Genomic DNA, 46403 nt, shown 5'->3' with positions numbered 1-46403 from the left:
ATCGGTTCACGCGCCCGCAAGGTCGCCTCGTCCGACGAGGTCGCCCAGGTCGGCACGATCTCCGCCAACGGCGACAAGGAGATCGGCGAGATGATCGCCCACGCCATGCAGAAGGTGGGCAACGAGGGCGTGATCACGGTCGAGGAGGCCAAGACGGCCGAGACCGAGCTCGACGTCGTCGAGGGCATGCAGTTCGACCGCGGCTACCTCTCCCCGTACTTCATCACGAACGCGGAGAAGATGGTCGCCGAGCTCGAGGATCCCTACATCCTCATCCACGAGAAGAAGCTCTCGTCGCTCCAGGCCATGCTGCCGGTGCTCGAGGCCGTCGTTCAGACCGGCAAGCCGCTCCTGATCATCGCCGAGGACATCGAGGGCGAGGCTCTGGCCACCCTCGTCGTCAACAAGCTCCGCGGCGGCCTCAAGGTCGCGGCCGTCAAGGCGCCGGGCTTCGGCGACCGCCGCAAGGCGATGCTCGAGGACATCGCGATCCTGACCAAGGGTCAGATGATCGCCGAGGATCTCGGCATCAAGCTCGAGAACGTGACGCTCCCCATGCTCGGCCGCGCCAAGCGCGTGCGGATCGAGAAGGAGAACACCACGATCATCGACGGCGTCGGCGAGAAGTCCGACATCGAGGGCCGGATCAGCCAGATCAAGGCGCAGATCGAGGAGACCACCTCGGACTACGACCGCGAGAAGCTCCAGGAGCGCCTGGCCAAGCTCGCGGGCGGCGTCGCGGTGATCCGCGTCGGCGGCGCGACCGAGGTCGAGGTGAAGGAGAAGAAGGACCGCGTCGACGACGCGCTGAACGCCACCCGCGCGGCGGTCGAGGAAGGCATCGTCCCCGGCGGCGGCACCGCGCTGCTGCGCGCCACGGCGGCTGTTCAGGCGCTCTCGAGCGACAACCCCGACGTCCAGGCCGGCATCAAGATCGTGCTGAAGGCGCTCGAGGCGCCGCTGCGCCAGATCGCCCAGAACTCGGGCGTCGAGGGCTCGATCGTGGTCGGCAAGATCCTGGCCGATGCGTCTTCGACCTTCGGCTTCGACGCCCAGACCGAAGCGTATGTCGACATGCTTCAGGCCGGCATCGTCGATCCGGCCAAGGTGGTCCGTGCGGCGATCCAGGGGGCGGCTTCGGTGGCCGGCCTTCTGGTGACCACCGAGGCGATGATCGCCGAGGCCCCGCGGAAGGAGGCTCCCCCGATGCCGAGCGGTGGTGGAATGGGCGGCATGGGCGGCATGGACTTCTGAGCTACCAAACCAGTTCCGGTGATGCCCGACGAGCCGGACGCCGGCTCGTCGGGGGCACGTCACGCGGGCCGGGATGCACGGACTGGCCCCGTTCCGGTCCTGCGGAAGCGCCCGACCGGAGAGCTCCCAAACATCGGCGCCGTGTCATCGCGATCGAGACCCGCGTCTCGCGCCGTGAGGCGGCCCGGGACGCGGGAGGCCGCGGCGGCGGCCGATCCCGAAGTCGCTCCTGAGGGCAACGCACATGCGCATTCTCGTCGGCGGCAAGATGACCTACGAGTTCCTGCAGCCCACCCCCATCATCGCGACGCTTAACGTCCACGCATCGCGCTTCTCGGATCTCGAACGACCCGACTACTTGATCACGAGCCCCGCTGTACCGGTCCAGGGCTATCGCGATAGTTTCGGGAACTGGTGCAGCCGCATGGTTGCCCCGGCTGGCCGCTTCACGCTGCGGACCGACACGATCGTGCGGGACCCCGGCGGCGGCGACCCGGCGGCCTTCGACGCTCGGGAGACCGCAATCGAGGAGTTGCCGTCGGATACGGTGCTGTTCCTCCTCGGCAGTCGGTACTGTGAGACCGATCGTCTGTCATCGATCGCCTGGGATCTGTTCGGCCACCTGCCACCGGGCTGGGAGCGTGTGCAGGCGATCTGCGACTACGTCCATGATCGAATTACCTTCGGATACGAGCATGCGCGAGCCACGCGGACGGCCTTCGATGCATTCGAGGAGCAGCGGGGCGTCTGCCGTGATTATGCGCATCTGGCGATTGCGTTCTGCCGGTGTCTCAACATCCCGGCACGCTACTGCAACGGCTATGTCAGCGACATCGGTCTGCCGCTGCCCCATGCGCCCGGCGATTTTGCTGCCTGGATGGAGGTTTTTCTCGGCGGGCGCTGGCACACGTTTGATCCGCGCAACAACAGCTCACGCATCGGTCGGATTCTGATCGCCTATGGTCGAGACGCCGCGGACGTCCCGTTGACGCTGACCTTTGGACCCAACGAACTCGTCGCGTTCCATGTGACGACGGAAGAAGCGCCTCCAATATAGTCGCAGATTTCTGAACGCGGCATTGGCTGCTGGAAGTCGTCGGCCGTTTGACTACGAAAGCTATCAAATCCTATCTGAGATACCGCAAATACGTGTCGTATCCTTGACGCAGATCGATAAATGCAGCGTTAGTGACTGGCAATTGCCCAGGCCCTTGCGTGGGACGGATTTTGCTGACTTCTTCGTGAGATGGGCCGCAGCGAACTGGAATGGCTGAGCCGCGAGGAACTGATCGATCCTTCGACAGACTCAGGATAAGGTGGTGCTGTGGCTGCAGCAACCGGACAAGACCTCGCGCACCTCATCCAAGCCGCCCGTGACGGATCGCAAGGAGCAGCGCGCGCACTCCAAGCCCAGCGGGGCAAGCCCCCTCACGAGGGTCACAGCCGGGTGCTGAGCGATGATCCCGATACAATCGTCCCGCGTCGTTCCCAGGCGTGTGCGTGCTGCGGCGCCAGCCTGCATGCCGCTCTTCCGGCAGAGGTCATCAGCGTCGCCGAGCAGATCGAGCTGCCCGCGGTGGCACCGATCGTGACGCAGCGCCAGCACTTTGCCGTTTGTTGTCCGAGCTGCGGGACGCGCGTGATCGCGCCATCGGCCGAAGCAGCTCGCGGCACCCCGTTCGGTCCGCGGCTGCATGCGGTGGCGACGTACCTGAGGACCTTACAGGCGCTCTCGTACGAACGGCTGTAGGCGGCGCTTTCCGACCTGTTCGGCCTCACCCTCAGCCAGGGCGGGTTGATGAACTTGCTCCGCCGCGCGCAGGGCTGCTTCCTGTCCGGTTGTGACGCGGCCATCGCGCCCCCGGCGCCGGGCCGAGGTCATCGCCTGCGACGAGACCGGCGTGCGGATCGAAGGCGCGAACGCTTACCACTGGCTGTTCCACTCAGCTGCGGCCGTGGTGCACACGACTTCGCCGACTTGCGGCGCCGTCGTAGTGCGGGAGATGATGGAGGGGCACCGGCCCACAGTGTGGACTCGGACCGCTATACCGCCCAACAAGGCCACGCGGATGAACACCAGACCCACCTGGCGCATCTGGCCCTCGACATCGCCTACGTTGTCGAGGTCAGCGATGACCCCGTACCCTGGCGCCTGCAACTCTGGCTGGGAGACGTGTTCGCCCTGGCCGAACACGTCGTGGATCTCGCCGCCTCGACGCTTTCAGCCCAGCGCCGGAGCCTGGATCGGCAATTCGGTGCCATCTTGGCCACGCCGAGCCGCTATGACCTGACCCGCGAGCTGCAGGCCACGATCAGCCGCGCCCGCGATCAGCTCCTGGTGTTTCTCGCCTATCCCGGAAAGGTCGGGCCGACCGACAACAGTTCGGAGCGGCTGCTTCGTCCAGCCGTCGTGCAACGGAAGGTGACCAACGGTGACCGGGCCATGTGAGCGGCCGAGGGCGAGACCGCCATCCGCACCGTCGTCGACACAGCGCGCCTGACCGGCGCCCGTCGCTTCGCAACCATCCTCAAAACCGTCGGTGCCTGAACCCAGCCATCACAGACCTTGGTAATTGAAATGTCTGCTTACCGGCCGTTCTTCAAACAGAATGAATGACCGACTTGGGCGCCAAGTCGAATGTCCGGTTCTGCGCGCGACGTCGATCCAGCGTGACGAAATATGGCCGAGAGCGGAGTGGCCGCTGTGGAGCGCGACCGCTGCAAAGGCGGACGGCCTCCCACCGACCCGACCCTGCCGTCAGAGCGTATCGGCACGTCTCCCGGAAGCGGATCTCCAGCGTGCAGCAACCGGACGATGCGCGCCCTGCTCAGTGCGCCAGCGATCGGTCCGATGCGTCCGACGAACGCTTCTTCCTCTTGCGCTTGCTCGCTTTCAAGACCACGTCCGCGTTGTCCTCGGCGATGCGCTCAGCCAGCGCGAAGTCGTGAAGCTCCGCGGTCGCACCCTCAGCGGCGGTCGCCCCTTCTGTCACGGCGTAGAACGCGGCGCGGACGATCTCCTTCTTGCTCGCCTCCGGATGCCGCTCACGGATGGCGGAACGGATCGCCTTCGGCTTCATGCCCGGCGCGGCGATCTTCCTCAGCGTGTCCGCGATCTCCCGGATCGATGCCATACCGCTACCTTCACCTGACCCCTTCTGCCGGCTCACAAACCCGTCAGCCGACGGGGCGTTCCGATACCGCGGCCACACAGGCGGCTTCCCGCGCGCGACGCGCCGCACCCGCGGACGTGAGGTCGCGCCGACGCGCCGCGCTCCTCCCGAGACCGGAACGCGCTCGGCGCGCGCGGGGGCACGCAAGCGGGCCGCGTTCACCTCAGTAGCGGGTGATGGCACGCAGGCCGAACACCGCGGCGCCGCGCACCCGCTTGCCGTCAGGATCGCGCGGATTGGCGATCCCGCCACCCGGATGGGCGACGTACTGCACGGTCGGCTGCAGGGCGATGCCGGGCGCGAGCACGGCCTGATAGGTCGCTTCGAGCAAGATCTCGGCGCTCCGGCGCGGTGCGGGTGTCGTGCTCTGGAGCGCGGCGATCACATCGAGCCGGCGTGCCGCCGGGGAGATGCGGGTGATGCCGACGGCGAGGCCCAGCGTGTCGTCCGACCGTCCGGGGATCAGGCCGCGATAGGCGATGCCGCCGTCGATGTAGAGGTCCACGAGATTGCGGTCCCCCGGCGAGACGGACGCACGCAGGAAGACGCTGGCGCCGTCGTTGGGATCGTCCGGCTCCTGGTAGATCGTCTGGTCGATGAGCCCGTAGAGGCCCGAATTGCCCGAAACCCTCCGATCGAGGCCACTCACCGGATCCGGCGTGAGGGCATCGACGCGGCCGAAGCGGTGCCAGCCGCCCAGCGTGACGGTGCCCGGCCGGCCTTCGGAACTCGGACGGGTGTTGTAGGCGTAGGCGACCTCGGCGATGACGAGCGGGGGGTCGGAGACGGGGAAGCGGATACCGTTCGGATTGCGGCGCTGCGGGTCTACGCCCGAGCGGGGACGGCCGCCGCCGGGTGTGCCGTCGATCACGCTCGCCTGGAACGAGAGATCGGGCGTCGGGACGTACTTCAGGCGGACGGTCGGCGCCGAGAGCGGATAGGCCGGCCCTCCGTCCACCATGTTCGCGGCGAAGATCTCCGGCCAGCCGAAGGTACCGTTGGTGAACAGGATGCTGGTCTGGCTCACCATGTACTCGGTGTCGGCGGAGAGCTGGCCGACACGGACGGACAGCCTGTCGTCGAACAGGCTCTGCTCCAGCCACAGCTCCGAGAGCCGCGAAGCCGGCAGGGCCTCGATCTCGCTGATCGTCATGAGGTTGCCGACGCGGCTGCGGGAGGCTCCGCTGCCCTGGATCTGGTAGACGGTGGCGTGGGCCGTCGCCCCCTTCCACCCGGCGAGCGTGTCGAGATCGACATCGACGTCGAGATCGAGCAGCGTCAGGCCCGTGGAGCCCCGCCGCAGGCCGCCGCGCAGGTTGCGGTAGGTCTCGGCCACACTGATCAGGCCGAAGGTGATCCCGCGGCTCTCCAGGAAGGCGCGGTACCCGCCGGGATCGCCGGCGGCCCCGAGGAGGGGCTGGAACGAGGTCGTGACCTCCGCCGCGCGACCGGCCGAGAACACGGGCTGAGCGACCGAGGTCTGCGGATCGCCGCCTGCGCCGGAGGGTGAACCGATGGCGAGGCCCTCCGCGGCGACCCGCGCGGCCGTCGCCAGCGGATCCGCGGCCGGTTCGGCCAAGGCACGGCCGACCGGCGCGATGAGAACGAGCGTGATGCCAGCGAGGGCGCAGATGACAGAGCGCACCAGGACCTCTGGAGACATCGGGCTCGGCGAACGAAGGCATAGCCTCGTGACCATTCGACGACGGCGGTGGCGAGACATCGCCGCGAATTGATGGGACAGACGCGGCACTGACGCTGGCTCGTACAACCGCAGGTCGCTAGGGTTCTCCGCATCACCGGAGGTCCTCCACCGTGCGTACGCTCGCTCTCGCCTCGGCCCTCGTCTTCGCCTGCACGGTGTCCGTCCGAGCGCAGGCCCCCGCACCCTCGGCGGCTCAGACCGCGCAGCGGGATCGGATGAAATCCTGCAACGTGGATGCTGGGACGCAACGGCTGTCGGGCGCCGCCCGCAAGAGCTTCATGGCAGATTGCCTCGCGGGAAAGAGCGCCGCGCCGGCCAAGGAGCTGACGCCGCAGCAGATGAAGATGAAGAGCTGCAATGCGGATGCCTCGGCCAAGAGCCTCAAGGGCGCCGAGCGCAAGGCGTTCATGAGCACGTGCCTCAGAGGTTAGTCGCCTGCGCCCATACCGCGTCCCTGTTCGGCTTCTGACCAATGTCAGGGCTGCGTGAAACGGATGCCGTTCGAGATACCGACCGATCTCGGGCGTCCTGAACGTCACTCGGGCTTCCACGAAGCGGTCGACGTCCCCCTCACTCTCCCCCCGCTCCGTCGCGGAACGGTTTTGCCAGCCTCGCCGTAACTGACCCATCGAGCCGCGACGGCGCGGGTCAGATGGCCGAGGCGGTCCCAGCATGAAGCGCGCTCCCTTCCGCATCCTGATCCGCATCGAGGGCGATCGGCGCGTCCTGCGCGCGACCTCGGAGCGCGAGGCGGCGCTCAAGGCCGAATCCGTTCTCCGGCGCTACGACGTCCTGCCCGGCGGCGCCGGCCTCATCATCGAAGCGTCGGACACCCGGGCGAGCGCGCGCATCGCGGCCTATCTGGCCGACGTTGCGCTCGAGATGGAAATCGCGTGATCGGCCTCCGAGGATGACGGTCTCGGACAGCGCGGTCCCCTACGTGCTGGGCGCTGCGGCGGTGCGCTCGGTCGAGGTCATCGACGGCGGCGGCACACTGGCGATCCGATTGCGGTCGCCCGACGACAGTGAGTTCTGCGTCCTGCTGCCGATCGGTGTCGTGGGCGACCTCCTCTTTCAACTCGCGGATGTGATGAGCGTCAGCCTTGACCCACGCCCATGACCGAGAGGATGCCCACCTGGGCGAAGGGGATGACCCGGTGCTCGACGCGGTCGCCGTGCTTCGGTGCCGCGGGTACACGGTCGAGCCGGATGACGACTGCGCGCGCTGGCGGATCGACGGTGCTGACTGGATCACGCTCAGCGACCTGTTCGCGCGGGCTCTGCGGCTCGGCTTGAGAGACGGGCCGGGACGCGCGCAGTAATCCCCGGCCAGACCCGGAGTTGGACCGCTGAGGGATCGACCGGCGGGATCAAACACCTAGTTGATCAGGCAGAAGCCGGCTTCCGCCCTGTCGACGCCGCCGACGCGCCTCCCGGTCTCGCAACTCGGGGCGACGGCGCGCACCGCTTGGACACGCGGCGTTTCGGGCGGCGGGCGGAGGAGGGTGGGCTGTGGCCGAAGCTCCGGCTCGCGCGCTTCGGCCGGCATGTTCGCCACCGCTGCCGCGGCCGCCGCAGGAACGGCCGCAACGATGGGGGCCGGCGCGATCGCGATGATGGGACGGTAGCCGGCACGGCCGCTCGGGGCCGTGTCGGTCGCGGCGACAGACGGAGGCGACGCGGGTCGCTGCGCCGTCGACGACCGCCCGAAGAACAGACGCCCGCGCCCGCGCGCCTCGACGGTGTCGATGCTACCCACAAGTGTAGAGAACGCCACACCTGCCACCAGCCACGCGCGCATGATGTCCCCCACCGCACGCGAGGAGTATGGCATCGAACCAATTCAATAGTGCTGCCATGACCTTTCAAATTCGATTGATTTGATGAATGCAGAGCGCGGGATTTCCGCGCGCCTGACCTGTCAGCACCGAGCCGCGATCGACCGGACAACGCTGTCCTTCAGCAAGAGCGGCTCCCGGCGCGTCGATGACCGATTGCGCCGTGCACCGTCTGCCGTGTCGCGTGCTGAGCCGACCGATACGGTGTGGCCGCGCAGCCGGGAGGACACGCCCCCGCGGCAAGTCTCGCGGGCAGGACTTCCGGGCACGACCCACCGGCAAGCCTTCTTACGCCCCCCGGACCCGCGGCGCCGGAGACCGGGGCCGAGACAGCCGGACGTCAGGTACCGGGGCGGCCCAACCAACGACACCCTGGAGCCGCACCGCCCGGCGGGCCGCGCCGTGCCGGAGGGCCGGATGAGAACGGTGACTCCACCCGTTCTCGATCGAGGGCCCGTCGCCCGCCGGATCTCCTGCCCGTGTTTCGACGCCGCAAGACTTCTCCGACCGACGCGTCGCCCGGCGCCGGTTCAAGTCCCGCCGCGGGGCAACTCGCGGTGTCGGGCGTGAGCCGACGCTACGGCCGGACGCTGGCGCTGGACAACGTGTCGCTGACGCTCGGTCCGGGCGAGATCCTGGCGGTGCTCGGCGCCTCCGGCTGCGGGAAGAGCACGCTGCTGCGGCTCATCGCCGGCCTGGACGCGCCGGACGCGGGCGAGATCGCCTTCGGCGATCGCCGCGTCGCCGGGCGCGGCCGCAACGCGCCGCCCGCGAGCCGCGGCGTGGGCCTGATGTTCCAGGACTACGCGCTGTTTCCCCACCTCACCGTGCTGGCCAATGTCCGCTTCGGCCTCGCCCATCTCCGCGGCGCGGACGCGCGGGACATCGCCCGCGAGCGCCTCGATCAGGTCGGGCTGGCACACCGCGCCGACAGCTATCCGGGCACGCTGTCGGGCGGAGAGGCGCAGCGGGTGGCGCTCGCCAGGGCCCTGGCCCCGCGTCCGCGGGTGCTGCTCCTCGACGAGCCGTTCTCGAACCTCGATGCCGGCACCCGCGAGCGTGTCCGCGCCGACACCCTGGCGGTCCTGCGGCGGGACGGCATCGGCGCGATCCTCGTCACGCACGACGCGGCCGAGGCGGTCGCCTGCGCGGACCGCATCGTCCTGATGCACCGGGGTCGGATCGTCCAGAGCGGCAGCGCCGAGGCGCTGTACGCCGCGCCGGCGACGCCGTTCGCCGCCCGGGCGCTCGGCGAGATCATCGAGATTCCGGGCCGCGCCGTCGACGGCCACGTCGCGACACCCCTCGGCACGCTGCCCCGGCCCGACGCCGTGCCGGAGGGCGCGGTCCAAGTCTGCCTGCGCCCGGAGGCGATCCGCCTCGGGCCGGCGGGCGCCGGGGTGCCGGCCAGGATCCTGGGCCGGGCCTTCGCGGGGCCGCGTCTGCGCCTGGACATCGCGGTCGCGGGCCTCGGCGCGCCGCTGCGCCTCGACCTCCCGCCGGAGGAAGTCCCGGGCGAGCAGGTCGGCATCGAGCTGCTGCCCGGGCGCGCCCACGTCTTCCCGCTGCCGGACGGAGTCCAAGTGTTGTCAGATTGTAATTAGAATATATCTAAATAAATCCGCCTTGCAGGGCGCATTCTTACTGTATAGCACCGGCTCGTCGCTCGACGAACGGGGTTTATCATGTTGGACGTCTGCAGAACCGGAGCCTGGGCGAGCCTGTGCCTGTCTCTCTGCTTCGGCGGACCGGCCTACGCGGCCGAGGTCAACCTCTACACCACCCGCGAGCCGGGCCTGATCCGGCCGCTGCTCGACGCCTACACGGCGCAGAGCGGCGTCACCGTGAACACGGTCTTCGTGGAGAAGGGGCTGGCCGAGCGGGTCGCCGCGGAGGGCGCGCGCTCGTCCGCCGACGTCCTCATGACGGTCGATATCGGCAACCTGATCGAACTCGTCGACCGCGACCTGACCCAGCCGGTGCGCTCGCCCGTGCTCGAAGCGGCCGTGCCGGCGCCCCTGCGCGGCGCCGACGGGCGCTGGTTCGCCCTCTCGATGCGCGCGCGCGTGCTCTACGCCGACACGGGCCTGAACGATCTTGCGGCCGCGACCTACGAATCGCTCGCCGACCCGCGCTGGAAGGGCAAGGTGTGCCTGCGCTCGGGCCAGCATCCCTACAACACCGCCCTGATCGCCGCCTTCCTCGTCCGCCACGGCGCGGAGAAGACGGAGGCGTGGCTGCGGGGCGTGAAGGACAACCTCGCCCGCAAGGCGACGGGCGGCGACCGGGACGTGGCCCGCGACATCGCGGCCGACCTCTGCGAGGTGGGCCTCGGCAATTCCTACTATGTCGGACTGATGCGCTCGGGTCGCGGCGGGGCGGACCAGCAGAAATGGGGCGCGGCCATCAAGGTCGTGCTGCCGACCTTCGAGGGCGGGGGCACGCACGTGAACGTGTCGGGGGCGGTCGTCGCCAAGAACGCGCCGAACCGCGACCAGGCGGTCAAGCTCCTCGAGTACCTCGTCTCCGACGCCGCGCAGGCGCTCTACGCCAAGGTCGACTACGAGTATCCGGTGAAGGCCGGCGCCCCGATCGAGCCGCTGCTCGCGGAACTCGGTCCGCTGAGCGTCGATCCGACGCCGCTCGTCGAGATCGCCCGCAACCGCAAGGCGGCGAGCCTGCTCGTCGACAAGGTCGGCTTCGACAACTGAGTTCGAGCCGGGCCGGATGTCGGTGACCCGCTCTCTGGGCTGGGCGGGGGCGGTCGCCCTGGCGGCGCTGCTGCTCGCGCCCGTGATCTCCCTGGGCTTCACGGCGTCCGAGGGCGGCGGCGAGCTGTGGCCGCACCTCGCCGCCTACGTGCTGCCGCAGGCGATCCGCGACACCGCCCTGCTGCTCGCGGGCGTCGGCCTCCTGGTGATCGGGCTCGGGACCGCGACGGCGTGGCTGGTCGCGGCGTTCGACTTCCCCGGTCGGCGCCTCCTCGAGGCCGCCCTGCTGCTGCCGCTGGCGATGCCGACCTACGTGGTCGCCTACGCCTATCTCGACCTGCTGCACCCGCTCGGGCCGTTCCAGGTCGGGCTGCGGGGCCTGCTCGGCCTGTCGAGCCCGCGCGATCTCGCCCTGCCGGACCTGCGCTCGCTGCCGGGCTGCAGCCTGCTGCTCGGCTTCGTGCTCTACCCTTACGTCTATCTGCCGACCCGCGCGCTGTTCCTGATGCAGGCCGGCTCGCTGCTGGAAGCCGCGCGCACGCTCGGGGCCGGACCGTGGCGCAGCTTCCTGCGGATCGCCCTCCCGCTCGCGCGGCCGGCGATCGCCCTCGGCACCGGCCTCGCCCTGATGGAGGCGCTGAACGATGTCGGCGCGGCCGAGTTCCTGGGGGTGCGCACGCTGACGGTGCAGGTCTACGCCACCTGGGTGAACCGCTCGGACCTGCCCGGCGCCGCGCAGATCGCGCTGGTGATGCTGGCCGCGGTGGTCGCGGTCGTCGGCCTCGAACGGCTCGCGCGGGCCGGCCGCGGCTATGCCGGGGGCGCCCGCCGCCACACGGCCGGCGCGCGCCGCCGGCTGGACGGCTGGCGGGCCGGGGCGGCCCTGGCCCTGGGCACGGCCCCCGTCGCGATCGGATTCCTGGTGCCGGCGGGCTCTCTCGGCCTCGAGGCGTGGCGCCGGATCGACGCGAGCGGCTTGCCCGACACGCTCGCCGCCCAGGCCCTCAACACGGTCTACTACGCGGGCCTCGCCACGGCGGTGACGGTGCTGGCGGGCCTGGCGGTGGCGGCCGTTCCCTCCCTGCTGAGCGCCCGGGCCGGGCGCCTGCTCATCGGCGCGGCCGGGATCGGCTACGCCATGCCCGGGACCGTGCTGGCGGTCGGGCTCCTGGGTCCTCTGGCGCTGGTCGAGGCCGGGTTGTTCGAGGCCGGCCTGACGACCGCACGGGTGGGACTCGGGACCGGCGCCGCCCTCGTCATCGCCTACGCCCTGCGCTTCCTGACCGTCACGGTGGGCGCCAGCGAGGCCGGCTTCGCGCGGATCCCGCGCACCATCCCCGACGCCGCGCGGGTGCTCGGGCGGGGTCGGCTCGCCACGCTGGTCACCGTGCAGCTGCCGCTGGCCTGGCCCGCGGTGCTGAGCGGCGGCCTCCTCGCCTTCGTCGACATCGCCAAGGAACTGCCGGTGACGCTGCTCCTGCGTCCCCTCAACGTCGAGACGTTGAGCACGCATCTCTACGGCGAGGCGGCGCGCGGCACGTACGAGGACGGCGCCGTCGCCGCCGTGCTCATCGTGATGATCGGTCTCCTCCCGGTGACGCTCCTGCTCAGGCTCGACCGGAACGTGATCGGGCCGGGACGGTTGGCCGGGGAAGAGCCGCGGACCGGCCGGGGATAGGCCGGGGAGAGGTCGGGGAGAGGTCGGGGATCGCCCGCCCTTCGCGCCGCCCGCTCCCCGCGCCGGTATCCGGCCCGCGCCGCGCGCCCGTCTCCGCGTCGCGGGCCTCGGCGGTCAGGCGACGGTCGGCACGATCCCGCCCTCGACCCGGAGCGCAGCGCCGTTGGTCGCGGCGGCGAGGGGACTCGCCAGGTAGGCGATCATGGCGGCGACCTCGTCCGGCTCGATCAGGCGCTGGATCAGCGACAGCGGCCGATGGAGCCGGAAGAACTCCGCCTCCATCGCCTCGGGCGACAGGTCGGGATCGGAGGCGACACTCTTCAGGAAATCGCCGATCCCGTCGGAGCGCGTGGGCCCGGGCAGCACCGTGTTCACGGTGACGCCGCTGCCCTTGGTGAGCTGGGCGAGTCCGCGGGCGATCGTCAGCTGGGCCGATTTGGTCACGGCGTAGTGGATCATGTCGGGCGGCGGCACGATCCCGGACTCGCTCGAGACGAACAGGACGCGCCCCCAGCCGCGCGCCTGCATCCCCGGGAGATAGGCCTGCGCGAGCCGGGCCCCCGACACGACGTTGACCGCGAACAGGCGGTGCCAGTCGTCGTCGGCGATGTCCGGGAAGGCCTTGGCCTCGTAGATCCCGAGATTGTTGACGAGGATGTCGACCGCGGGGGCCGCGCGCACGAGCGCGGCAGCGCCCTCGGCCGTGGCGGGATCGGCCAGGATCGCGCGCGCGCGGCCCGCCGCGGCGACCGCGGCCGCGGCCGCGTCGAGCTTGGCCTGCTGGCGCCCCGCGATGATGACCTCCGCGCCCTCCGCGGCCAGCCGTTTGGCCACGGCGAGACCGATCCCGGCGGTCGAGCCGGTGACCAGGGCGCTTCGTCCCGTGAGCTGAAGATCCATGACGGTTCGTCCTCGTTGCCGTGTCGGTCCCGAGGAGATGGACGGCCGCCGGATTGCTGAGTAGCAGGCATCGCGGCACGATGATCGTGACTTCGATGCACGAGTGGCGGCGCGATGGACAACCGGCTCGGGGACATGGAGGCGTTCCTCCAGGCGACGCGGTGCGGCAGCTTCGCGGCAGCCGCCAAGGCCCTGCGGCAAACCCCCTCCGCCGTGAGCCGGGCCGTCGCCCGCCTCGAGGCGCGCCTCGGGGTCGCGCTGCTCCGGCGCACGACCCGATCCCTGACCCTGACCCCGGAAGGCGAGGCCTATCGCGAGCGGGCCGCCGAGCTGATGGCGGAACTCGACGCGATGGAGCGGGGCCTCACCCAGACCGCCGCCGAGCCGAGCGGGCGGCTTCGGGTGAACGCCTCGGTCCCGTACGGGACCCACGTCGTCCTGCCGGTCCTGCCGCGCTTTCTCGCGCAGCACCCGCGGATGAGCCTGGATCTCGCCCTGACCGACGAGGTGATCGACCTGCCCGCCACGCAGGCGGACGTCGCGATCCGGATCGGCCCACTCCGCGACACCCGCCTGCGGGCCCGACGCCTCGGGCGCAGCCGGATGATCGTGGTCGCCGCCCCCGCCTATCTCGCGCGGGAAGGTGTCCCGGAGCATCCCGACGGCCTCGCGGCGCACAATTGCCTCAACTTCAGCTTCCGCCGCTCCCTCGATACCTGGCCGTTCCGCGTCGGAGCCGGTCTCAACCAGCGGCCGATCCAGGGGAATTTCTACGGCAATTCCGGCGAGGTGGTGCGCCTGATGGCGCTCGGCGGCGCCGGGATCGCCCGCCTTGCCCGGTTCCATGTGGCGGCCGATCTCGCGGCCGGTCGGCTCGTGCCGGTGCTGGAGGCGTTCAACCCCGGCGATGCCGAGGACGTCCACGTCCTCTATGTCGGCCACGCGCGCTTGGCGCTGCGCATCCGAAGCTTCGTCGATTTCCTCGCCGCCCACGCGACGGTGGAGGAATGACATCGGCGCGGCAGACGCTTCACGAGCGATGCCTCGACTGCAGTAATATTTATTTTCATTGCTCGAAGACGCGCAATATTTGAGACGCTTGGGTCCTGAACAGGATCAGATCCGGCGACGGAGAGGCCGGCTCGCGGTCCGGGCGCTGGAACCGAGCGTCGCCGAGCCCGTCATACGCGGCCCGACCTCGGTGCAGCGCGCGCGTGCGCGCGACCCCGAACCGCTCTGGCAGCCATCGTCCGCTCTGAGTGCTAACCGACTGAGATCGCGGGCGATTCGGCGTTTGTTAACAGCTCAGCCGGCAACTTTCTTGCTTCGTCGTGGGTCACTCTCACGATGCGCGCAGGAGGGGCCGCCATGAGCGTTTCGACCGCCTTCCGTCGTCAGCTGGAAGGCTACAGCCTGACGACAGCCGAGATCCTGTATCACCTGCCCGACCATCCCCACCTGCTCCAGACCTTCATCTGGCAGCAGCACGATCTCTTCCCCGTCTTCCCGGAGCTGAAGCGCTTCCTGGCCTTCTGGCAGGGCGCCCTCGATGGGCCGCTGCATTCGGTGAAGGTGGCCCACAGCCGCCTGATCAGGCCCGCGGAATTGCGGGCCGTCGGCAGCGAGTTTCACCTCCACTGACGCCGGGGGCGGGAGCCGAGCTTTCCGCGGACCCGCGCGGTAAGCGCGATCGCGATGGTCGCGGAGATCGCGGAGATCGCCTGCGCCGGCCGGATGCGGGCGCAGGATCCGCGCTCAGATCTCGCCGCGACTCATCCGCTTGGCGATGTGGTCCGCCTGCCGCAGGGCCAGCGCGACGATGGTGAGGGTCGGATTCTCCGCGGCGCCGGTCGTGAACTGGGAGCCGTCCGAGACGAACAGGTTCTCGACATCGTGGGCTTGGCCGAAGCGGTTGACGACGCCGTCCCGGGGCTTCTCGCTCATGCGGTTCGTGCCGAGGTTGTGCGTCGACGGATAGGGCGGGGTGCGGATGGTGCGGACCGCGCCGACGGCCTCGTAGAGGGCGCTGCCCTGCCTGTAGGCGTGCTCGCGCATCGCCTCGTCGTTGGGATGGTCGGCGAAATGGACCGACGCGACCGGCATCCCGTAGGCATCCGTGTCGTCCGACAGGGTGATGCGGTTGTCGGAACAGGGCATGTCCTCGCCCACGATCCAGAGGCCCGCCATGTTCCGGTACTTGTCGAGGGCGCCGGTGAAGTCGCGGCCCCACGTCTGCGGGTCGAGGAACGCCGCCATGAAGGGCAGGCCCAGGGAGAGCGTCTCGAGCTCGTAGCCGCCGACGAAGCCGCGGCTCGGATCGTGCCGGGCCTCGTCGCGCACGATGCCGGCCATCGTGGTGCCGCGGTACATGTGGACCGGCTTCTCGAAGATGGCGTAGACCGAACCGGTCGTGTGGCGCATGTAGTTGCGCCCGACCTGCCCCGACGCGTTGGCCAGACCGTCGGGGAACTTCGCCGAGTGCGAATTGAGGAGCAGCCTCGGGCTCTCGATGGAGTTGCCGGCCACGGCGACGGCCCGCGCTCTCTGCCGGTGCTCGACGCCGTCCTTGTCGGCGTAGACCACGCCGGTGACCTTGCCGCCGGGATCGTGCTCGATCCGCAGCACCTGGCAGCCCGAACGGACCTCGAGCCGGCCCGTGGCCTCGCCCTTCGGGATCTCCGCGATGAGCGTCGACCACTTCGCGCCCGACTTGCACCCCTGGAAGCAGAAGCCGAGCTGCATGCACGCGGCGCGGTCGTCGCGCGGCTCGGAGTTGATGGCCATCCGGCCGGTATGCACCTCCGTGTAGCCGATCTTGCGGGCGCCGGCCTCGAGCACCTTGAAGTTGTTGTTGCCCGGCAGGCCCGGGATGCCGTTGGTGCGCGTGACGCCCATCCGGTTCTCGGCCATGGCGTACCAGGGGTCCATCTCCGGGAGGTCGACGGGCCAGTCGAGGAGGTTGGCCCCCTTCACGGCGCCGTAATGCGTGCGCGTCCTGAACTCGTGCTCCTGGAAGCGCAGCGACGCGCCCGCCCAGTGCACGGTCGAGCCGCCGACGGCCTTCACGATCCAGGCCGGCAGGTTGGGGAACGTCTTGGCGATCGGCCACGGCCCGGTGGCGTGCCGCTTGTCCTTCCAGGCGAGCTGGGCGAACGAATCCCACTCGTCGTTGACGAAGTCGAAGGTCTCGTGCCGGTCGCCCGCCTCGAGGATGACGGTGTCGATGCCCTTGAGCGCGAGCTGGGTCCCGAGGGTCCCGCCGCCGGCGCCCGAGCCGACGATGACGAAGACGGAGCCGTCGCTGAGGTCGTAGGGAGCTGACATGGTTTCCTCCTGCCGCGGATCGGCCCCGTCCCGTCTTCGCGCGGGATGGTCGGACCGAGCGGTGAATGCGTGTCGCGCGCGGCCGTCGGCGCGGGCGCCGGGCCGCCGTCAGAGCCAGTCGATGTCGTCGAAGCCGCGCTCCAGGTAGCCGCCCTTGTCGAAGGAGGCGCCCTCGTAGCCGAAGATCGGCCACAGCTCCTTCTGGTTGTAGAGACCGACGATGAGGTTGGCCCGCACCTTCTGGAAGAACGGGGTCGGCTCGATGGTCTCGAGGAGGGCTGCCCGGTCCGTATCCTGCGGAACCTTGGCGTAGGGCAGGCGGTGCCTCTCGACGGCCGCCCGGTTGAGCGCGGCCATCCCGTCCTCGAGGAGCGTCAGTTCTCCTGGAGCGGTCCGCGCCGCGTCGTCGAGGATCTGCACCGCGGCGGCGTAGTACCTGTCGGCGACGCGGTCGTGCGGGTAGCAGTCGCGCGACATCTGCACGAGCGAGGCGAAGGTCTCGGGCTTCGTCGCCTTCGGCATCTGCGCCCAGGCCCGCCCGGTCACGCTGCCGTCCGGCATGACCGCGACCGCGAGCAGCGTCGAGCCCGCGGCGCCCAGGAAGCCGCGGCGGGACAGTTGTGCGCCCGTCTCCTGCATCCTCATCCCGTCCTCCCCTGTCCGTGTCGGTCGTGCCGGTGCCGCGGCGGCCGATGGCGGGCCGTCGCGGGTCATCAGGCGAAGCGCCAACCGCGGGCGAGCACCTCGATCTTGTGCTCGTCCGGGTCGTCGATGAAGCAGGAGCGCGCCGTGCCCCGGGCGGCCCCCACGCCCAGGCCGCAGGCGCCGTCGTGGCCCGTGTTGACCGTCAGCTCCGACGCGAGACCGGACGCGGCATGCGCGAGATCGATCGGGGTGAAGGTTTCGAAGCCGGGCCGGTCGGCGGTGTCGAGGCGGAAGGTGGCCCGGTAGAAACGCGCGGAGCGCGCCGCGTCCCGGACCCGGATCATCGCGGGGATCCGCTCGGGCATGTCGGACATGTCGCGCATGATCCCCCCTGTCGAGGCCCGAGGCCGACGGCCCCGAGGGGTCCCGCCGAGCGGAAACTTAGAGCCGCTCCAGCGTGCGGTGGTAGTATCATGCTACTGCGGAGCGGGCCCGCGACGATCCGCGGAGCGCGTTATGCCAGAGCCCGGAAGGCAGTGGAAACGGGCGCGCGCTGCATTATTCTTCCTCATCCCGGGGAAGCGCGGGCGGTCGCCGCGGGTGAGCGGCGCGGATCGCAGGGGTGGACATGTGCAATCTGTACTCGGGGATGCCGTCCGCCGACTACGAGGGCGAGACCCGCTCCATCCGGCTCGGCGGACACTCGACCTCGATCAGGATCGAGGTGATGTTCTGGAACGTGCTCGAGGACATCGCCGCCGCTCAGGGCATGACCCTTCCGCGCCTCGTGACGCTTCTCTACGACGAAGTGCTCGCTCTCCACGGTGAGGCACGCAATTTCGCCTCGCTCCTGCGGTGCGCGTGCCTGAGGCACCTCGAGATGAAGGCGGACCGCCTCGCCTCGGCGCAGCGGCGCGCCGTGGAACAGCGCGGCAGGGTCGCGGGGGACGTCGATGGCGCCCTGGACCGGATCGACGACCGTGACGTCGGCGTCGGACACGTCGCGCGGACCGCGCGCGCCCTGCGCGGCGACGCGGTCCGGCCGCGCGATGCCCGCGGCGAGGGCTGAGGCGCGTCCCCCCCGGCATGGCCGATGCAGAGGGCTGGCGCGGTCGGCCGCTCCGGCCCCGATGAACGGATACCCGACATGCCGCTGCAGGAAGCCCCGAGGTCGCCCATCCGCGGCGGTCGCATCGCGATCGCCGGCCTCGGCACCGTCGGGCTGGCCGTGGCGCGCGCTCGATGCGGGCGCCATATCGGGGCTGAGGCTGACCGCCGTCGCGGTTCACGATGCCGCCAGAGCCCGGGCCGCCCTCGCGGCGCTCGCGGAGCCGCCGGAGGTCGTCACCGCGTTCGACGCCCTGGAGCCGCGGGCCGACATCGTGCTGGAATGCGCGCCGTCCCAGCATCTCCCGGCGATCGTGCGGCCCTTCGTGGCGGCGGGGAAGACCGCGATCGTGCTGAGCTGCGGCGCGCTCCTCGATCACGAGGACCTCGTGGCGACGGCCCGCGCCCACGGCGGTCAGATCGTCGTCCCGACCGGCGCGCTGCTCGGCCTCGACGCCGTGACGGCCGCCGCGGAGGGTACTATCCGCACGGTGCGGATGATCACCCGCAAGCCCGTGCGCGGCCTCGTCGGCGCGCCCTACCTCGCGGAGAACGGCATCGAGATCGGCGGCATCACCGAGCCGATGCGCATCTTTGCCGGCAGCCCCCGCGAGGCGGCCCGCGGCTTCCCGGCGAATTTCAACGTCGCGGTCGCGCTCTCGCTGGCCGGCATCGGTCCCGACCGGACCGAGCTCGAGATCTGGGCCGACCCCGGCCTGGAGCGCAACACGCACCGCATCGAGGTGGAGGCCGACGCCGCGCGCTTCGCGATGACATCGAGAACGTCCTGACCGACGAGAACCCCCGCACGGGCCGCATCACGGCCCTGTCGGTCATCGCCTACCTGCGCAAGCTCACAGCCCCGCTCCGGGTCGGAACCTGACAGACCGGACCCGGCCGGCACGGCCCCTGCCGCCGCGCCCCCGCGCCCGGAGCGGTGCCCGGGCGCGGTCGCCTCTCAGAGCCCGGAGCGGTCCGTGACAGCGGCGAGCGGCGCGATCCCGTCCGCCATCGAGCGGGCCACGGCGGCCCCGTCAAGCGCGGGCGGCGCCGGTCGCGGGCCGCGCGGCGAGGTCGAGGCGCGGCCCCGCGGGCTCCGCGCTCACCTCCCGGACGCCACCCGCGATCTCACCCCGCCACTTGGCGACCGCCGCGGTGGCGAGCCCGTTACCGAGGACGTTCGTGACGGTGCGCCCCATGTCGAGGATCTGGTCGATGCCCATGATCAGCAGGATGCCGGCGGCCGGGAGACCGAACATCGGCACGGTGGCGGCGACCACGACCAACGAGGCCCGCGGCACGCCGGCGATGCCCTTGCTCGTCACCATCATGACGAGCAGCATCGTCAGCTGCTCGCCGAAGCCCATGTGAATCCCGAACGCCTGGGCGATGAACAGGGCGGCCATGGCCTGTTACATCATCGAGCCGTCGAGGTTGAACGAGTACCCGAGCGGCAGCACGAACCCGGTCACGCGCGGGCGCACCCCGAAGCGCTCCAGCACCTCGACGGTGCGCGGGAAGGCGGCCTCGCTGCTCGCCGTCGAGAAGGCGAGGATCATCGGGGCGCGCAGCAGGCGCAGCAGCTCCACCACGCGGCGGCCCAGCACGGCCCAGCCGGCACCGATCAGCAGCAGCCAGAGCAGGGACAGGCCCGCGTAGAAGCTGGCGATGAACTTGCCGTAATCGAGAAGGACGCCGAGCCCTTGGACGGTGACGACCGCCGCGATGGCCGCGAAGACGGCGATCGGCGCGAGCCGCATCACCGTGTCGGTGACCCTGAACATCACGCGGGCGAGGCCGTCGAGAAGCTGCACCATCGGCTCGCTGTAGCGCCGGTCGATCGTGCTGAGACCGAAGCCGAAGAAGATCGAGAAGACCAGGATCTGCAGCACCTCGTTGCCGGCCATGGCCGAGACGATGCTGGTCGGGAAGACGTGGACGAGGAAGTCGCGCAGGTTCAGCGAGGCGGCCTTCAGGCCGGTCTGCGCCCCCGCGTCGGGCAGCGGCAGGCCCAGGCCCGCGCCCGGCTGGAACAGGTTCGCGGTCAGGAGCCCGAGGGTGAGCGAGACGACCGAGGCGGTGACGAACCAGCCCATGGCCAGCGCGGCGACCCGGCCGACCGAGCGGGCGTCGCCGAAGCTCGCGATGCCGGCCACGATGGTGGCGAACACGAGCGGCGCGATGATCATCTTGATCAGACGCAGGAAGATGTCGGTCGCGAGGGTGAAGTGCGCCGCGAACGCCTTGGCCTCGTCGGGTCCGGCCGCCAGTCCGTGGAGGACGGCGCCGACGAGGATGCCGAGTGCCAGCCCGAGCCCGATATAGAGCGTGAGCCGGCCCGAGCGCGATGTCGTGGAATCCGGGTCCGTATCGGCGTGCGTCATCCGTTGTCCTCCCATGGGATCGTGTTGTTCGGCGTGCGGGACCCGACCGCTGGCGTCGCGGGCGCGGATCCCGGATTCTGGATCAGGCCCCGGCGACGGCCCGGGCGATGACCGGATCGGGGGCTTGCGGGCGGGTCAGCCGCTCGGGCCGGAGGACCGCGTCGAGCTGCGCGCGGGCCATCAGCCCCTTCTCGAGCACGAGGTCGTAGACGCCGCGGCCGGTCGCGTGCGCCTCCATGGCGACGGCCGTCGCGTTGCGGTAGCCGATATAGGGGTTGAGCGCGGTCACGATCCCGATCGAGTGCTCGACGCTGGCGCGCAGCCGTTCGCGGTTGGCGGTGATGCCCCGCACGCAGTGGAGATCGAGCGTGCGGCAGGCGGCTTCGAGATGCGCGAAGCTGCGGAACAGGCTGTAGGCGATCACGGGCTCGAAGGCGTTGAGCTGCAGCTGGCCGGCCTCGGCCGCGAAGCTGATCGTCACGTCGTTGCCGATCACCTCGAACGCCACTTGGTTCACCACCTCGGGGATCACCGGATTGACCTTGCCGGGCATGATCGAGGAGCCGGCCTGCCGGGCCGGCAGGTTGATCTCGCCGAAGCCCGCGCGCGGACCGCTGGAGAGCAGGCGCAGGTCGTTGCAGGTCTTGGACAGCTTCACGGCCACCCGCTTGAGGACGCCGGACACCTGCACGAAGGCGCCGCAATCCTGGGTTGCCTCGACCAGATCCTCGGCCGTGACGAGCGGGATGCCGGTGATCTCGGACAGCCGCGCGCGGACCGCGGCCGCGTAGAGGGGATGCGCGGTGATGCCGGTCCCGATCGCGGTGGCGCCCATGTTGATCTCGCGGATCAGCAGCTCGGCCTCGCCCAGCCGGGCCTCGTCCTCGCCGAGCATGCGCGCGTAGGTGCCGAATTCCTGGCCGAGCGTCATGGGCACCGCGTCCTGCAGCTGGGTGCGGCCCATCTTGAGCACGTCCGAGAACTCGGCGGCCTTGGCCTCGAAGCTGCCGCGCAGCGACGCCATCGCGGCGACGAGCCGACGGATCGCGCCGATGCCGGCGATCTTGAGGGCCGTCGGGTACACGTCGTTGGTGCTCTGGCCCATGTTGACGTGCTCGTTCGGGTGCAGCTGCCCGTAGGCGCCGCGGGCGTGGCCGAGCAGTTCGAGCGCGCGGTTGGCCACGACCTCGTTGGCGTTCATGTTGGTCGAGGTCCCGGCCCCGCCCTGAATGAGATCGACCACGAACTGATCGTGCAGGCCGCCGGCCCGGATCTCCTCGCAGGCCGCGACGATCGCGTCGCAGCGCGCCGCATCGAGCAGGCCGAGTTCCCGGTTGGCGAGCGCCGCCGCCTGCTTGATCGCCGCGAGCGCCCGGATCAGGTCCGGGCAGGTGGCCAGCGTGGTGCCGGTGATCGGGAAGTTCTCGACCGCGCGCAGGGTATGGATGCCCCAGTAGGCCGCCTGCGGAACCTCGCGGTCGCCCAGGAGGTCGTGCTCGGTGCGGGTCGGGGCGGCGGAAGCGATCTCGGACACGGCTCTCTCCTCGCGCGCGGAAGCGATCCGGCGCGCCGTAGGGCAGGACGGTTGGGCGGACGATTGCGCGTGAGCGACCGGCCCGCGTGAGGGGGCGTCGACGCTCTCGACGGTGCGCGATGAAGGGTCGCCGCCAGTCGCCCCGCCCTCACGGGCGGCCGCGCCTGACCGGCCGGCGTCTGATAGTCCCGGTGCCGGCGGGCCGCCAATGCTAGTTGCGACCAGAACTATTCCGAACCGGAATAGTTCTTCGAATCCGCGGCGGCGGCCGACCAGACGGCCTCTAGGAACGGCCGGGCCCGCTCCGCGCTGCGGTACAGCCGGATCTCCATCGACATCTCGGGGCTGACGATGGCGAGCGCGCCCGCCGCGATCTCGCCGGCCACGAGGCTCCTCGGCAGCCACGCGACCCCGTGTCCCGCGAGCGCCATCGACCGCAGGGCCTCGGCCATCGAGTTCTCGTTCGTGTGGACCGGATAGGTCGCGGGCGCGCCCTCCCGGGCCTGGGCGATGGCGGCGAGCCGGCCCAGGAAGGAGCCGCGGGAATATTGCAGGAGCGGCAGGCGGCCTTCCCGGTCGCGGGGGAGATCCGCCGGCGCCGCCACGGCCACGAGGCTGTCCTGGCCCACGACGAGGCAGGGAAAGCGATCGGGCCCGAGCGGGATCGGGATGCCCGGATGGTGATAGGTCAGCATGAGGTCGTAGCCGCCCTCGACCAGGGCCTGGAGGCAGATGTTGAAGTTCTCCGGCAGCACGCGGCTGCTCATCGCGCCGAGCTCGCCCCGGAGCGTGCCGAGCCAGCGCGGCAGGAAGGAGAGGCAGAGCGAATGCAGGGCAGTGATGGCGACGACGGGCAGGCTCGACCGCTCGCTGCGGTTGCGGAAGTCGGCGCGGCTGAGGGTGAGGAGGCGCACCACCTCCTCGGCGGTCTCGAGGAAGTGGCGCCCGTCCGCCGTGAGGGTGATCGGGTAGGTGCTTCGGTCGAGCAAGGCCGTGCCGAGCCAGACCTCCAGGGAGCGGATGCGGCGGCTGAACGCCGATTGCGTGACGTGACGCGCCTCGGCCGAGCGTGAGAAGCTACGGGTCTCGGCGAGGCTGAGGAAGTCCTCGATCCACTTCAGTTCCATCGCCGGCCGGGCCACGTCCAGGGGTCACGGCCTTGAAACGCAGAAAGGGCGGGCCCGGCAAGCGGGGCGGGCGCGTCCGCGCCGACGCGGTCCGGCGCCCGATCCTGGGCGATCGTGGCCGATCCTGCCGAGAACCGCGCGCGCCGACGGCGCGGCCCGGAGCGGCTCAGAGCGGTCCGCCAGGCGCCCCTCGGACGAAGCGAGGCGGCCCGATCGTGGGCTGCGCGATAAGTCTCAACGCGACGGTGGCCGTCACGACGGCGTCGGAGGAGCGGCGCGGGGCGCTCCCCCGGCAGGCGGGCTCAGGCGAAGTGCGTCGGCAGACTCAGGGCCTGCGCGTAAGTCACCAGCGCGATCGCGCCGCCGATGAGGGTCGCGGCTATGGTAATGCGGTTCGTCCAGGTCATCGTCGTCTCCATCGGGCTCGCGACTGTCGTCGCGGTGTGATCCCGATGTAGGCTCAAGCTTTCAGGCCCGGCGTGTTCCGGAGCACCCGCGCTGACGGCGTTGCCGGAGCGACGGGATCGCCGTGGCCGCCGGCTCGGACCGCGGCCGGCTCGGGGAGCGCCCGACCGAACGGCCCCTCCGGCGGCTCCGCGGCAATCGTGCAGGCGTGCGGCACATCGAACGACACGGCGCAGCGATGTGACCGCGGGGCCTCAGCCGCGGGCGCGGCGGCCCGCGACAGGGTGCTACGTCCTTCGGTCGAGCACCGAGCACCACAAATGATGGCGACGGAAACGCCCGCGCGGGCTCTGCGCCTGGACAGGACTGGTCCGAGTCTGGGTCAGCCTCGGCGGCCGGCCGCAAGATCAGCATGAGCCGGCTGGCCGGGATCCGAGAGCGTCGCAGGACACACATGCAGGAAACACCCCGCAGAGTCGTGATCCGAACGGATCCCGATTTCGAACACGCCGTGATCGGCGGATTCAAGCTGGTCGAAGACGCCTACGCGCGCGGGATCATCTCTTGGATGCGCCGGTGCGCGTTGCGGGACCTGTTGGCGAGCGGCGAGTCCGAGCTGTACGAGAGGCGCACCTATGTGACGCCGCATTCGGACCCGGATGCGATCCAGATCGGCGTCTACTTGGAACCGACTTCGGCCTTCCTGATCGAACTCGGTCTGCTGACGCCGGAGATGACCGCGCCCGAACAGGCCGATTCCGGGGCCGACCGCGAGCGCTAGGGCCCGAGGCGCCGGGACGGAGGCTCCGGCCCGGCGGACGCGGGGTCGTGCAGGGGGCTCGCGGCGCGAGTTGCCCCGCCTCTGTGCTCCGGGCACTGCCCGCTGACGCGGCCGCGCGCGGCGGGGCGCGGCCCCGCGTTTGCCTCGCAGCCTCTCCGAGGGCACCATGCGACGCGACGAGGGTGATGGGCGCACGGTCTCCGATGGCATCCAGCACGAGCGCTCGCCGATGAGGCGCCGCGAGGTCCTCGCCGCCCTGGCCGCCGCCGCGGTCGCGCGGCCCGCCGTCGCGCAGCCCGCCAAGGTTCTGCGCTTCATCCCGGAAAGCGACGTCGCGGTGATCGACCCGATCTGGACGACGGCGACCGTGACGCGCAACCACGGCTACCTCGTTTTCGACACCCTCTACGGCCAGACCGCGGGCTACGAGTTCCAGCCGCAGATGGTCGAGGGCCACGCCGTCGAGGCGGATGGCCGCCTCTGGCGCCTGACCCTGCGCGAGGGCCTGCGCTTCCACGACGGCGCGCCGGTGCTGGCGCGCGACGCGGTGGCGAGCGTGCGCCGCTTCGCCGCCCGCGACGCCTTCGGCCGGGCGCTGATCGACGCCACCGACGAACTCGCGGCGACCTCCGACCGCGTCGTGCAGTTCCGCCTCAAGCGGCCGTTCCCGCTGCTGCCCGCGGCTCTGGGCAAGACCGGCACCTCGATGCCCTGCATCATGCCGGAGCGCCTGGCGAAGACCGACCCGAACACGCAGGTCACCGAGATGGTCGGCTCGGGCCCGTTCCGCTTCAAGGCGGACGAGCGCGTCCCGGGGGCGCTCACCGTCTACGAGCGCTTCGACGGCTACGTGCCCCGCCCGGACGGCGCGGCGAGCTTCACCGCCGGACCGAAGCGGGCCCATTTCGAGCGGATCGAGTGGCGGATCGTGCCCGACGCCTCCACCGCCGCGAGCGCGCTGGCGGCCGGCGAGGTCGACTGGTGGCAGAACCCGACGCCGGATCTGCAGGCGCTGCTCAGGAGCAGATCGGGGATCCGGCTGGAGGTGCTCGATCCGGCCGGCGGCATCGGCTGCCTGCGCTTCAACCACCTGCATCCGCCCTTCGACAATCCCGCGATCCTGCGGGCGCTGCTCGGCGCCATCGACCAGACCGAGTTCATGAGTGCGGTCGCGGGCGACGAGCGCGCCCTGTGGAAGGACCATGTCGGCGTCTTCAGCCCCGAGGCGCCGATGGCGACGCGCGCGGGCACCGACGGGCTGGTCGGCCCCCGCGACTACGCCGCGGTCAGGCGCGCCCTGGCGGAGGCCGGCTACCGGGGCGAGCGCGTCGTCATGCTCGACCCGACCGATTACCCGGCCACCCATCCCCTGGCCCTCGTCGCGGCCGAAGCCTTCCAGAAATGCGGGCTCGCCGTGGACCTCGTCGCGATGGACTGGGGGACCCTGGTGCAGCGCCGGGCGAGCCGCCAGCCCCCGGACAAGGGCGGCTGGAGCACCTTCGTCACCTACCTGAACGGCACCAACAACTTCGATCCCGCCGGCCAGCTCGGCATCCGCGGCAACGGCGACCAGGCCTGGTTCGGATGGCCCCGCGCGCCCCGTCTCGAGGAGCTGCGCGCCGCGTGGTTCACCGCGCCCGATTCTGCGGCGCAGAAGGCGATCTGCGCCGAGATCCAGCGACAGTTCTTCATCGACGTGCCGTACCTGCCGCTCGGCGCCTATTACGAGGCGACAGCCTATCGGGGCCTGACGGGCGTGCGCAACGGCTTCCCGCAATTCTACGATGTCAGGCCGGCCTAGAGCGCTCTGCACCGAAGTGGATACCGGTCCGGCGCAAGAGAGCGCGTCGAAACAGAGGCTTAGAGCCGCGCCCGGTCCTTACGTGGCGCGCCATCCTTCGCCGGGCCGGACCGTCGCCCCGGCGCGCGGCGCCCCGAGGACACCGGAGCCGATGCGCGTCGCCGTCCGGCCTTTCGCGGCCGCGGCGATGCGGGCGCGGTGGCGCGCGCTACATCGGTGCCATGCGGACTGCGCCAGCCTTCTCCTCCCGCCACCTCGACCGCCTCGGCGACCGCCTGACGGCCGATGTCGACAGCGGCGCGATCGCCGGGGCCGACATGCTCGTCGGCGGCGCGGACGGGGCGATCTGGCGACGCACCGTCGGCTACCGCGACCGCGTCGCGCACGCGCCCCTCGGGCCCGACGCGCTCTGGCGCATCTACTCCATGACCAAGGTTGTCGTCTCCGCCGCTACCATGGTGCTCGCCGAGCGCGGCGCACTGCGCCTCGATCAGCCCGTGGCGGCATTCATTCCCGCCTTCGAGCACCTGTCGGTGCTTGATCCGGACGGCGGCCTCAGGCCCGCCAGGGCCAGGCCGACCGTTCAGGATCTCCTGCGCCACACCGCCGGGATCGCCTACGGCTATCTCGGCGACGGGCCGGCGCGGCGCGCCTACGCGGCCGACGGCCTGCTCGCCGAGGATCTCGACAACGCGGCGTTCGCCGACCGGATCGCCCGCCTGCCGCTGGAGCACGAGCCCGGCACGGTGTGGCACTACTCGCACGCCACCGACGTGCTCGGCCGCGTCCTGGAGATCTCGGGCGGCGCGGATCTGCAGCGGGTCCTCGACGCGACCGTGCTCGAGCCGCTCGGCATGGCCGACACGCTGTTCCAGATCTCGGCCGCGATGGGATCACGCGTCGCGCAGCCGCTGCCGCAAGCACCGGGGCAGCGCCCTGTCTTTCACGATCCCGCGCAGCCGCGGCGCGGCCAGAGGGGCAATGGCGGCCTCGTATCGAGCACGGCGGACTGCGCCCGCTTCCTGCGCATGCTTCTCGCCGGCGGCAGTCTCGACGGCGCGCGCGTCCTGGCGCCGGCCAGCGTGCGGCTCATGACCTCGGATCATCTCGGGGCGGCGATCGCGAAGGCCGCCTACTATCCGCCGGGACCGGGCTACGGCTTCGGGCTGGGCGTGGCGGTCCGCCTCGCGGCGGGCGAGGCGCCGTTCCCCGGCAATATCGGCGACTGGTTCTGGAGCGGCGTCGGAGGCACATACTTCTGGGTTGACCCTGTAGAGGGGTTCTTCGCGCTCCTGATGATGCAGACCTCCTCGGCCGACCAGCGCCAGCACTACCGCATGCTGACCCGCACCATGGTCTACGCCGCCCTGGAAGACCGTCGACTGTCCGAGACGTCTCCCTGAGGGACAAGGTCCGCCCGACGCATGTCTACGCCGGCGGCACGACCGAACCCGGAGCGGTCATGGCGCGGACTCCTGCCGCGCCGCCTGGACAAGGCGGTCGCCGTCCTCGCGCAGGAGCAGGCGATCCCGAACCAGCGCGTCCACGGACTTGGTCACGGCAGCCAGGTAGGCATCCGGATCCGGGTAGCGCTCCTCCAGCGAGGGCCGCGGATCCCCGTTGGCCTCCCGCTCCGCCCGGGTCCGGGCGAACGGAAGCTGGCTCCCCTCCCGGTCGCAGAGGGCCCCCGCCGGGAAGGGATCGGCGTAGAGATTCCAGCCCGTGAAGGTCGCGCGCGGTGCGGCGACGGCCGGCAGGCGAATGCCTGCCACGTCGTTGCCATCCGCGTCGACGCGGGGCACGAGCGGCCGGTACTGCGGCCCGCTCTCGGGCTTGGGATCGACGTAGGTGCTGAAGCGGGCGATCGTGTTCGGGGCGGTCGGGACCGGCACACCGACGATGAAGGGATAGCCGGCCTCGGCCGGCTCCACCAGCGTGCCGTCCGACAGGCGCGGGATCTGGCTGTCGGGCGGGGGCGTGCCGAGCGTCACCCAGTCCTCGAGTGCGACGAGAAGCGCCCGGAGGGCAGGCGCCGGATTGAGGGTGCTGCGCATGTTGGCGCAGGGGCCTCTGCTCGAGGTCAGTCCGGCGCGCCCGTAGTGGAAGCCGCTCGAGACCAAGTAGACGCGTGTCGTGTCGGGCAAGGCCAGGTCGGTGCGGCCCAGGGGATCCGTCGCCAGCAGCGAGGCACCCTTCTGCCAGTACTCGGTGCCGGTGTTCACCTCGATCAGCAGCGGGTCGAAGCCGTCGTCGCGCAGCAGTGCGCCGTTCCGTCCCGTCACCGGGTCGTGCTGAACCGCCGCGGAGAACGGGAAGGCATTCTCCGGATAGAGATGGTCCTCGTGCTGCGTGTTGGTGCGGGACGGTTGGCCGAAGCGCGCGTTCAGGAAGACGCCGCCGATCCCCGCGATGTGCGACAGCACGCCGTCGAAGACCCGGCGCCCGGCCTCGTCGCGATTGAAGCCCTGGGCGATGAAGTCGCGCAGGTACCGCCCGCTCTGGGAGATGCCGAGCGCGACAGCGTGCCGGATCGCTCCGCCCGCCGGGTTGGCGCCACCGGCGGCATCGCCGCGCAGGTAGGCGACCACGTCGCGCGTCGCGGCGAAGCCGATGCCGAGCACCTTCGGCTCGGTGGCGCGGTAGGTGAACTGGTAGATCGAGCCCGGCAGCGGCTTCGTTCCCTTGGGCAGGAGCTCGAGTTGCCGCGGCGTCGCGTAGTGCCACGCCTCCTCCGGAACCGGCCGCGGCGGGTCGGCCTCCCGGCGGCGCACGGTCAGCTGCGTGCCGGCCTTGTCCTGGCTGGCCGCCTTGAAGGTGAGATAGAAGGGCGCCTCTGGCGGCCCGCGCGTCGCGCTCACGAGTTCGTCGCGCACGATCTCCACGATCGGCTTGCCGTTCCTGGAGGCGACCGGCACGTCGATGGCCATGCCGCCCTGCTGGCGCAGCGCGTCCGCCTCCCAGCCCGACCAGACGATCGTGTCGCCGCGACGCAGGACGAGGCCGGTTCCGGCGTCGACGGCGTTGCGCGGATCGTTGACAGCCTGGGCCCCTTGGGCCGGCGCGTCCAGCACCCAGTTGAAGAGGAACTTGCGGCCGCGGTTCAGCACCTCGAACAGCAGCGTACCGCTGCCGCGGGCAGGGTCCTTCGGGCGCAGGATGAACAGGTCGGTCCTGTATTCGACCATGCCGCGCGCATTGCGCGGCGCCAGCGCGATGTCGACGATGCCGGCATTGGCCGGATCTGCCGGATCGAGCTCGCCGCGGGCGGCACCGATGACCCGCTCGTACGCGCCGGCAGGTCCGAATTCAGCGCCGTCGGCGAACGGCTCGACGGTGACGACCTTGATCTGGGTGATCCGCGCCTGGGTCGGCGTGACGCCGAGCGCGCAGCCGAGCGCGCCGGCAAGAATCCAACCGGTCCGCATGGTCCCCCCTCTCGCGCGGCTCGTTCTCCTGGCCGGCCGTGTCAGCAAACACAGATGGAACGGGCCGTCGAGCGCGCTGCCCGCGAAGGCATTGCGTTCCCGGACCGCCTGTCAGCCGGTCTCGGGAGGCCCCCGGGCGGGCAAGGCAAGCATCCGCGAGGGGCAGCCTAGCGAGGCGCGAAGATCGTCACGTTGCTGTTGATCTGGTAGGCGGCCGTTGGCTTCGTGTTGACCAACCGCAGATAGATCGGGCTCTCGCCGAGGATCGCGCCGAACGCCCGTGTCACCTTGAGCGGGAAGCAGCGTGCCAGCACAGCGGATGCCGCCTCCTCGTAGCGACGGTGCGCGTCCTGGTCGCCGACCAGTCGCCGCGCGGTGATGAGCGGCTTGCCCCGGATGGCACCCGTCTTGTCGAGGCCGAACCGGTAGGCAATCAGGGATCCCTCCGTGCCGGGCGGCACCGTCCAGCACGCCGCCATCGCCTCGCGGAACTCAGCCCAGTTGTTGACGGGCGCGACCTGAGATCGCGCCGGCAGATCTGACAGAACAGAGACGGCTGCTGCGAGCAGCAGCGTGGCAAACGGTTTTGCCAAGGGCACCTCCGCGATGACCGCCGTATCTCCGAAGTATTCTGCTCGAACAGGGCCGCGCTCTCGTTGCCGCGGCTTCACGTCATCGCCGACAGGGGAGGATGTGCCGTCGACCCCGATGCCAGTGACCCGGGCCGATCCCGGGGCGTGCTCGACGTCGCGGACCCACCATCGACGCGCCCGGATTCGCTCACTGACGCGGTGCCGGCGCGGGGTTCTGCGGCGACGCCCCCGGCTGTGCGGGTGCCTGCGGGATCGAGTTCTGAGGCGGAGGCGGCGGCTGCTGACCGGTGCTGGCCGGAGCCTGATCGTTCTGCAGGGTCTGGTTCGCCTGAGTCTGGATCTTGTCGGCCGTCTGCTGGCTGATGACTCCGTAGGAGACTGCAGCGGCGAGCGCGACGGCGATAACGGCTCCGATGATGGTCTTGGTCAGCTTGGGCGGCATCGTTGCGTCCTCCACGATCAAAGTCAGTCCGACGGCGGCTCCCGGTCAGATGACATAGGCGGCAACCGTGCCTGAGGTAGTTCCCCGGCCCGGATCAGCAGCCGCCCGGCCTCTGCGATCGGGGGGTCTGCCGGGACCGGAGCCGTCGGGCCCGAAATGCGGCCAGTGCCCGGGCTGGTGAGGGAAGGCGCGTCGCCGCGGCGATCGAGGTGGACCACCCGACGAGGATGGATCTCCGGCGCGCGCCGGCGCCGTCGGGACCCGACCACGCCACCGGGTTGCAATCGGTTAAAGAACGGTTAAGCTTCTACGTAGGTAATACGGGGGAGCGGTCATGAAACCAATCTATCCGCAGCGTGAGGACGGTCTGCGTGTCCCGCAATCGACCGCGATCACAGTTTTCCCTCAGCACGAAGACGAGATCCTCCAGGAACAGATGCGGCGGCAGCACAATGCGCGTGCCCGCCACCGTTCGGCGCGCCGCCATCTTGCCGCGCGGGCCCATAGCTGAGGGCACGGCCATGCTCGAACCATTGCTCTTCATCGGCCTCATCATCGCCGCTGTGGCTGCCGCGACCCGGCTCGGGATCGCCGCCGCGGCACCGATGGCGCCGTCGCGCCTCGACGCGTGGGACGGACGCGCCGACGCGGACGCCTGAATCGGCAGCGTCCTCCCGACAGCACCGTCGTCGCGCCCGCGAACGGGTGGGCTGGACTCCAGGCGTCGCCGAGCGCCGCACCCGTCTTCCCGGGTTGTCGGCTCCCCGCCGCGGAGGCTCACGGGGGCGGCGCGTCGGAGACCGTGGCGGTGTCGCCTGAGACACCGATCGTCGCCTATGAGCCAGCCGATCCGTCGGCGATCCGTCCCGACGCGAAGGCCTTCGTCACCGCTGAGCGGGACGGCGGCAAACTGACGGCGCTCCGGGCCAGCGTGGGCGAGGACGGCCTCACCCCGGCATGTAGCCGACGATGTGGCCGGCGGCGGTCGGTCGCCGCGCGGCCATGGCGTCGCGGCGCATCCCGGAGGCGTGCCGGCGATCGCGCGTGGCGCTGTGGATCGCTCTCCGAGAACGGCGTCTCAACTGATTTGGTGCAATCCAACGCAATAATCGAAGCAATAACGGCGCAATTCAGCTTGGCCATATGACCGTCCTGGGACAGCCGATCCACGGCTGCACGGATGAGGCAACCACCGATGGCCACCAAGATGATGACCAAGGGCATGACCGTCACCGACCACATCGTGGCCTGGTCGATGCTGACTGGCTTGGCGCTCGCCGTCCTCCAGCTCGCCCTGACCGCGGCGCTGCCGACGCACTTCGTCTGATCCGCCGAGCGTGATGCCTGCTGGGAGGTGTGTGGGGATGGCTCGGGTTCGGGATAGGCGGAGTGTCGGCAGCGTGGCGCTGCGAGGCCTGTTGACCGCGGTGTTCCTGGTGGCCGCCGGCATGAAGTTCGCCGCTGTGCCGTTCGAGGTCGAGGGCTTCGTCCGCTTCGGCTACCCGCTGTGGTTCATGGACGTGGTCGGCGCCCTGCAACTCCTCGGCGCGGTGCTCCTCTGGACGCCCGGTTGCGTCGCCCTCGGCGCCTGTCTGCTCGCCGTGCTCATGGCCGGCGCGGTCGGCAGCCATCTCCTCGCGGGCGACCCCGTTCTGATGCCGCTTCCCGCCCTCGTGCTTCTCATCCTGCTGGGCGGCGTCGCTCACGCGCGCCGGTCCGAGCTTCTGCCGTCCGGCAGCGACACGGAGATGCGGCAGGCCTGACCGTTCCGACAGGGCGGATTCGGCCATTCACGTCCGCGCGGGGGCGCAGTGGGGGCGCAGTGGGGGCTCGTCGGTTCGAGCCTTGACCGGCGCGGCCGCGAGCGGAGTGACGGGCACGCGGCAATCCGGACACCACGCCCGGCCGCCGCGGCTGGGTGCCGGCGACGTGGAAATCGTCCCCGGGCGCCGATCGATCTGCGGCGACGGTCACGCATGTCTGCCGTGCCGACACGGGTGTGGCGACCATCGCGAACCGCCGTTAAGCCCTCCGGCCCTACCGGCGACGCGGTACATGCGCCGGGCCTGGCCCATCGGGACCCCCATGAGAAAGTTGCTCGCGTTCGCCGTGGCCGTCGTCGTGTGCGCGGGTCCCGCGCTCGCCCTGGCCGATCAGCCGGCTCGGGATTGCGACCGGGACCCCGAGACGACGGGCGCGTTGCCCGGTGATCCCCGCAGTCTGTACCTGCCTGGCGAGCGACCGGTGAAGGCCGACCGAGACCCGCCAGAGGCCAGCTGGCAGGACGAGGCCCGAGAGACGTCCGAGCAGCGCAGGCGCGATCTGCTCGCCTGCGGCGTGGACTGAGGCGGGTGGCCGATCACCGCGACGGAAGGATCGGCGGCGTCAGCGTCAGCCTGGGACATCTTCGGTCCCCCGCCGGTGACGATCCCCTAACCGGGCCCAGGCACCGTGCTGGCGAGCCGCGTTGCGTATCGGCTCACGGGTGATGACACCGGACGCGCTCCCGCCCCGTGACGGGATCGGTGGCGCAGGACGGCCGATGCTTGGGGGGCCTGCACGCATGAGGGACGAGCCGGACCAGACGCTCTCGGACGAGGAGCTGGACCGTCTGGCGCGCGAGCTGTTCGCCGAGGTCCGCGGCGAGTACTCGGAAGCGAAAGTGGAGCGGGCCCTGAAGACCGCCGGTGAGGTCGCTGGGGAAGTGCTTCCCGGGATACCGGACTGGCTGCTCGACGGTAGCGACGACGCCAGCGCCGGCGACAGCGGGACCTGAACCTCGCCGTGATGCGGCCCGTCGTCGACGGCGCATCTCTCCCGCGCCGGCGCACGCTGGGCTGGCCACCGTCAATGCGGCACGGACCCTACGCCCCGCGCCGCCAGCACAGCCCCCAGCGCGCCGGCCAGCCCCTCCGGTGTGAACGGTTTGCGCAGGTAGCGAGCGCCCATCGGCATCTGCTCCTCGGCGGGCCAAGCCACACCCGACACGATCAGGATCGCCAGTTCGGGCCAGCGCGCCGCGACGGCTTTGGCCAGGGTGAAGCCACTCAAGGGCTCGCCTGCCAAGTCCACGTCCGCGACCATGGCCACAAGTTCGGGACGGGCCGCCAGATGAGCCTGGGCGGCTTCGACAGTGGCGGCCTCCGCGACCTCGTATCCCGCGTCGCGAAGGGCTGCAGCCGCATCCATGAGCTGCACGGGATTGTCCTCGACAATCAGCACAGCGCGTTGCGACGCGACGGCGTCTGCCATCCTGGATCTCCACACTTCGTCGCCGCAGTAACGCAGCGGACCCCGATTGCGTCCCACGCAAACCTGTCCGATGGGGACCGGGTTCGGGGCGATCACGCGCCGAACCCCTCGCACCGAGAGTGCCGGGTGCCGCGGAACCTGCTCGGCCTCCTGGCGGAACGGCACTGCAGGCGCCCGACCAATCCGGCATCGCTCACCGACACGTCACCGTGGCGGTCTTCGGAGAAGCGAGGGCGCCTGCCCGGCCCCTCGATGACCGCAGCGTGCCTGGAGCCGGGAAGGGATCGGACTCTTCGCGTGGTGGTCGGCGCGCTAGACCCGAATCTCCTCGATGGCGAGTCCACCGGCCCGGAGATGGTCGGGGATATCGGAATGATCGTAATACCCCGCCTCGTGCGCCATGGCGTCGAGGGCAGCGAGCGGGTCAGGCGCCGAGCCCGTCGAGAGGATGGCGCCCGTCACCTCGTGCCGGATCTGAAACACCTTCACCGCAAGCCTCCCATGTTCAACGGCCGCGCAAGCGTAGCGTGAGTTCCGGGATCCGGAGGCTACCTACATCGGTCAGGATCCGGGTGCCCGGATTCGCTGCCGCGGCGTGGCGCATCTGCAGGGCTTGGCGGTCCGGGGCAGGTGACGTTCGCCCGAGGTCACGTCATCTTCCTCCTGCGCATCGCCATGAGCTCGGCTTCGAGCCCGTAGCGACCTTCGGAACACAGGCGGACGAGCTGCCTGAAGTAGCCGCCTGGGTTCTTGATGCGGATCTCACCCCGGCGCACGTCGTCGTCGTGGAGCTGCGCGACGATCAGCACGAGCACCGAGGCCCGGAACGGACCGAGGGCTTCGCAAGCCTCGCTCCAGGCCGACGGATGCGCGCCGATCCCGCCCCGCATCAGCCGGCCGATCTCGATGACATCCGCTTCCGTTCTGAGGGTGACGCCGAATTCGGCAGCGACAGGGCAAGCAGCCGCGACGAGTGACGGTTCGGGCCTACGGGTCGGCTCAGGCTCCTTCTCGGGAGCCTTTGCACAAGGATCGGTAGGAGATCCGGTGTCTTGTTCTAAGTGACGGCCGGAATTGCCGGCAGAGGCGGCTTGATAGAAACGATCCTCCGCCATGACTTGCAGTTCTCCCCAGGCGTCGAGGACGACGTCAGGGGCCACGCCGGAAGCGCGTCTCCTCGGCGTGCTGCGCTCCAGGGCCTCCTGCGCCGCGAGCAGATCGGCGGCATCCGTGGCCGGGAAGCGGGCGCGCAGGGCGGCAAGGGCCTCCGACACCGCGCGGCGACGAACGGTCAGGAGATCGAACGCGCGGCTTCGCTGAGCGTCCCTCGCGGTGGCTTCCATGATCGCGGTCGCCCATTCTCCCTTCCGGGCGACGATGGGAGTCAGGTCGAAACCGTACGCGTCGATGACGGCGCCGCCCGGCCCGCGGATGGCGAAACGCTTGCCGTTCGCGCTGTCCCGAGGTGTGATGACCTCCAGGGCCACCAGGTCGCGCAGGCCGTAGCGGAGCGCGCGCTCCGACAGCCCGGTCATCCCGCACAGGTGCTCGTTCGAGGGCCACACCACCAAGCGTTCCCAATCCTGCTCACCCCACACGGCGCAGAGCGCCGAGAGGATCGAACGCAGGGCAGGGCGCAGGTTCAGGGCCTTGGCCGCGTCCCGGCCCGCGGCCGAGAGCTCCCTGCGCGAGACCGTCCGCCCGTCTTCGAGCGCACGTCTCCGGCCGGCGAGCGCGGCGCGCGTGAGCGGCCGGCCACCGGAATGAACTGTCTCCACCTCGTCCGCCTCCTCTCAGGAGGCAAAGCGGGACCGTTCACCCCGAAGGGTGTTCTTGACGACGGCCTGGGGGAGGGGGCATAAAGGGGGTGCGAATCGCCTGTCGCGCCCCATCCCAGGGTATGTCAGGTCCAAAGGCCTCGAGGTTCCCGCCTCGGGGCCTTCTGCTTTGCCCGTTACATCATGCCGACTTCTCCTCGAAGGCAGACGCGAGCGCCCACTCGATCGCCTCGGTACGGCTCCTGAACCGACCGTTCTGGATCGCCTGGTCGATGACGGCCTTGACCGACGGCTTCAGCCACACGTTCTGCTGGGTCATGCCCTTCTGCTTCAGAGCCTCCCTGCGACGTGTCTGACGGCGCGTGTCCGCCGCCTTCAGCTCAGCCAGCCGTTCCTCTGCGGTCATCGGTCCCCGCCCGATTCTGCCAACGTGACTGTTCATGTGGACCGATTCTGCAAAGTGAGTCCAGCGGCGACCCGGATTCGTACGGGGATGGGTGAGTTTGTTAAGGGCGACCTGTTCCGCGGCGGCACCGGAGACCGCGCCGAGAGCCTCCGCGGCGAGGATGCCAGACGCGGCGCTGCCCAATGGTCGGTGACGCCACGGCCGACCTTCGTGCGACACGGGCGGCGCGTGGAGGCGGAGCGTCCGTCGAGGTGCCCGGGGATGATCTCTGGCTCGGACCGGGACGAGCGGCCTGCTGCGGCGGCAGCGACCGGGACGGGCCCGAACCTTGCCGAAGCGCGGGCTGAACCGCGGCGGTGTCCATCGACGATGGCGGCCGCGTGGTGCAGTCGCTGCTCGCGACACGCTCGTGCGACTTGAAGCGCGATGGGGGAGGGCGTCCCGCGGCGGTTTCGCGGTCGCGATAGGGGCCGAGACGGCTTTGCCGGCCTGCGCCTGGCCTTTCCCCGGCCTTCGAGCGTGTCGCGCGTCCGACCTCGTCTCTCTGCCCGGGCTATCCGTCCGACAAGGATGGTCGAGCCGTCGAGGTTCGACACCGGCCAGAACGGCGGGGGACCGTTCCCAGGTCGTCGCCCGTCGGGACTCGCCCCAGGGCGGAGCGCGGATGGGCACCTGTCTCAACCATGCAGGGGCCGTCGAGCGTAGAAAATCCGCCCTCGGTCAGGATGCTCGTCTCAGGCGAGATGCGCGACGAGCAAGGCCCGGGCGCGGCTCACCCGGCTCTTCACGGTCCCGGTCTGACAGCCCATCACCTCCGCGGCAGCCTCGTAGGTCAGGCCTTGGGCCCCCACGAGGAGCAGGGCCTCACGCTGCAGTTCCGGCAGCTTGCCGATATGGGACCAGACGATCTGCAGATCGGACCCGTGCTCCTGGGCTGCGGGCGCCGTGAGCTGCGCCGCGGCGGCACCGTTCACGTCCTCGATCTCGCGCTTTCGCTTGCGGCACTCGGTGTAGAACTGGTTGCGCAGGATGGTGCAGAGCCACGCCTTCAGGTTCGAACCTGGGATGAACAGGTCCTGGCGCGCCCAGGCTCGGAGCACAGTCTCTTGGACCAGATCGTCGGCGCGCGAGGCATCGCCGACGAGCGAGAGGGCGAAGGCGCGCAGGCCGGGCAGCGTTTCGGTCAGGCCCTCGCGAAACGCGGTGGCATCGTCCTGGCGCGGCCCCTCCAGCGCTGCATTGAGCCGCGCGACGAGGTCCAGCAGACGCGGCGGTGTCTGTGCCCGTGTCACGGCCTCGTAGGCGGCGCGCAGCTGCAGGCCGAGATGATCCCGCACACCGGTGGGCAGAATCGCGGGTTCCGGAGGGTCCTGTCGGCTCGGCCGATCGACTCCGCCGTCTTGAGCAACCAGCGTGTCCGTCAACTCACGTCCTCTCAAAGCGCTCGCCGCACGAACCGATCTCGGGCCGCCGTGAATCCCGCCTGACGAACCGGCGATCTGCAGCGGGCCATCCGGCGGGAGTGGCCCGACCACGCGCGTCATCGAGCGTCCACCCCTCCAGATAGGACCCGCCACCTGACTGTACAGTGAACATCTAACCCCGCAAGCGGCGGATCGTTCTCCGCGGCCTACGCGTTGGGGCACGCTTCCGTCCCTGGGGGGCGGACATGTTGAACCGAGAAGGAGCCGAAGATCATCGCGCGCGCAGGTGAACCCCGACGTGGTCTGAGGCCGAGCGAGGAACAACGGATCGAGGTGAACGAGTCACGTCGGCGAGAGGCGCGCGTTCGCCGTCAGACTGAGAGCTGCGTGGGCGGGGCGGCTGTTGCCGGCCAAGTGAGGATCTATTGGGCAGCGTCGATGCCTCAGAATGTCGAATACTGGATCACGGACAGGCCGGACGGCCACTTCGACGTTGTTGTCAAGCTCGAGTCCGGCAAAATCTTTCGCCGCAGCGGGTGCATCTCGCGGGCCGAGGCCGATACGTGGATCGAGGGATTGCGAATGCTGATGGCGGCGATCGGCGCGCCCGTATCGGCCGCCGACGTGACGTCTGACGACCCATCACCCCTCGGATCACAGACGGTGGACGGTGCGGACCACTCCACCTCCTGAGCTGCGCGGGCGGTCGTCTCCAGGCTGGAGCCGTCCCGCGCGCTTCGCGCATCCGAACGATCCGGGCCCTGAGAGCGTCGACGGCCTACGCCTCGTTGCCCTCAGGCTCCGCGCTCCGATCGCCGAACAGGATCTCGTGGGTGATCGGGTCGTAGAAGCGCATCACGTTCCGGACGAACGCTCTCGGCTCGATCGCCAGCGCCTCGGCCCACGCGCGGTACCGATCCGGAGGAATACGACCGCGCCCGGTCTCCAGCTGCGAGATGAAGGTGTAGTAATCCGCACCGACAAGAGCTGCGAGCTGTCGTTGCGACAGGCCGCGCGCCTCCCGCAGTTCCTTCAGATACCGTCCCCCCTCCCGACGCAGCTCCAGCACCTCCTCGGAGTCCAGGCGTTGCTGATGGGCATACACGGGGTTTCACCTTCCTGCCGACCGAAGCCACTCGGCGCGGCGCTTATACAGTAAACACCATATAGCTGGGACGGAGCCGCGCTGTCCAGATGCGCGGCGGCACCCGTCGTCCCCGCGTCCTCCCCGAACGGATCCCGTTGCTTGGCAACTACCTGAATAGCGCTATCATCCTGTAAGGAACGATTTGGAGAATGGCGCCGGATGCCCCACTACCGGTGCATGTCTCTGGATAGCGGCCCATGAAAGTCGAGAATCGCACGTACGATTGCCGCTCGCGGATCTGAGCGCCCGCGGGTCACTGACGCGAGCAGCACGGGAATCTGAGCCATTGGGAATCGCCGATCGTGCCGATCGATCGCAGGAAGAGGGCAGAATGGGCGATCCTTCGCTGCAATCGGCATTGACCATCGGCCTGCGCTCGCTCCGGCCGGTCCTGGCGACCGCCGTGGTGTTCGGGCTCTTCATCAATCTGCTGCTGTTCGTCAGCCCGCTCTACATGCTCCAGATCTACGACCGCGTGATACCCAGCCGGAGTGAGACGACCCTGGCGGGGATCACGCTGATCGCTGCGTTCGGCCTGGCCGTCTACGCGATGCTGGAGATGCTGCGCGCCCGCCTCCTGGTGCGCGGCGGTGTGGTGTTCGATCAGAAAATCGCCACGCCGATCTTCGATGCCGCCCATCGCGGCACCTTGCTCAGGCCCGGCGCGCAGCACGATACGGCGCTGCGCGACGTGGACGTCCTGCGGGAGTTCCTGACCGGCGCCGGCATGCTGGCGTTCTGCGATCTGCCCTGGATACCGATCTTCCTGCTCGCCTGCTTCATCCTCCATCCCTGGTTCGGCTGGATGGCGCTGGTGGGCGGCGGCACGATCCTCGGCCTCACGCTGCTCAACGAGGTCGCCACCCGTCGGACGCTCGACGCCGCCAGTCAGGCCTCGCGCGAAGCGGGGCAGAGCGCAGCCACGGTCTTTCGGAATGGGGAGGTGCTGCAGGCCATGGGCATGGTCGCGTCCATGCGCGGGCTCTGGGGGCGCCGCCACGACGACGTCCTGCTCCTCCAGGCGCGGGCCAGCGATCGCGCGGGCCTGATCGTCGCGGCCACGAAGTTCGTCCGCATGCTGCTGCAGACCCTGGTGCTGGGCATCGGCGCGTATCTGGCGATTCACCGCGAGATCTCGGCCGGGTCGATGATCGCCGCGTCCATCATCATCGGCCGCACCCTCGCGCCGATCGAGGCGGTCGTCGGCAACTGGAAGGGGTTCACGGCGGCGCGGGCGAGCTACCGGCGATTGGTCGATCTCGTGGCCGTCGCCGGCTCGGAGACGCGCCGCCTCGTCCTGCCGCGGCCGCGCGGCCTGATCGAGGCCGAAGACATCTCGGTGGCGGCCCCCGGCGCGACGCGCCCCATCCTCAAGGCTGTGAGCGTCCGGCTCGAGCCCGGCAGCGTCGTGGGGATCATCGGCCCGAGTGCCGCCGGCAAATCGACGCTCGTTCGCGCGCTCACCGGGGTCTGGCCCTTGCTGGAAGGCACGGTGCGCATCGACGGGGCCGACCTGAACCACTGGGACAGGGCCCTGCTCGGGCAGCATGTTGGTTATCTGCCTCAGGACGTCGAACTGTTCGACGGGACCGTCGCGCAGAACATCGCGCGCTTCGCCGACCGGGACGACGCGCGCGTCATCGAGGTTGCCCAACGGGCTGGCTGTCACGCGCTGATCCAGTCGCTTCCGGAGGGCTACAATACGGTCATCGGTCGGGGGGGACACGGGCTGTCAGGCGGTCAGCGGCAGCGCATCGCTCTGGCCCGCGCGCTCTACGGCGAGCCGAGCCTGGTCGTGCTCGACGAGCCCAATGCGAGTCTCGACCAGCCCGGCGAGGCGGCGCTGATGCGCGCCGTTGCGGACCTGAAGCGATCCGGGACGACGGTGGTGCTGGTGACCCACAAGGTGAGCCTGCTGGAGGAGGCCGACCGTATCCTGCTCATGAGCGAGGGCCGCGTGCAGCTCTCCGGCACGCCCGAGCAGGTTCTCGCCCACGTCACCGGCCAGCGGCCGGTCCCGACCCTGGTGCCGCCCGTCGGCCCCGCGGCATCCCAGAGCCGCCGCAGCTCCGACGAACAGCGGAGCGCGGGATAAGCGATGACCGTCACGCGCGCCGCGATCCCGAGCCCGTCCCCCGAGCGAAGAAGGTCCGATCGGGACCGGTCGGGCTCCGCCGACCTGACGAACTGGCGCGCGTACGCCGTCGCCGGCTACGCGCTCATCGTCGCGACGTTCGGGGTGGTCGGCACCTGGGCCGCCGTCGCGCGCCTCGACCGGGCGGTCATCAGTCCCGGGGTGGTGGTCGCGGAAGGCAGCCGCAAAGTGGTGCAGCATCTCGAAGGCGGCATCGTCCAGGAGGTGCTGGTCCGGGACGGCCAGGCGGTTCGCGCGGGCGACGTCCTGCTACGCATCGATCCCGTGCAATCGCGAGCCAGCAACGATCTGCTCCGCGGCCAGCTCGACGGGGCCCTGATCCTCGAAGCGCGCCTCCGCGCGGAGCAGGGCCAGGCGCAGGATCTGCTCCTGCCGCCGGAGATCGCGGAGCGGCGCGCCGAGCCGGCCGTCGCCGGCCTGATCGACGACCAGGCCAGCCAGCTGTCGGAGCGCCGCGCGTCCTTCCAGGCGCAGCTCGGCCTCATCGAGGCGCGGGTCACGCAGCTGAAGACGGAGATTTCCGGGCTGGCGGTCGAGAAGGCCTCGGGCGAGCAGCAGGTCGCGCTGATCCAGCAGGAGCTGGAGGGCCTGCGCGGCCTCCAGGAGAAGAACCTCATCCCGCTCTCGCGCGTTCTGATGATGGAGCGCGAGCACGCGCGCCTCCGAGGCGTGATCGGACGGTCCGTGGCAGAGACCGCCAAGGCGCAGAACGACATCAACGAGGCGGGGATGCAGACCGCGCAGCTCAAGCAGAAGCTGCAGGAATCGCTGACCGCGCAGCTCCTCGACACGCGCCAGAAGATCGCTGAACTGCGCGAGAAGCTCATCGTGGCCCGGGATGTTCTCCGTCGGCACGAGGTCCGGGCGTCGCACCAGGGCGTCATCCAGGGATTGAAGGTCTACACGATCGGCCAGGTGGTCCGCTCGGGCGAGCCGCTGATGGAGATCGTTCCGACGAACGACAGGCTCGTGATCAGCGTGCAGTTCGCGCCGAACGATCTCGAGGCGGTTCATGCCGGCATGCGGGCCGAGGTGAAGTTTCCGGCTTTTCAGACGCGCCGCATGTCGGCGATCTTCGGGACGTTGACGATGGTCTCCCGCGACCGCCTGATCGACGACGGCACCAAGCAGGCCTATTTCGCCGGCACCGTGGAGATCGACGACCATCAACTCCCGGACGACGTACGACCACGCCTCCTGGCGGGCCTGCCCGCCGAGGTCGTCGTCTCGGCCGGCGAGCGCACGGCGCTCGACTATCTGGTGGCGCCGTTCTTCGATGCTCTGGGACGCAGTTTCCATGAACGATAGAGTCCGCTTCTCAGTCACTGTGCGGACGTGAGGTCCCGATGGGCGCGGTCATCTCGTTCTTCCGACCCGCAACGACGTGCCAGGGCGGCTGGTCGCAGCAGGAACTCGCGGAATTCTACCGCGTCGAGGCCGCGCTGATCCGAGCCGGCCTGCAGATCGGCAGCGAGCAGGGCCTGAGCGACGAGGCGGATCCCTGGTTCGTCTTCTGCCGGCCGGATGGCGACGCCGTCATGCATTTCGCCAGGATCGACGGCAGCTACGTCATCGCGTCCGATGTCTTGGACAGCCCGATGCGAGGCAGCGACTTCCGCGCCCTCATCAACGAGATCGCCCGACGCTATCCCGAGCTTCTCCCGATCCCGCAGGATGCCCGCGGGACGAAGCTCTCGGTTCACCCGGCGGCGCTGCTCGCGGCTTTCGTCGCGGCTGCGGCCCTGAGCCTGTCGCCCGACGACGCCCGCGCGGATGACGGGGAGCGATCGACCGAGAGCGCGGCGCAGCCCCCTCACGCGGGCCACGCGCAACAGCACGGGCCGTCCGAAGCGCGCGACACGGGCGATGCCGATGAGCGCGACAGCCACCGGAAGCAGGTCGGGCTGATCGTGTTCTCGGCCATGGTCTTCGCCGCGGATGCCCTCGTCGACCACCCCGCACAGGGTATCGAGGCCACATCATACCTCGGCGCGCGGGGCGCTAGCAGCGCCGTCCCGGGTGACCAGGGCAGCCTGTCGCCGACGACGGGTGGAGCGGCGAGCCCCGTCCAGTCGGAAGGTCCGCTCGGCACCGGCCGCCACGAAGGTCCCGCGAGCGGCGCGGCCGGTCTCGTAACGGCCGAGTCGGCTGCGGTCGCTTCTGCCCGATCTGACGCCGCCGATTTCGGGCTCATCGGCCTCAGAGACCCGGCCCTCGGCCATGGGCCGACCCGGGCAGGCGCGGAATCCGGATTTCAGCCGCTCGCGCGCGGCGCCGAGGCCAGCGCAGCCCTCGCAGCGGGTTCATCGTCCTCTCCGGATTCCAGATCGGACGGTGGCGCCGCGCCATCGGGGGACGCCGCGGCACGGGAACAGGGAGCCCCGTCGTCGAGCGCGACCGGTGAGGCGCCATCGCTGGCCCAGAGCGTGACCCCGACGACCGGTCACGCGGCATCCGAAGCTCCGCCAGCCCCGGTCAATGGGCTCAATGCCGCCGCACAGCCCGAGTTGAGACACGCGCAGCTCCCGGTCGAGGAGCGCTCCGGTAGCCCGGACAACGGTCTGCGAATGGGCGTGTCGCCGGAGGCAAGGGGACGGCACGACGCGGTCGCGCATGCGGATGCTTCAGGCATCGGCGCAGGTGCATCCGAACGGGAGTTGCACGGCGCGGCCGGCGACCCCAGTGCAGCATCCGATCCGAGCCCGCGTCCAACAGCGGGCCTCGCGCAGGTCCGGGGGGAGGTCACCGATCAGGGCCGCGGTCAAGATGGCGACGGGCCTGGCCGGAGCGCCGATGCGCCAGGCCATCACAAGGACGCGGCGGCCGTTCCACTGGACGCGGCCGGCGGCGCGGGTCCGGATGAACCGCCGGGTCTGGCGCAGGCTCAGACAAGCACTGCCGATCCAGGCTCGACGCAGGCCGGCGAAGGTCCCGGCCGGAGTGCCGCCGCGCCGGGCCACCTCCGGGGCTCGGCGCCGCACGCCCAGGACAATGACGGTCAGGGCACGGACACCGGCACGCAATCAGCGCCGCCCTCAGCCACCGTGCAGGCGAGCGGCGCGGTGGCTGCGCACGCTCCGGCCGGCGAAAGCCCCGGCCGGAGCGCCGAGGCACCGGGATCTATCCAGGGCCCGGCAGGGCACGCACAGGATGCCGGCAGCCACGGCACGGCGGCCACCGATCCCACCCCCTCAGCACCGGCAGCCAACCTGCAGATCGAGGCCAGAGCCGCCGAACCGGATCACAGGCAGGCTGGCGAGGGACCGGTTCGGAGCGGGGTGGCGCCGGAACATGTCCAAGACACGGCGCCGCACGCCCGGGATGCCGGCCATCACGGCTCGGCCGCCGACACGGATCCGGTCCAACCATCCGCGAGCGCGCAGACGCAGGCGGATGTTGCTGATCCCGGTCACGCGCGGGCCGGTGCTTCACTTGGCCGGAGCGCCGAGGCGCCGGGACATCTTCACGATACGGTACCACCCGCACAGGATAGCCGCGGTCACGGCTCGGCCACCGACGCGGACCCAGGTCCGCCGTCAGCCGGCACGCAGGCGCGCGCTGCCGATCCAGGCCACGGGCAGGACGATCGAAGCGGCGAGCCGCCCGGGCACCTCCGAGACGATGGACCGCACGCACAGGGTCCCGCCGTTCACAGCGCGGCTTCCAACGCGGACCCAATCGCTCCTTCGGCCAGCGCGCTGGCGGGGGTGAGAGCGGACGATCCAGGCCATACTCAGACCGCCGACGGGCCCGGCCGCAGCGGCGAGGCTGCGGATCACGCCCGAGAGACCGAACCGCATCTGCGGAACTCGGACGGCTCCAACCCGGCAACCGGTGCGAACGCAGGCATCTCGCCGAGCGGCACGCAGGATCGAGCGGTCGGGGCGGATCCCAATCCCGCGAACCTCGACGCGGGCCCGCACCACACAGGTCACGGCACTGCCGTTGCGGCCGCGAACGTCGGCACCCCGGTGGCGTCAGACCAATCGCTCTCGCGCCAGGGATCGGGAGGCGTGAGCCGCGATCAAGAACCGTCAAGCGAGCCGAGTCCCCCGACGAGCGGGGGCAGTCACGGTCCGAGACCGGCCGCCAGCATCGGCCCGAACGGCACCATCGAATTCGCGTCCGACAGCAAACCCGGCTCACCGGCCGGACCGAGCCACGCACCGGCGGACAGTGGCGTCCACGGAGACGTCGGCCTGATCGGGGTTTCAGATCACGGCGCCAACGCCCATCACTTCGACCTCCACTCCTGACGGGAAACCGAGGATCCGCGAACGGCAGGCATTCTCGTGAGTTCTCGACGGTGGCGCTCGACCGCCCTGAACTCGACCGGGGAGCGCGAAGCACTCGATCTGACGAAGAGCGGCTCATATCTCGACGCACGCAGCAGAGCGCGCGCGTCGATGATCGGCGTCGCCACATCCAGCACCGCCTCGTCAGAGGACGTGGCCGTCGCCATTCGTCCTGCGAGAACGCTCCGCGGTTTCACCGGCCAGGATCGATGCGTCGCCTGTCGGGTGCAGCGTTGCCGACATCCGTCGGATCCGCTGTCTCACGCTTGGACGGCGAGAGGCTGCTCCGCATGATGGTGAATGTCCAGGCTCGAAGATGGCCACGAGGACGAAAGCGATCCTGACACAGCCAAGCCCTGAGCAGCGTCTCTTGAACCAAGTCCTCAGCCTGATCGGCCGTCTCCGCCATCGACCTTGCGAATCGCTTCAGGTCGGGCAGCAACTCCACGAGGGCTGCCCGGAAACGGTCCGCGTCGAACGCCGGATCCCGATCGGCCGCCGCATTGAGATCCCCTGAATGCGGAAGACGCAGATGGATCTTGTCGGGGCCGGACGCGGCAGGCGGACACTCTGGTCCGCCATCAGGCCTGAAGGACGGAGATCCAGCCCTATCACCGGGGACCGACCGTGAGCGCGTGTCCGGATGGCACGGCATGCGATGCTCGATTCCACACTGACCGGAGGCATTGTACAGCAGCATCATAATAGAGGTTTGCTGTACAGCCCTCAAGGCCGCGCCTTCGGCACAGCGCGGTCGTCGGTGCCGGGCGAACGACGAGTGGCCGAGGCGTTCGGCCCGACAGGTCGGGAGAGGCACGAAGCAGGCAGATGTCCGGGATCAGTCAGCCCTCGCGCGACGCGGGGAACCGCCTTCGCGGTTGCGCGCGATCTCTCGGCTGATCGGGATGGCCTTGCGGCCGATCGAACGCCCATCACAGAAGGTGACGTGGCTCAGAGAACCTGCACGGGTGCGGAGCGACCGATGAGATCCGGCGCGGGCTCAGTGTGAGCGTGCGCCGTGTCCGGGGGCCGGATCGGTGTTCGTGCTGAGGGAATGATGATTGCGATGGGCGGGTCTGGCGGCGACCGACTCTCCCGTGTCTTGAGACACAGTACCAT

The 46403-nt window shown here is 70.2% G+C and carries 43 protein-coding genes and 4 pseudogenes; 27 read left to right on the top strand and 20 right to left on the bottom strand.

The window, feature by feature from the left end; genetic code table 11:
* The 3 genes and pseudogenes from groL to C4T42_RS27615 all read left to right on the top strand — a co-directional run.
* Positions 1 to 1254: chaperonin GroEL (gene groL, locus C4T42_RS27625; RefSeq protein ID WP_103986243.1), on the top strand; the 1254-nt coding region annotated here is incomplete at its 5' end.
* 244 nt (positions 1255 to 1498) lie between these two features.
* Complete coding sequence (locus tag C4T42_RS27620; protein ID WP_020095946.1) at positions 1499 to 2311, top strand: transglutaminase family protein; 813 nt, start codon at positions 1499 to 1501, stop codon at positions 2309 to 2311.
* Between the two features lie 189 nt (positions 2312 to 2500).
* Positions 2501 to 3802, top strand: a pseudogene (locus C4T42_RS27615) (IS66 family transposase).
* 280 nt (positions 3803 to 4082) lie between these two features.
* On the opposite strand, the gene C4T42_RS27610 reads toward C4T42_RS27615, so the two are convergent.
* Both C4T42_RS27610 and C4T42_RS27605 read right to left on the bottom strand, forming a co-directional pair.
* The gene (locus tag C4T42_RS27610; protein ID WP_020095942.1) at positions 4083 to 4388 is read right to left on the bottom strand and encodes a hypothetical protein; all 306 of its coding nucleotides are present in this window, start codon (positions 4386 to 4388) and stop codon (positions 4083 to 4085) included.
* Positions 4389 to 4590: 202 nt separating this feature from the next.
* Positions 4591 to 6072: a carbohydrate porin gene (locus C4T42_RS27605; protein WP_234083210.1), complete on the bottom strand. Its 1482-nt coding sequence runs from the start codon at positions 6070 to 6072 to the stop codon at positions 4591 to 4593.
* Positions 6073 to 6242: 170 nt separating this feature from the next.
* Between C4T42_RS27605 and C4T42_RS27600 the strand changes: the two genes are divergently transcribed.
* The 4 genes from C4T42_RS27600 to C4T42_RS27585 all read left to right on the top strand — a co-directional run bounded on the left by C4T42_RS27600 (position 6243) and on the right by C4T42_RS27585 (position 7454).
* On the top strand, positions 6243 to 6563 hold the full coding sequence (locus C4T42_RS27600) for a PsiF family protein (RefSeq protein ID WP_026605361.1): 321 nt from the start codon (positions 6243 to 6245) through the stop codon (positions 6561 to 6563).
* A 241-nt stretch (positions 6564 to 6804) separates the two neighbouring features.
* The gene (locus tag C4T42_RS27595; RefSeq protein WP_020095939.1) at positions 6805 to 7029 is read left to right on the top strand and encodes a hypothetical protein; all 225 of its coding nucleotides are present in this window, start codon (positions 6805 to 6807) and stop codon (positions 7027 to 7029) included.
* Between the two features lie 13 nt (positions 7030 to 7042).
* Entirely contained in the window at positions 7043 to 7252 is a 210-nt protein-coding gene (locus C4T42_RS27590; protein ID WP_020095938.1) for a hypothetical protein, read from the top strand.
* Positions 7236 to 7454, top strand: a complete 219-nt coding sequence (locus C4T42_RS27585) for a hypothetical protein (RefSeq protein ID WP_020095937.1) — start codon at positions 7236 to 7238, stop codon at positions 7452 to 7454. Before C4T42_RS27590 ends, C4T42_RS27585 begins: the two co-directional genes overlap by 17 nt.
* 56 nt (positions 7455 to 7510) lie before the next feature.
* On the opposite strand, the gene C4T42_RS27580 is transcribed toward C4T42_RS27585, so the two are convergent.
* A complete protein-coding gene (locus tag C4T42_RS27580; protein WP_128083460.1) occupies positions 7511 to 7933 on the bottom strand; it encodes a hypothetical protein in 423 nt (140 codons plus the stop codon).
* A gap of 603 nt (positions 7934 to 8536) precedes the next feature.
* Here C4T42_RS27580 and C4T42_RS27575 point away from each other — a divergent pair.
* From C4T42_RS27575 to C4T42_RS27565, 3 genes are all read left to right on the top strand, one after another.
* A complete protein-coding gene (locus C4T42_RS27575; protein ID WP_103986244.1) occupies positions 8537 to 9574 on the top strand; it encodes an ABC transporter ATP-binding protein in 1038 nt (345 codons plus the stop codon).
* A gap of 81 nt (positions 9575 to 9655) precedes the next feature.
* The gene (locus C4T42_RS27570) at positions 9656 to 10681 is read left to right on the top strand and encodes an extracellular solute-binding protein (RefSeq protein WP_020095934.1); all 1026 of its coding nucleotides are present in this window, start codon (positions 9656 to 9658) and stop codon (positions 10679 to 10681) included.
* Between the two features lie 16 nt (positions 10682 to 10697).
* On the top strand, positions 10698 to 12359 hold the full coding sequence (locus tag C4T42_RS27565) for an iron ABC transporter permease (RefSeq protein ID WP_020095933.1): 1662 nt from the start codon (positions 10698 to 10700) through the stop codon (positions 12357 to 12359).
* Between the two features lie 114 nt (positions 12360 to 12473).
* Here the strand turns inward: C4T42_RS27565 and C4T42_RS27560 are convergent, their stop codons facing one another.
* The gene (locus C4T42_RS27560) at positions 12474 to 13259 is read right to left on the bottom strand and encodes an SDR family oxidoreductase (RefSeq protein WP_020095932.1); all 786 of its coding nucleotides are present in this window, start codon (positions 13257 to 13259) and stop codon (positions 12474 to 12476) included.
* A 114-nt stretch (positions 13260 to 13373) separates the two neighbouring features.
* On the opposite strand from C4T42_RS27560, the gene C4T42_RS27555 reads away from it, so the two are divergent.
* Both C4T42_RS27555 and C4T42_RS27550 read left to right on the top strand, forming a co-directional pair.
* A complete protein-coding gene (locus tag C4T42_RS27555) occupies positions 13374 to 14270 on the top strand; it encodes a LysR family transcriptional regulator (RefSeq protein WP_020095931.1) in 897 nt (298 codons plus the stop codon).
* Between the two features lie 357 nt (positions 14271 to 14627).
* Positions 14628 to 14900: an usg protein gene (locus C4T42_RS27550; RefSeq protein WP_020095930.1), complete on the top strand. Its 273-nt coding sequence runs from the start codon at positions 14628 to 14630 to the stop codon at positions 14898 to 14900.
* A 114-nt stretch (positions 14901 to 15014) separates the two neighbouring features.
* Here C4T42_RS27550 and C4T42_RS27545 read toward each other — a convergent pair whose 3' ends face one another.
* The 3 genes from C4T42_RS27545 to C4T42_RS27535 form a co-directional block, all read right to left on the bottom strand.
* Entirely contained in the window at positions 15015 to 16583 is a 1569-nt protein-coding gene (locus tag C4T42_RS27545; protein WP_020095929.1) for a GMC family oxidoreductase, read from the bottom strand.
* A 108-nt stretch (positions 16584 to 16691) separates the two neighbouring features.
* Positions 16692 to 17228 carry a twin-arginine translocation pathway signal gene (locus tag C4T42_RS27540; RefSeq protein WP_042672325.1) on the bottom strand — a complete coding sequence of 179 codons (537 nt, stop codon included), beginning with the start codon at positions 17226 to 17228 and terminating at the stop codon, positions 16692 to 16694.
* Positions 17229 to 17296: 68 nt separating this feature from the next.
* Positions 17297 to 17602 (bottom strand): hypothetical protein, encoded by a 306-nt coding sequence (locus tag C4T42_RS27535; protein ID WP_020095927.1) that lies wholly within the window; start codon positions 17600 to 17602, stop codon positions 17297 to 17299.
* 254 nt (positions 17603 to 17856) lie between these two features.
* Between C4T42_RS27535 and C4T42_RS32555 the strand changes: the two are divergent.
* Together C4T42_RS32555 and C4T42_RS27525 are read left to right on the top strand one after the other, a co-directional pair.
* Positions 17857 to 18096, top strand: a pseudogene (locus C4T42_RS32555) (ribbon-helix-helix domain-containing protein); the annotation flags it as partial.
* A gap of 279 nt (positions 18097 to 18375) precedes the next feature.
* Positions 18376 to 19218: pseudogene (locus C4T42_RS27525) on the top strand (aspartate dehydrogenase).
* Positions 19219 to 19369: 151 nt separating this feature from the next.
* Here C4T42_RS27525 and C4T42_RS27520 read toward each other — a convergent pair.
* The 3 genes and pseudogenes from C4T42_RS27520 to C4T42_RS27510 form a co-directional block, all read right to left on the bottom strand.
* A pseudogene (locus C4T42_RS27520) lies at positions 19370 to 20719 on the bottom strand (dicarboxylate/amino acid:cation symporter).
* Positions 20720 to 20801: 82 nt separating this feature from the next.
* Positions 20802 to 22253 (bottom strand): aspartate ammonia-lyase, encoded by a 1452-nt coding sequence (gene aspA / locus C4T42_RS27515; RefSeq protein ID WP_020095924.1) that lies wholly within the window; start codon positions 22251 to 22253, stop codon positions 20802 to 20804.
* 227 nt (positions 22254 to 22480) lie between these two features.
* The gene (locus C4T42_RS27510) at positions 22481 to 23380 is read right to left on the bottom strand and encodes a LysR substrate-binding domain-containing protein (protein ID WP_020095923.1); all 900 of its coding nucleotides are present in this window, start codon (positions 23378 to 23380) and stop codon (positions 22481 to 22483) included.
* Between the two features lie 859 nt (positions 23381 to 24239).
* Here C4T42_RS27510 and C4T42_RS27505 point away from each other — a divergent pair.
* The 3 genes from C4T42_RS27505 to C4T42_RS27495 all read left to right on the top strand — a co-directional run bounded on the left by C4T42_RS27505 (position 24240) and on the right by C4T42_RS27495 (position 27770).
* Complete coding sequence (locus C4T42_RS27505) at positions 24240 to 24566, top strand: hypothetical protein (protein ID WP_128083354.1); 327 nt, start codon at positions 24240 to 24242, stop codon at positions 24564 to 24566.
* A gap of 229 nt (positions 24567 to 24795) precedes the next feature.
* Positions 24796 to 26367: an ABC transporter substrate-binding protein gene (locus C4T42_RS27500; protein WP_026605358.1), complete on the top strand. Its 1572-nt coding sequence runs from the start codon at positions 24796 to 24798 to the stop codon at positions 26365 to 26367.
* A 221-nt stretch (positions 26368 to 26588) separates the two neighbouring features.
* A complete protein-coding gene (locus C4T42_RS27495; RefSeq protein WP_103986242.1) occupies positions 26589 to 27770 on the top strand; it encodes a serine hydrolase domain-containing protein in 1182 nt (393 codons plus the stop codon).
* A 57-nt stretch (positions 27771 to 27827) separates the two neighbouring features.
* Here the strand turns inward: C4T42_RS27495 and C4T42_RS27490 are convergent, their stop codons facing one another.
* The 3 genes from C4T42_RS27490 to C4T42_RS27480 form a co-directional block, all read right to left on the bottom strand.
* A complete protein-coding gene (locus C4T42_RS27490; RefSeq protein WP_103986241.1) occupies positions 27828 to 29792 on the bottom strand; it encodes an alpha/beta hydrolase domain-containing protein in 1965 nt (654 codons plus the stop codon).
* Positions 29793 to 29959: 167 nt separating this feature from the next.
* Entirely contained in the window at positions 29960 to 30391 is a 432-nt protein-coding gene (locus C4T42_RS27485; RefSeq protein ID WP_234083319.1) for a hypothetical protein, read from the bottom strand.
* A 181-nt stretch (positions 30392 to 30572) separates the two neighbouring features.
* Positions 30573 to 30827, bottom strand: a complete 255-nt coding sequence (locus C4T42_RS27480) for a hypothetical protein (RefSeq protein WP_026605357.1) — start codon at positions 30825 to 30827, stop codon at positions 30573 to 30575.
* Positions 30828 to 31161: 334 nt separating this feature from the next.
* Here C4T42_RS27480 and C4T42_RS32135 point away from each other — a divergent pair, with 334 nt between their 5' ends.
* The 6 genes from C4T42_RS32135 to C4T42_RS27455 all read left to right on the top strand — a co-directional run bounded on the left by C4T42_RS32135 (position 31162) and on the right by C4T42_RS27455 (position 33603).
* On the top strand, positions 31162 to 31338 hold the full coding sequence (locus tag C4T42_RS32135; RefSeq protein WP_158684253.1) for a hypothetical protein: 177 nt from the start codon (positions 31162 to 31164) through the stop codon (positions 31336 to 31338).
* Between the two features lie 10 nt (positions 31339 to 31348).
* Positions 31349 to 31486, top strand: coding sequence for a hypothetical protein (locus tag C4T42_RS32130; RefSeq protein WP_157861912.1), 138 nt, complete (start codon positions 31349 to 31351; stop codon positions 31484 to 31486).
* 536 nt (positions 31487 to 32022) lie between these two features.
* Positions 32023 to 32154 carry a hypothetical protein gene (locus C4T42_RS32805; RefSeq protein ID WP_020095914.1) on the top strand — a complete coding sequence of 44 codons (132 nt, stop codon included), beginning with the start codon at positions 32023 to 32025 and terminating at the stop codon, positions 32152 to 32154.
* Positions 32155 to 32227: 73 nt separating this feature from the next.
* The gene (locus C4T42_RS27465; RefSeq protein ID WP_020095913.1) at positions 32228 to 32590 is read left to right on the top strand and encodes a DoxX family protein; all 363 of its coding nucleotides are present in this window, start codon (positions 32228 to 32230) and stop codon (positions 32588 to 32590) included.
* A gap of 322 nt (positions 32591 to 32912) precedes the next feature.
* Positions 32913 to 33173, top strand: coding sequence for a hypothetical protein (locus C4T42_RS27460; protein ID WP_026605355.1), 261 nt, complete (start codon positions 32913 to 32915; stop codon positions 33171 to 33173).
* Between the two features lie 217 nt (positions 33174 to 33390).
* A complete protein-coding gene (locus C4T42_RS27455) occupies positions 33391 to 33603 on the top strand; it encodes a hypothetical protein (RefSeq protein WP_020095911.1) in 213 nt (70 codons plus the stop codon).
* A 71-nt stretch (positions 33604 to 33674) separates the two neighbouring features.
* On the opposite strand, the gene C4T42_RS27450 is transcribed toward C4T42_RS27455, so the two are convergent.
* The 5 genes from C4T42_RS27450 to C4T42_RS27435 all read right to left on the bottom strand — a co-directional run bounded on the left by C4T42_RS27450 (position 33675) and on the right by C4T42_RS27435 (position 37687).
* Positions 33675 to 34079 (bottom strand): response regulator, encoded by a 405-nt coding sequence (locus tag C4T42_RS27450; RefSeq protein ID WP_020095910.1) that lies wholly within the window; start codon positions 34077 to 34079, stop codon positions 33675 to 33677.
* Between the two features lie 312 nt (positions 34080 to 34391).
* Positions 34392 to 34568: a hypothetical protein gene (locus C4T42_RS32125; protein ID WP_181049227.1), complete on the bottom strand. Its 177-nt coding sequence runs from the start codon at positions 34566 to 34568 to the stop codon at positions 34392 to 34394.
* A gap of 158 nt (positions 34569 to 34726) precedes the next feature.
* On the bottom strand, positions 34727 to 35857 hold the full coding sequence (repC, locus tag C4T42_RS27445) for a plasmid replication protein RepC (RefSeq protein ID WP_103986240.1): 1131 nt from the start codon (positions 35855 to 35857) through the stop codon (positions 34727 to 34729).
* 181 nt (positions 35858 to 36038) lie between these two features.
* Positions 36039 to 36263 carry a hypothetical protein gene (locus C4T42_RS27440; protein ID WP_020095907.1) on the bottom strand — a complete coding sequence of 75 codons (225 nt, stop codon included), beginning with the start codon at positions 36261 to 36263 and terminating at the stop codon, positions 36039 to 36041.
* A gap of 734 nt (positions 36264 to 36997) precedes the next feature.
* A complete protein-coding gene (locus tag C4T42_RS27435; protein WP_026605354.1) occupies positions 36998 to 37687 on the bottom strand; it encodes a sigma-70 family RNA polymerase sigma factor in 690 nt (229 codons plus the stop codon).
* 438 nt (positions 37688 to 38125) lie between these two features.
* Here C4T42_RS27435 and C4T42_RS27430 point away from each other — a divergent pair, with 438 nt between their 5' ends.
* On the top strand, positions 38126 to 38380 hold the full coding sequence (locus C4T42_RS27430) for a hypothetical protein (protein ID WP_020095905.1): 255 nt from the start codon (positions 38126 to 38128) through the stop codon (positions 38378 to 38380).
* An 85-nt stretch (positions 38381 to 38465) separates the two neighbouring features.
* On the opposite strand, the gene C4T42_RS27425 is transcribed toward C4T42_RS27430, so the two are convergent.
* Entirely contained in the window at positions 38466 to 38792 is a 327-nt protein-coding gene (locus C4T42_RS27425) for a helix-turn-helix transcriptional regulator (protein ID WP_020095904.1), read from the bottom strand.
* A 373-nt stretch (positions 38793 to 39165) separates the two neighbouring features.
* On the opposite strand from C4T42_RS27425, the gene C4T42_RS27420 reads away from it, so the two are divergent.
* The 3 genes from C4T42_RS27420 to C4T42_RS27410 are packed head-to-tail and all read left to right on the top strand — an operon-like array spanning position 39166 to position 45245.
* Positions 39166 to 40929: a type I secretion system permease/ATPase gene (locus tag C4T42_RS27420; RefSeq protein WP_020095903.1), complete on the top strand. Its 1764-nt coding sequence runs from the start codon at positions 39166 to 39168 to the stop codon at positions 40927 to 40929.
* A gap of 3 nt (positions 40930 to 40932) precedes the next feature.
* Entirely contained in the window at positions 40933 to 42297 is a 1365-nt protein-coding gene (locus C4T42_RS27415) for an HlyD family type I secretion periplasmic adaptor subunit (RefSeq protein WP_103986239.1), read from the top strand.
* Between the two features lie 38 nt (positions 42298 to 42335).
* Complete coding sequence (locus C4T42_RS27410) at positions 42336 to 45245, top strand: hypothetical protein (protein WP_103986238.1); 2910 nt, start codon at positions 42336 to 42338, stop codon at positions 45243 to 45245.
* A gap of 232 nt (positions 45246 to 45477) precedes the next feature.
* Here C4T42_RS27410 and C4T42_RS32800 read toward each other — a convergent pair whose 3' ends face one another.
* Complete coding sequence (locus C4T42_RS32800; RefSeq protein ID WP_280177406.1) at positions 45478 to 45939, bottom strand: sigma factor; 462 nt, start codon at positions 45937 to 45939, stop codon at positions 45478 to 45480.
* Between the last annotated feature and the right edge of the window lie 464 nt (positions 45940 to 46403).

The organism is Methylobacterium sp. 190mf (assembly GCF_900107945.1).
Classification (GTDB): domain Bacteria; phylum Pseudomonadota; class Alphaproteobacteria; order Rhizobiales; family Beijerinckiaceae; genus Methylobacterium.
Note: the sequence above shows the minus strand (reverse complement) of the source record. Positions and strands in the feature narration are given on the sequence as shown.

What these genes read in the sequence shown, in the direction of transcription:
- C4T42_RS27580 (WP_128083460.1), bottom strand. Translation starts at nt 7,933, where the DNA reads ATGCGCGCGTGGCTGGTGGCAGGTGTGGCGTTCTCTACACTTGTGGGT.
- C4T42_RS27610 (WP_020095942.1), bottom strand. Translation starts at nt 4,388, where the DNA reads ATGGCATCGATCCGGGAGATCGCGGACACGCTGAGGAAGATCGCCGCG.
- C4T42_RS27415 (WP_103986239.1), top strand. Translation starts at nt 40,933, where the DNA reads ATGACCGTCACGCGCGCCGCGATCCCGAGCCCGTCCCCCGAGCGAAGA.
- C4T42_RS27500 (WP_026605358.1), top strand. Translation starts at nt 24,796, where the DNA reads ATGAGGCGCCGCGAGGTCCTCGCCGCCCTGGCCGCCGCCGCGGTCGCG.
- C4T42_RS27570 (WP_020095934.1), top strand. Translation starts at nt 9,656, where the DNA reads ATGTTGGACGTCTGCAGAACCGGAGCCTGGGCGAGCCTGTGCCTGTCT.
- C4T42_RS27430 (WP_020095905.1), top strand. Translation starts at nt 38,126, where the DNA reads ATGCCTCAGAATGTCGAATACTGGATCACGGACAGGCCGGACGGCCAC.
- C4T42_RS27505 (WP_128083354.1), top strand. Translation starts at nt 24,240, where the DNA reads ATGCAGGAAACACCCCGCAGAGTCGTGATCCGAACGGATCCCGATTTC.
- C4T42_RS27620 (WP_020095946.1), top strand. Translation starts at nt 1,499, where the DNA reads ATGCGCATTCTCGTCGGCGGCAAGATGACCTACGAGTTCCTGCAGCCC.
- C4T42_RS27420 (WP_020095903.1), top strand. Translation starts at nt 39,166, where the DNA reads ATGGGCGATCCTTCGCTGCAATCGGCATTGACCATCGGCCTGCGCTCG.
- C4T42_RS27450 (WP_020095910.1), bottom strand. Translation starts at nt 34,079, where the DNA reads ATGGCAGACGCCGTCGCGTCGCAACGCGCTGTGCTGATTGTCGAGGAC.
- C4T42_RS27510 (WP_020095923.1), bottom strand. Translation starts at nt 23,380, where the DNA reads ATGGAACTGAAGTGGATCGAGGACTTCCTCAGCCTCGCCGAGACCCGT.
- C4T42_RS27560 (WP_020095932.1), bottom strand. Translation starts at nt 13,259, where the DNA reads ATGGATCTTCAGCTCACGGGACGAAGCGCCCTGGTCACCGGCTCGACC.
- C4T42_RS27590 (WP_020095938.1), top strand. Translation starts at nt 7,043, where the DNA reads ATGACGGTCTCGGACAGCGCGGTCCCCTACGTGCTGGGCGCTGCGGCG.
- C4T42_RS27535 (WP_020095927.1), bottom strand. Translation starts at nt 17,602, where the DNA reads ATGTCCGACATGCCCGAGCGGATCCCCGCGATGATCCGGGTCCGGGAC.
- C4T42_RS27440 (WP_020095907.1), bottom strand. Translation starts at nt 36,263, where the DNA reads ATGACCGCAGAGGAACGGCTGGCTGAGCTGAAGGCGGCGGACACGCGC.
- C4T42_RS32800 (WP_280177406.1), bottom strand. Translation starts at nt 45,939, where the DNA reads ATGCCGTGCCATCCGGACACGCGCTCACGGTCGGTCCCCGGTGATAGG.
- C4T42_RS27410 (WP_103986238.1), top strand. Translation starts at nt 42,336, where the DNA reads ATGGGCGCGGTCATCTCGTTCTTCCGACCCGCAACGACGTGCCAGGGC.
- C4T42_RS27555 (WP_020095931.1), top strand. Translation starts at nt 13,374, where the DNA reads ATGGACAACCGGCTCGGGGACATGGAGGCGTTCCTCCAGGCGACGCGG.
- C4T42_RS32130 (WP_157861912.1), top strand. Translation starts at nt 31,349, where the DNA reads ATGCTCGAACCATTGCTCTTCATCGGCCTCATCATCGCCGCTGTGGCT.
- C4T42_RS27460 (WP_026605355.1), top strand. Translation starts at nt 32,913, where the DNA reads ATGAGAAAGTTGCTCGCGTTCGCCGTGGCCGTCGTCGTGTGCGCGGGT.
- C4T42_RS27545 (WP_020095929.1), bottom strand. Translation starts at nt 16,583, where the DNA reads ATGTCAGCTCCCTACGACCTCAGCGACGGCTCCGTCTTCGTCATCGTC.
- C4T42_RS27490 (WP_103986241.1), bottom strand. Translation starts at nt 29,792, where the DNA reads ATGCGGACCGGTTGGATTCTTGCCGGCGCGCTCGGCTGCGCGCTCGGC.
- C4T42_RS32805 (WP_020095914.1), top strand. Translation starts at nt 32,023, where the DNA reads ATGGCCACCAAGATGATGACCAAGGGCATGACCGTCACCGACCACATC.
- C4T42_RS27455 (WP_020095911.1), top strand. Translation starts at nt 33,391, where the DNA reads ATGAGGGACGAGCCGGACCAGACGCTCTCGGACGAGGAGCTGGACCGT.
- C4T42_RS27495 (WP_103986242.1), top strand. Translation starts at nt 26,589, where the DNA reads ATGCGGACTGCGCCAGCCTTCTCCTCCCGCCACCTCGACCGCCTCGGC.
- C4T42_RS27565 (WP_020095933.1), top strand. Translation starts at nt 10,698, where the DNA reads ATGTCGGTGACCCGCTCTCTGGGCTGGGCGGGGGCGGTCGCCCTGGCG.
- C4T42_RS27540 (WP_042672325.1), bottom strand. Translation starts at nt 17,228, where the DNA reads ATGAGGATGCAGGAGACGGGCGCACAACTGTCCCGCCGCGGCTTCCTG.
- C4T42_RS32135 (WP_158684253.1), top strand. Translation starts at nt 31,162, where the DNA reads ATGAAACCAATCTATCCGCAGCGTGAGGACGGTCTGCGTGTCCCGCAA.
- C4T42_RS27480 (WP_026605357.1), bottom strand. Translation starts at nt 30,827, where the DNA reads ATGCCGCCCAAGCTGACCAAGACCATCATCGGAGCCGTTATCGCCGTC.
- C4T42_RS27595 (WP_020095939.1), top strand. Translation starts at nt 6,805, where the DNA reads ATGAAGCGCGCTCCCTTCCGCATCCTGATCCGCATCGAGGGCGATCGG.
- C4T42_RS27550 (WP_020095930.1), top strand. Translation starts at nt 14,628, where the DNA reads ATGAGCGTTTCGACCGCCTTCCGTCGTCAGCTGGAAGGCTACAGCCTG.